Below are 57,671 nucleotides of genomic sequence, written 5' to 3'. Positions count from 1 at the left end.
TAACCGTAAATTTGACTTCCTATTCGCAATTTTGACAAATTCGTTGCTTTTGAAACATCTAAAGTACCAAGATACTTTCCTGACAAATCTCCAAGATCTTTAATAGCAGATGCACCATAGATAATAGTTTCTGTGTCGTTAAAAGTAATAGCCGGAGCTTGAACTAAAGATGCAACATTTTTTCTAAGCCTCGCACGGTTGATATAGGAACCAAACTTAATTTTCGTATATCCGTCTTTCAGAGCCGTTAATAAAAAATTAGCATTTGGAGGAACTACAGGCGTTCCAGAAGGTGTATAAAGTCTCATCGTAATATAATCAGAAGAGAAAGTAGAGGTGTCATACTTTCCATCCATATATCTGAATCTATTTAATAACCAATAATTCCTGTGCGATTTCCTTGAACCTTGTGCGGTGTATAAGTAACTTCCATTCCCGGCTATCACCAAAGGATCTATATATTTATATTTTGCATCTTCATTAAAAATACTTTCCGCCCATTTGTCAGATTCTAATGTGTTAAAATAAGTGTTGCACTTATCATAAGTCAAAATTCCTGAAGCTCTCATTTGCTGATACAAAGCCGTAATTTCAGTATCAAAAGCAACTTCAACCAATTTCCAAAGCTCTGAAAGTGCCCCATTCCAGACAAAACCACTTCCTACTTGGTCGTGAGCTTCCACCCAGTAATCATACACATTGTGGCCTTCGTTATTAAGACCTAAAACCGTATCATTATCATAAAAAATAAGATACCAACGGTTGTTTCCTTGCGCATCCGGATACATTGCAAACATCTGATTTTTAGCGCGCTGATCGACCATTGCAAAAAATTCAGTGAATACATAATAAAACAGTAAAAACTGAATATTGAAATGATCTGGAGCCTCGGCTTTGAATTTTGCAGGATTATTTTTACAACTCACAATCCATGTATGCAAAGCTTCAAGATTCGAAGTATCTTCATTATCTTCCGGATATCTTCCCTCAAAATCATTTTTCCATAAATGCTTACCATTTCCATCTACACTTTGAAAATCTGTCGCAATAAATAATGTATTATCTGATGTATTGTTTAAAAATTCCCAGCATTCCTGACCACCTGTAAAACCTGTCGTTGCTTCATTCGACTTATCATTGTTAAAATTATATTTCCCTAAGAAAATACGCTCCGAGTCTGGTGTCGCTCTGTGAAATATAAGCATTGGAAACCCGTCCATCGTAGTACGGATGTTAGGATCAATTAATTGCGGTGGAACTAAATAACCCAATTGATTTAAAGAATCTTGTGCAAGCCTCGCCAGACCAATGTTGTGAGAACCTGAAGATTCCATGAAGTCAGCTTTAAAAGTAAATGTCTTTTCCGCTAATGAATTATTACGAAGCTTGTACTTGGAAGAAACTAATTCTCCATTTTTAAAACCTCCATTAAATTTGATTTTAAAGTTTTTTCGGGGATAATATTGTGATGATGTACCCTGAACATCAACACTCGCATTTACATAAGAAAATGATTTTGTAGGATCTTGAGCATTTTCATATTCTCCAACAATTGTTTTTTTATCGCCTTTGTAAGTTGGCAAATCTCCAACAATGGTTAAACATGGAATTGATTGTAAACATTTATCGTAGGACAAATTTCCGAATGCATCGTACAATTTATTTCTCTCGTAAATGTTGACTTTTTCAACCAGGTTATCCATGTCAGCAATAAAATTCGACAACATTTGATCGGCGTTTAGATTATTATTATAAACCCGAATATTATATAGATTAATATTACAATCACTGCTTCCAATGGTAATGTTTTGAGGAGCTTGTTGTAAAAAGCTGTCTAATGAATTATACTGATATAATGAAGATATAATTCCATTGATATACACAAATACCAATCTTTGATCTGCAACCTTTGTAACGACTACACTTACACGGATCCTTTCCTCTTCTTTAAAAAATATGGACGTACTGTCCTGCTCAGAACTGAACGAAAACGAATTTGAGGTAGCAACAAATCCAACATTTCCATTTTTACAAGAAAAAATAGTACTGTCACTGTTTTTTATATCTGAAGTTGAAAATTCAAATTCTAATGTTTTACCACCTGTTTTAAAATCGTTATCAAATATTTTAAAAGGAATCTCAACTCTTGCATTTCCGCTCACTTTAAGTGCCACAGAACCCTTTGAATCTTGAATCCACCCATTGGTGCTGAAATCGAAATCAGTAAGAGTACATGACAGGTTTTTGTATTTCCACTCGTTTTTGTTAATCTCTGAATTGCTTCTGTTTCGACTGCTTAAAAATAATTCCAAGCCTAACGTTTCGGCTTCAACTTGAATATCGAAAGCAGTTACAACTATTGAAGTATTTTTCGTGACATTACCACATTTAAAAGTTACAGTGTGCGCACCTGAGTCTGTAAATGTATAGGTGAACTTCTGCAAACTTCTATTTACAAGTAATTCAGAAACCTTCACTCCATCGACCAAAATCTCAACATCGCTATAATTTGATGATGGTGAATACACCAGATATTCAATCGAAGCTGGAGCATATTGGTTAGCAACAACATTATTTGCTGAAGAAACCAGAGGCGTTAAATTACCGGCAACTACACTGATAATATCTGTAAATAAGTGATTGCTTTCAATGATCTCTCCGGACAAATCAGTGGTCATATACACCTCTAAAATATGAACTCCGTGCGACTGTGCAGGAATTTCATAAAGAAGCTCTTTGTTATTTATGGAAGTAACTACTGGCGGAAGATCTGATCCATTTAATTTGAAATGAATCGTTTTCTCGACATTCCCGGTTGGAATATACCGAAAAATGATTGGTCCCGAATTAATAGTGGTCTTGTCGTATGTAGTACTTAAAGCAAGTGCTATTGTTTGAATATCATATTTTAATTTCCTGTTATTTCCATAACTATCGGTGATACTAAGTGTTATTGTATTATCTCCCGCCAAAATATATGGCGTGATATCTATATCATTGGCTCCCTGCTTAATGTTTTTATTAAATAGGATCGTGTTTCCTTTTAAAATACTTGCAGTTCCTCCGCCAGTCTCACTACCATCAACGCTGTCGATGGATGACCACGAGAAAACTATTCTAATTTCGCTTCCAAATGATTTTACGAACGATGCAGGTATTTCAGATTTTGCGCGGAAAACAATTCCATTGCCTCCTCCGGTTCCACCACCAGTTCCGTATTCACTTTCTGACTTTTCTCCTAAAGCTGAATATGCAATCTGTTTAATGATTTTTCCATCTTCATTTTTAATGAAGAACATGACGGGATAAATGAAGTTATCTGCAACTTCTTTATCTGATCTTTCATAATTTGTAAAATAAATTCTTCCTGTATATCTCATTTTAATCTTCTTGTGTTAAATCAATAAATCCATCTGTTCCACCTCCAGGCATATTAACCTCCAGAACAGACCAAACAAAACCGTCAAAGGAAATTATTCCGAAATTTTCAATCGTAACTCCTGAAGCATTTTCGTAAACTCCACTCCCTGCCCAAAACCATTTTGCTGATCCCGGCTTAACAATAATATTATCAGTAGGCCTTAAAATTCCTCCAAAGGAAGAATTTGCTCCTGAACCTTTAAGCAATTCTATCTGCTCCCTGTTTTCTTTGATGTAGTCTACGATTTTCTGAAGCTTATCAAGGTTATCATCATTCGAGGTTAGTATTTCGTTGATTTTTGCAGTCAGCTCAAGCATTTCATTATCTTTTGCCTGAAGTATATTTACAATTTCCTTGATTTGCTCCTTTGTATAGACATTTCCGGTCTCTTCACCATCGTCTATAGTGGCTGATAGTTTGATCTTTAATTTTTCTTTCCATTCTTCCACATTTCTAGTAGTAAGATTGGATGCATTAAGTTTTGCGAGCACTAAATCGTGTGCGCTTTCATCTTGCAGATGATTTGTAAAAGTTGTGCTGGATACCGTTTTTTGAAAAGTTTCATTTAAACCCATTATCTCATCCATCTTGATATTTTCATCTAAATGACGGAATGAAGAAAAGGTCTGCTGAAACTGCTGTTCTGTGGGTATATCACCCTTTTCAAACCAGCTGAATATTGTTTTTAATGGTACTTTCATTATTATTGGAAATTAGTTTTTATAAAATTGATGATTTGAGGGAAAGTGTATTCCTGATAGACTTATTGTAGTTAAATAGAATTCTATTTCTTTTGAGCAATTATTGATTTCCTCCCTCTTTTATCGTACTGTCAATTAGTGAATTATTAATAGGGTTGCAACTTAGAAAACTTATATTTTAGCAATGTTTTTTGTAATTTTATTTTAAATTAACTACATTTTTCTATACTGTTTTCTTGGTGTATTTTTTGCCTCCAATGATTATTTACATTCATTAGAGTGCAAATTTCATTGTTTTTTGGTCCTTATAAAAGTTTTTTGACCTCGCTATCCTGTAGTTGCAGTAACAAGTATTTTTAACCGAAATAAGACGGTGTGAATTAATAATCAATTCATCAAAATAATATTGTATACGAGTACCATAAATGGGATCAGTCTCAAAAGTTATGGATGTAGTGTTAAGTTTTTAAATTGGGAATATGTATATTCCTGACGAGCTAGTAAAAACTCTTACTTCCGGATTTTTAGTAGAGTACTTTGATATCATAAAAGCAGAAGGAGTTGATGGAGTGCTTTATATCGATTTTGAGGACAAGAATATCATTCTCCAAGAATTCACCCATCGTCCGTATCATTCTAATGGTTTTTACTCTTCGGTTCTTGTTGAAGATTTTCCTTTGGGGGGAAAACGGGTTCTGCTTTATATCAAAAGGAGGAGATGGATTGATAAAACCACTGGAGAATCTATCTTAAGAAAAATAATAATGAATCATTATAGAGAGATCTTAGTCTTTTTTGACAAAAGAAGCACTAATGCTTCTGCTGAAACTTTAATGCTAAAATCAAAAACTTCAGAATGCAGTATAGAGAGGTAAAGGATAGAACATTTTTCCTCTTTAGATTAACCAAACTTTTTGCTTAGCTCATAACTTTTGTGCTTGATTCCCTTTTATGACTAATTCAGTATCTACTTTTTTATTTTTCAAAAGGGAACAAAAAACAAAAACCATCCTTAAAAAAGGATGGTTTGTAGACCCACAGGGATTCGAACCCCAGATGACTGAACCAAAATCAGTAGTGTTACCGCTACACCATGGGTCTGTTTCTATGCCGCGAAATTATAGAAATTATTTTAAATATGAAAATCGAAATTAAAGATTAATTAACATAATAGGTGAGTGGATCGCTTTATGTATTGATATCCAAATAATTATTTTTCAATAAAAATTTAAAAAAAATCTGCTTCTCTTGGAAAATAGGAGAATTATAGATACTATCTGTTTAATTTTAATGAGAGTGATTATTATGAATTCTCCCATGGATAATAACATCCAGCCTCCTTCTCCCAGCCTTCATCTGTTAAATAATAAAACCCTATCTTTGCAAAAAATTGGGCTCCAAAAGTTGGAGTAACCCATTAATAACATATCCTTGAGCAAAGTAAAAGGATTATTAAACATTTTTTATGTCAAATATTGTCGCAATCGTTGGACGTCCCAACGTAGGAAAATCTACGCTTTTTAATCGTTTATTAGAAAGAAGAGAAGCAATTGTAGATTCTACAGCTGGTGTTACCAGAGACCGTCACTACGGAAAATCAGACTGGAACGGAGTAGACTTTACGGTAATTGATACCGGAGGTTATGATGTAGGTACAGATGATATCTTCGAAGAGGAAATCCGTAAACAGGTACAATTAGCGGTTGATGAAGCCACTTCTATTATCTTTATGATGAATGTAGAAGAAGGACTTACTGACACAGACTACGAAATCTACAGACTTCTTAGAAGATCCAACAAACCAATTTATATCGTTATCAATAAAGTAGATTCTGCAAAGGAAGAACTTCCAGCAACAGAATTCTATCAGTTAGGAATTGATAAATATTACACGCTTTCTTCTGCTACAGGTTCAGGAACAGGAGACTTGTTAGATGATATCGTTAAAGATTTCCCTACTACAGAATATAAAGATCCATTTGAAGGATTACCTAAAATCACGATTGCAGGTCGTCCAAACGTAGGAAAGTCTACGATGACAAACGCTTTATTGGATGTTGAAAGAAATATCGTAACCGATATTGCAGGAACTACCAGAGACAGTATCCAGACTTTATATAACAAATTCGGACACGAGTTTGTATTGGTAGATACCGCAGGGATGAGAAGAAAATCTAAGGTAAACGAAGATCTTGAATTTTACTCCGTAATGAGATCTATCCGTTCTATTGAGTATTCTGACGTCGTGATCATCATGGTGGATGCTACACAGGGATGGGAATCTCAGGATATGAATATCTTCGGATTGGCTCAGAAAAACAGAAAAGGAATTGTAATCCTTGTGAATAAGTGGGATTTGATTGAGGATAAGGAGACCAATACGATGCGTGATTTCGAAAAATCAATCAAAGATAAAATTGGTCAGTTCCAGGATATTCCAATCCTATTCGTTTCAGCTTTAACGAAGCAAAGAATCTTAAAAGCTGTAGAAGTAGCCATGGAGGTTTATGAAGACCGTAAGAAGAAAATTAAAACTTCAAAACTGAATGAAGTAATGCTTCCGATCTTCGAACAGACACCACCACCGGCATTGAAAGGGAAATACATTAAAATCAAATATTGTGTACAGCTTCCTACGCCTTCGCCACAGTTTGTATTCTTCTGTAACCTTCCACAATATGTGAAAGAACCATATAAGAGATTTACTGAAAACCAGTTGAGAAAACAATTCGGGTTTACCGGAGTTCCGATTGAAGTTTATTTCAGACAAAAATAATAAGAACAATTGTTCATCAAAAAAACTCCGGCAAGCAAAGCTTGCCGGAGTTTTTTATATCTTCAGAGCAGACTTTCTCCTTAAGCCCAATCTTTCAATTCGTTTTTTAGTTGTAATTTTGCAGCAATTAATATCAATTAACTGAAATTAAAAATAAAATTTTCATGCTTACTATTTTATCGCAACACTTTTCTCTGGTCAACGAATGGATTAACGAACTTAGAAACGTTACTATCCAGCATGACCGAATGAGATTCAGAAGGAATATGGAAAGAATCGGGGAGATTGCCGCTTTTGAAATCAGTAAAGGACTGGAGTACAGAGAAGTTGAAATTCAAACTCCTTTAGATACAATAAAAAGCAGAGAAATTGCTGTGCAGCCGGTTATTACAACCATTTTAAGAGCCGGAGTCCCTTTGTTTGAAGGAATTCTGAACTATTTAGACCGAGCGGACTGCGGTTTTGTAGCAGCTTACAGAAAACACGATGCCAACGATTATTTCTCAATTAAACAGGATTATCTTACCTGCCCAAGCATTGAAGGAAGACCTTTGATCGTAGCAGACCCCATGTTGGCAACAGGTGCTTCTTTAATTGAAGCGATCAAAGATTTGCTAACCAATGGAAATCCAACCCAGCTTCATATCGTAGCAGCCATTGCTTCAAAACAAGGTGTTGAAACGATTCAGAATGCTTATCCTGAAGCTCACATCTGGGTAGGAGCTATCGATGAACATTTAACTTCAAAAGGATATATCACTCCTGGATTGGGTGATGCCGGAGATTTGAGCTACGGAGAAAAACTTCAGAGATAATTTAAGAAAGATTCCAGAAATCTTTTATTAAGTTCAATAATAAATCAGGTCGTACTTTATCCATAGGATGCTTTGTATCCGGGAGTACGGCCAATTTTGCGTTTGGAAGGCTTCTGTAAACTCTCATACTCTCTTCAATAGTGACCATATTATCTTTATCTCCCACCATAATTTGAGTTGGAGTAGTAATTGTGGCAAAATTATTTTCCAGAGGAGGATTTTTACCTAAATCAATCATTAAATCAGCAATAGCCGGAAGAAGTTGTTTCCATTTTGTTCCGTGCTGTGATTCTAAAAGTTGGGCATACTGCGGAATTTTTTCAAGAATAACATCCGGATTAAGCATCTTACTTTCTTTTAAAGCCTGCTCCTCAGTCCAGTCGAACTTTGTTCCCAATGTTATAATAGAATTTACACGGTCAGGATTTCTCATTGCATAACAAAGCGCAACATAACCACCCATACTATGCCCGAAAATTGATACTTCTGTCAAATTGTTCACCTTACAATATTCAGATAATTCCTGAGTATATTTTTCAATAGTAATACCGTCTGCAGGAAGTTCCTGATCTCCATGTCCTGAAAATAAAGGGGTATGTACCGTGAAATATTGAGATAAAGAATTCAGATAAGGTTTAAAAATGTCGCTGTGACCTAAAGCTCCGTGCAGTAAAAGCAGATTTGGCATAGTTGTTTTAGTTTCCGGAAAATTAGGAAAAAGAATTGAATGATGAAAATGGATTAAGTAGGAGTGTGGGAGAGTTTGAGGATTTTAGCGTTTGAGAAATGACCCCGCACCTCATATCCAGTATCTCACCATCCCGAAACTCGCACCCCATATCAAATATCCACAGCCATCACCAATACACTCACTCTATTGTCACCGGCATTCAAAATCTCCCATGCAACCGATGAAACAGTATTTCCTGTAGTAAAAACATCATCGATCAGGAGGATGTGCTTCCCGGTAATAGGTTGGGTGATGGAGAACATATTCGTAGACTCCAATCTATGTTTCTTGTCTTTTAAAGCCTGAGCTTTTGAATAGTAATTTCGTTTAATTAATTGATGATCGAAAGGAATGTTATAAAATGAAGATAAAGTTTCTGTGAATACATGAAGTTGATTATATCCGCGCTCTTTGAGTTTCCTTGGATGAAGAGGGACATTTATTAGTAAATCAGGTTTTTTATTATTGAAATTAAGGCGTTCTGTAGTCCAGTTGGCAAGAATCTTTCCTGTTTTTTCCCTGCTTCTGTATTTCAGTTCGTGGATAATCTGCCGGCTTAAACTTTCCTCTTCAAACTGAATTAAAGAAAACGCATTTTCAACCGGAAAAAATAAACTGCATTTTTCCTTGACCGGATTATTCTCAAAATAATCATAGTGTGTAAAATGAATCTGATGAAAACAAAGGTCACAGACCAAAAGTTCAGAATCTATGATTCTGTTGCAATGAATGCAACGGTTGGGAAACAATAAGTCTAATATCATAGTGTGTTTTTACTAAGATATAAAATAATCGTCAATTTTTGCGCTGCAAAGTCAATCGTGAATTGTTATTAATGCTAACGTTCACAAAGATTTGTCAGTTTATCTCATATATCATTCACAAGGAAATTTCATTGAGCAGAGGAAGGATTTTTTCGTTGCTGAGTGAAACGCCCTGGCGAATGATTTTAAAGCCATGAATTAAAGCTTTGTGAGCATTGCGAGATAATGTGTAGGTTTTGGCTGAAGCCAATTGACTCACATGTTTTATTCAAACGGACTAAAGTCCGTTCCTATTGAATTAATCAGATCAATTATTTATATAATATATGGATTGATACTGTTAGATTTTCCCACAGATTCTACAGATTCTACAGATTCCACAGATTTGCACAGATGTTTGTGCACATTTTTTTGCTGAGTGAAACACCATAGCGATCGGAAAAGTTATAAATAGTATAGAAAAACTTTGTGAACTCTGCGTTTAGAAAAATAAGTTATCCGTAAATTTCAGCAGCAAACCGATTATTCACAAACCCGAATCTCGCATCCCGAACCTCGCATAAAAATTCACAAGCGAAGCGTATTGACAATTCACCATTCACTTTTAAATATCTTCAAACGTCTTCCTAATCTTCTCTACAGCATTTTTCATACTCAGATTAAAATGTTCCTTTTCCAGTCTCACGGGTGGTGCCTGTCTTACTTCACAATCTGGAATACTACAGGATTCGCAGGTAACTCCTACATTGATGGTTTTTAAAGAAGGAGATTTGATAAACCCTATTTTTTTTATCGTTTGAGAATTCAGTAAAATCCCCAGACAATAACTTCTGTTACTTCCATCCGAAAAAGGATTTTTTTGTGAAGTAGAAATCACAAGATAGCTTATTCCCTGATCTTTATAATGAGAAATCTGAGCATCCGTTAGAGTTTCATTCTCTTTTAAATCACCAAGATTTTTCACCGCAATCCATCTTCTGCAATAATGTTCATTGGTAGCATTGGCGTGAGGAGCCTGTTGATGGTTCAGATGCAGCTCTTTTAAAATCTGAATTTTATCCGAATTTTTCTTTTTTACCAGACATAAATAAAAAAGATCTTTGATTCCCATCTCTGCTGAAAGAATGTTCGTAAGGCGATAATAGAAGGTTTCCGGAGATCGGGTGAAGCTATTAATCAGACTTTCAAAATTTTTAGGTTCCCATTTATTTTGCTGGAAAAATTCTGAAGTCTTTTCAATAACAGGTTTTTTTGAAATGAGCAAAGCTCCTGCGAAATAAGACGCGTAAAAGTTATTCAGTATTTCTTCAAAACTTCCGAAATCCAGCCATGAATACGTGTTGGGGCGATTTTTTAATTCCAAAACATTGAAGCCGATTTCTTTAGCGAGGATGAACGTTTTCTGATCCTTTTCCAGTTTTTGATTCAGAAGTAAAAGTTTTTTCTCCGGAATAAAAAGAGAACGGAGATTATCCAGCGTTCCATATTTCTCAAAATCTTCAGACTGAATGGTATAGCTGAATTTTTCTTCAAGAATTTTCTCCAGAACATCAGACTTTAAGTTTTTTCCTATCTGTAATTGATTTTCTTCAGTAAACAGCTCTACTTTTCCCTCAATTTCCGGAAAATAATTATCATACAATTCCTGGAATGACCTCAATACGGCAAAATAAAATCTTTCCTTTCCAAGGTTATAATTCTGTGAAATTTCAATCAGTGCATTGATGAAAGCAGTCACTTTTTTGGGCGCATCACTTATGATGCTGATAAGGTTGTTCTTATTGATGCCAAACAACTCCAAAGGAACTTCTTTGAAGAAATCAGACTGAAGAATTTCGTTGAAAGGAGCCAGACTTTTATCCAGCTTGGTAGAAACCAGATCATCGAAAGTACAACTTAGTGCTTCAGAAAGCTGAATGATTTTATCGTGCTTGGGATATTTTTTTCCGTTCTCAATTTCGTTGAGGTAAGATTTTGATAATCCTGTTTTTACAGCAAGGTCTTGCAGAGACCAGTTTTTCTTTTGTCTCTGCTGTTTCAGTTTTAGCCCGAAAACTGTTTTGATAAAGTCGCTTTCTGAATTCATTACTCAAATATAAATAATTAGATGCGATTATTCGCATAATAAATTTTAAATAAATTTAGCGAACGTTCGCTGTTTGTGAAAATTTTTATTTATGTTTGTAACATCAAATCACAAAATCAATAAGTTATGGAAACCAAGACTCAGTTAGAAATAAAGTCACAGAAGCAGTTTGAGGAAATATTTACTCCTGATTTGGCAGATTTTCTGATTTCGCTTCATCAGAACTTTAATCATAAAAGACTTGAACTTTTAGAAGAAAGAAAAAATACACAGCATAATTTTGACAGAGGAAATCTTCCTGAGTTCTTAAAAGAAACAGCTGAGATCCGAAACGGCCATTGGGTATGTGCTCCGCTTCCTGAAGATATGTTGGACAGGAGAGTAGAAATTACCGGACCTGTTGACCGCAAGATGATTATCAATGCCCTTAATTCCGGAGCCTCTACGTTTATGGCGGATTTTGAAGACAGCAGTTCGCCGGTTTGGGAAAACTGTATCCAGGGACAGATTAATCTTTCTGATGCTATTAACCGAACCATTGATTTTGTTAATGAAAAAGGGAAAGCCTATACCCTTAATGAAAAAACGGCAGTATTGCAGGTTCGTCCACGTGGTCTTCATCTTCCGGAGAAACATATTGAAATCAATGGAGAGAAAGCTTCAGGTTCACTGACGGATTTTGGAATCTATTTTTTCAGAAATGCAAAACAGCTTTTGGAAAACGGAAGTGGCCCTTATTTTTACCTTCCGAAATTGGAACATTATAAAGAAGCCCGATGGTGGAATGAAGTTTTTGTTTTTGCCCAAAACTATCTTGGAATTCCGGAGGGAACCATTAAGGCTACAGTTTTAATAGAAACCATTACCGCATCATTTCAGATTGATGAAATTTTATTTGAATTAAAAGAACACAGTGCAGGATTGAATTGTGGAAGATGGGATTATATTTTCTCTTACATTAAAAAATTCAGAAATCTTCCTGAGTTTATTGTTCCGGACAGAGATCAGGTGACCATGACCTCTCCTTTTATGAGTGCCTATTCAAAAAGAGTGATTGAAACATGTCATAAAAGAAATGTACATGCGATCGGTGGAATGGCAGCCCAAATTCCTGTAAAAGATGATGACGAAGCCAATAGAAAGGCTTTTGAAAAAGTAAAAAATGATAAAGAAAGGGAAGTGAAAAATGGTCACGACGGAACCTGGGTTGCACATCCGGCATTGGTAACGGTCGCAAAAGAAATTTTTGACCTGTATATGCCTTCTGAAAATCAGATCGATAAAAAATTTGAATATCATATAACAGAAAGCCAGCTGCTGGAAATCCCCAAAGGAGATATTACCGAAAAAGGAGTCCGGAAAAATATCAATGTAGGAATTCTTTATCTGGAAAGCTGGCTGATGGGAACTGGCGCTGCCGCTATTTATAATCTGATGGAAGATGCAGCTACTGCGGAGATTTCAAGAACACAAATCTGGCAATGGCTGAAGAACGAAGCTGTATTGAGTGACGACAGAACATTAACCCGAAGTATGGTATTGCAGTGGGAAAAAGAAGAAATGGATCATATTGAAAAGTATGTAGGAGAAACCCGTTTCCAAAATGGGAAATTCAACCTGGCCAAAGAACTTTTCAATGAACTGATTTTCTCTGAAAACTTTGAAGAATTTCTAACCCTTAAAGCATACCCTTTTATCTAGTTTGAGAGTGTGAGTGTTCGAAAGTTTGAGAATCATACTTTCACCCCGAACTCCGAACCCCGAACCCCGAATCCCGTATCTCGAATTCCGTATCTCGAAACCCAAAATCTAATCAAACAAAATCCAAATATTATGAAAACAAGACAAGAACAACTCCAGGCTCTAGAGCAAGATTGGCTGACAAATCCACGTTGGAACGGTGTAAAAAGACCTTATACAGCAGCAGAAGTTCTGAAACTTCGCGGTTCTTATACCATAGATTACACCATTGCTACAGAAATGTCCAAAAAATTCTGGGATAAATTAAATACTCAGGATTATGTGGCAGGACTTGGTGCATTAACGGGTAATCAGGCAGTGCAGGAAGTGGATGCCGGACTGGAAGCAATATATCTTTCAGGATGGCAGGTGGCTGCAGATGCCAATCTATCAGGGGAAATGTATCCTGATCAGTCATTGTATCCAGCCAATTCAGTGCCTTCTGTGGTAAAGAAAATTAATAATGCCTTATTGAGGGCAGATCAGGTGCAATCTGTAAGCGGAACAGGAAATAAAGAATATCTTGTGCCTATCATTGCAGATGCTGAAGCTGGTTTTGGAGGTAACTTGAATGCTTTTGAACTGATGAAACAGATGATCGAAGCGGGAGCTGCTGGTGTACATTTTGAAGATCAGCTTTCTTCTGCCAAGAAATGTGGACACTTGGGTGGAAAAGTATTAGTACCTACGCAGGAAGCAATCAATAAACTGATTGCAGCACGTCTGGCAGCTGATGTACTTGGAGTTCCTAGTCTTATTATTGCCAGAACGGATGCCGATGCAGCAGATTTACTGACTTCTGATATTGATGACAGAGATAAAAAATTCGTTACAGGAGAAAGAACTTCTGAAGGATTTTATGTAGTAAAAAATGGGGTAGAACAAGGTATCGACAGAGGTTTGTCTTATGCTCCTTATGCAGACTTGATCTGGATGGAGACTTCTAATCCTGATCTGGAGCAGGCAAGAAGATTTGCAGAAGGAATTCATGCGAAATTCCCTGGGAAAATGCTTGCTTATAACTGTTCACCTTCATTCAACTGGGCTGCAAGACTGAGTGTAGAAGAAATGTCTACTTTCCGTGAAGAGCTGGCTAAAATGGGATATAAATTCCAGTTTATTACGCTGGCAGGATTCCACGCTCTGAATACGGCAATGTTTGAACTGGCATTAGCGTATAAAGAAAGAGGAATGGCAGGATATTCAGAACTTCAGGAACGTGAGTTTGCATTACAGCAAAAAGGATTCAGAGCAGTGAAGCATCAGTCATTTGTAGGAACAGGATATTTTGATGAAGTACAGAATATTGTTACCAACGGCTCTTCTGCTACCGTGGCAATGAAAGATTCTACAGAAACCGCACAATTCCATTAGTCATTTTTCCATATTTTATTGATGTTAAACCTTCTCTGTGATGAGGAGGTTTTTCTGTATTTAAGGCAATTGATCGCTATTTTTAATTTCATTCGGTAAGTGAAATAATTATTGAAAAATACCATGTAATAAATAATGAAAATTTGAATTATATTTGAGGACGAAAAAAATATTAAAAATGAATTTAATCAAAGTACTTTTTATTACATTAGGATTAACACTTACTGCAAATGCTGCGAAAGCCCAACAGAAGATTGGAAGCGTGAATACTGATGATATTTTTGCAAGCTTACCGGAAGCAAAAACTATAGGTACCACTATTGATAATCTAACTAAAACCAAGCAGACGGAAATTGAAAAACTGATTACTGAATATCAGAATAAACTGAAAGCTGCAAAAGATAAAGAAAAAACCCTGAGTGAAGCTAATAAAGAAGCCGTGACCAAGGAACTGATTGCTGCACAAACAGAATTGCAGGGTATTGGTAAGAAGATAGAAGAAGCGAGAGCGCAGGCAGGTAAAGATATTGCTGCTAAACAAAGCGAATTGCTTACTCCGCTGCAACAAAAAGTAAGGACTGCTATTTCTGCCGCGGCGAAAGAAAGAGGCTTGAATTATATTTTTGATACTGCATCTCAGGAATCTAATAATCTTGTTTACAACGATGGAAGTGAGGACATCACTGCGCTTGTGAAAAGCAAACTGGGAGCTACAGCAGCTCCTGCTAAACCGGCAGGGAAATCTAAATAAGAATTTCATTATACTGAATAAAAAAACGGAATCAGAACTTATGATTCCGTTTTTTTATACATAAAAGTGTGGGGTTGAATGGAGAAAGTTTTGTTTTAAAATGATACATTTGAGTAAACTTTCAGCAGAATGAATTTAATGTATGAAAAACAGATCAAAGTAACAGAAGATCATATTGATCAGAACAATCATGTAAATAATGTGCAGTATGTGCACTGGGTGGAAGAAGTAGCAGCGGAACACTGGGATCTTCTGAAACAGCAAACAGAATATGTAAACGATGCCTGGATGCTTCTGGATCATCATATCCGATATAAAAAACAGGTTTATCTGGGGGATATCATTACCGTAAGAACCTATCCTCTGACTCCCGAAGGAGCCAAACAGCCAAGAAAAGTTGAATTCTATTGTAATGATGAACTTGTGGTAGACTCAAGTACACTTTGGATTCTGTTTGATCCTGAAACCAAAAAAATAAAACGTCTGGAAAACGACTGGCTGGAGAAGTTTTTTTAGCTAGAACCCTAATCAAAAACTAAATACACATGAAATTCTCTTATTCACTGGCTTTACTCTTGTTAAGCATAATAGGCTATGGCCAGGAAAATTCTTACTGGTTTACGGATGATATCAAAAAGAAGGTATCAGACTCTACCCAAGGTCAATCCTGGAAAAGCCAGATGGCAGCCACATACTACTCAATAAGCGGACAATATAAACCGGCATTGGAAAGTTGGGATGAGACTTTTGGACGTGTAAAAAAGTTGAGTACTGCAGATAGTTTGAAATTCATAAAATTACAGCCTGTCAATGCAAAAGAGTATATCTTAGAAAGAGCGGCCAGTGAACAGATTATTATCATTAATGAAGCTCATCATAATGCCAGTCATAGAAATTTTGCCTCTTCCTTACTTCAGGGATTATATGATAAAGGCTACAGATATTTGGGACTCGAAACTTTAGCAAGTGATTCTTTAAATACCACAAAATTTGCTGCTCTCAGTAGCGGATATTACTCCAAAGAACCGGAATTCGGAAATTTTATCTACAATGCTTTGAAAATTGGGTTTACGCTTTTTCCTTACGAAGCGGAAGGAAATAACAAAGAAAGAGAAATTGGAGAAGCAAAAAATATTTTCGATTTTATGCAGAAAAATAAGGAGGGAAAATATCTCATTTATTGTGGTTATCAGCACGCTTATGAAGGTGTTCATAAATCCTGGGAAAAAACAATGGCGGGAAGACTTTCAGACTTAACAGGTGTGAATCCTTTTACCATTGATCAGACCCAGTTTTCAGAAAAAAGTAACCTGAAGTATAATGAACCACTTTTAAGATTGACAAATAATACGGTTCCTGTTGTTTTAAAAGATGAAAATCAGGGAATATACAATGGTGAAGACAAAGATTTGTATACTGATATTAAAATCATTCATCCCGTTACAAAATATATTAAAGGCAGACCCAATTGGATGTTGAAAAAAAACAGAAAGCTTTATAAGGTTCCTGCTTTTAAAGTTTCTATGTATCCGGTTTTGGTTTTTGCTTACAGAAAAGGAGAATTTGAAAAACAGGGAATTCCTGCTGATATCATTGAGCTCAAAGCGTCCAAAGACAGCCGCTTTTTAATTCTGGATAAAGGTAATTATGATATTGTTGTCAAAGACAAAGAATATAAAGTCGTTAACAGATTTGAAAAAAAGATAAAATAATAGCTGAAGTTACAGAATTTTTTTTCCTGATGTAATACAATAAAACCCACAGCTGTTTTTACTAAGGGAACATCAAACAGACATCTCCATGAAATCATCTATTTTAACAATATTATTTTCAGGCTTTTTCTTTACAGGTTATAGCCCAGACTGTAAAGACCCTTGAAGTGAAAAAAGTAGATTAGAATACCTTTTAACAGTCATTTAAAACAATAAACTTGTTTAAACTTTTTTGAAACATTAAGATTGCATTAAGGTGTCTTGAGTATTAAGATGAGCTTCGCTTTAAGCTTAAAAATCAGAATGATTTGTCTTAAATTAACTATTTTTTACTGCTTAAATCCTTCTTAATGGTTTAAGAAATACCCAATATTTTTTATAAGTTTAAACAACTCCAATATAAATAACTTCAAAATACCTGCTTTTTTGTAAATCATTAATCTGTTTTGAAAACTTTTAGAGTGATATTCGTATTTGAGGGAAAGTATTTTGATCGAATAGATTTTCTTTTTACTTTTAAAATATAAAACAAATTTATTTTTTTTGTCACTTGTGTTTGTCTGCTATAGAGATATAGCAGGCTTTTTTTTGACCTTATAAAACCCCATCATTTACAAAACAAAACAAGTTAATGAGATTATTTGTAAAATATCAACCGGTTTCTAAAACTTTTAGAGTGATATTCGTATTTGAGGGAAAGTATTTTGATCGAATAGATTTTCTTTTTACTTTTAAAATATAAAACAAATTTATTTTTTTTGTCACTTGTGTTTGTCTGCTATAGAGATATAGCAGGCTTTTTTTTGACCTTATAAAACCTCATCATTTACAAAACAAAACAAGTTAATGAGATTATTTGTAAAATATCAACCGGTTTCTAAAACTTTTAGAGCGATATTCGTATTTGTGAAAATGTACTTTGAATCTATATAAAACATTTTTATCTTGCACATGAATTCTTCTTCATGAGTTCTGTTCAATCCAAATTAGTATAGCCTTTCACTGTGGTTGGAAGGCTTTTGTTATTAGGAATGTTAGTCTCAGAACCTGTCAAACCCTGACATTGAAATAATAAAAAATATTGTGCCTCTTGTGGTTGAAATAATGAATATAAAAGTTTAATTAACCTCTATATTTAACTATAAAAGGTATTGAACAGGAAAAATAACAATGTTTCATTCCTACTGCACTACCAAAAGGGTTTACTATAGTTTAGGCATATAGTTAATTCTGTAAAAAAATAGCGCAAAAGCAATAACTGGTATAGTTGCTCCAACGCAGATATAGAATCCTGCCTCAGAAGCTTTAAACTTAAGAATCCAGAACAACATAGCTACAATAAAGTAGGACACAACTACAAATATGGAAGCCCCTGCTGCTATAATATTATTAACGGGTCTGTAATACGGATGTTCATATATTTCCCGGCTTTTTCTTTTTATATACTTCCTATAGGGAATTAAGGCTACTAATAACATCAAAATATTAACTAAAAAGTTGAAAAAATCATTCATATAAATAAATTTTTATTGTGTTTTATAATTATGCTACTGTTTACATTCATCTGTTAAACAATAGACACAAATATATTAAAAAGTTTATTTTTTCAAAAAACATTCACATTAAACTATTAACAGAGGGTAAAGCAAATAATGCCCCTGCAGCATGGCGCAAAGCTTATGCTATTGGCATTGAAAACAGAGGACAGCAGGATAAATTATAATGTATGGTCTCAGATATAAAAACCGGGGTTCAATATCCCTTCTTTTTTACTTACAAAAAGCTGTTTTATGGTTCTTTACTCCTTGGCTGGGGCTGTTTTATTAAAAATAACAGTTATATAACCACAAAAGACCTTTCAAAGACGTACACCGGGAAGTGTACAACCTTAAGGGAGTATTTCCAAACCACAAAAGACCGGTGGTACCACGTAATAAAAAAGAGGCTGTCTAAAAAGTCCAAAAAAATATCCCCGTTACTTAAAAAGTTTCGGGGATTTTTTTGTTGTTTGTCCTTTAAGATTTATCTTTAAGGTGCACCCAAACAAACATTGATATGAAAGTACGGTTTAAATCTTTACCCACCAATACTCCCAGCTTATTTCCTGAAGATATTTTTGATAAGATAGGTGCTAATGATCCGGTACGTCTTATCAATGAATTAGTGGATAACTTGAATATCGATCATATTATAAGTGAATATAAAGGCGGTGGAACGACAAGTTTTCACCCCCGGATGATGATCAAAGTTTTATTCTATGCCTATTTCAACAATATTTATTCATGCCGTAAAATAGAAAAGGCACTTGGAGAAAATATTCATTTCATGTGGCTTTCCGGCAACAGTAAGCCTGATTACAGAACCATCAATTACTTTAGGAGCAAACGGCTTAAAAACCATATTCACCGTCTTTTTGCAGATGTTACCGTTGTTTTGCAGAATTTAGGTTACGTAAGTTTAAATGTTCAATATATAGATGGTACAAAAATAGAATCATCTGCCAACCGATACAGCTTTGTATGGAAAAAATCTGTAGAAAAGAATAAATTAAAACTGGAAGCTCAAATTCATTCCGTACTTGAAGATATTGAATCCCAAATCAAAGAAGAGCGTTATGAATCCCATGAAAAGACCCTTCCAAAATCTATTGACAGCAGAGAGCTTCAGGATAAAATAGCAGAACTTAATCACTCTGTGGCACAGGACAATAAAACCGGTAAGAAGCTCATTAAAAAGCTTCAGCATCAGGACCTGCCCAGATTACAGAAGTATGAAGATCAATTAAAAATACTCTCAGGCCGCAACAGTTATAGTAAGACAGATCCCGACGCCTGCTTCATGCGGCTCAAAGACGACCATATGAAAAATGGGCAGCTTAAGCCAGCCTATAATGCACAGATCAGTACTGAAAACCAGTTTATCACCCATTACAGCATTCATCAGACTCCTGGAGATACCACTACATTGAAGGATCATCTTAACAGCTTTGAAAATCAGTATCACAAACAAAGTAAAGAGGTAGTAGCAGATGCCGGATATGGAAGTGAAGAGAATTACGAAATGATGGCAGAAAAAGCTATAGAGGGCTATGTAAAATATAATAATTTTCATAAAGAACAGAAGCGCAGTGAGAAGAACAATGCGTTTGCTGTACAGAACTTATATTATAATGAGGAAAATAACTTCTATGTATGTCCCTGCGGACAGCAAATGAACTTTATCGGTAAAGGCAAAAGAATCAGCAGTAACGGATATGAATCTCAGGTACATTATTATCAGGCTTTCAGATGTCAGGGTTGTCCTCTTAGAGAAAGCTGCCATCAAAGCCAGGATAATCGATTAATCGAAGTGAATTATAATCTGAACCATCACAGAATGAAAGCCAGACAAAGGCTGATATCTGAAAAAGGGCATTACCACAGAAGTAAACGGCCTATAGAAGTAGAAGCTGTATTCGGGCAATTAAAAAGCAATAATAAATTTTCAAGATTTACTCTAAAAGGACTTGAAAAAGTAAATATTGAATTTGGATTAATGGCATTGGCACATAATCTTAGAAAATTAGTGAAAAACAGAAAACTTAACCGTAAAAATTGGCTAAATACACTTAAATGCAAACAACATATGCATCTTTTCCATAAGTATATGAAAATCCAAAAGTATAAAATTGCTGCATAACTATACGCAGTCTCAAAACAAAAAAAAAGAGGCTGACCTTTTTGGACAGCCTCTTTTTATGGTTTTATTTGTTCTCTTTCGGGAGCGTTTCATCTGTTTTGGTACTTATGCTCTTTGCGAAAAACTGTTTCAGATCATTCTGCTTTATTTCAAACCCCGGAGAGGCTGTTCCTGCCTTATAAGCGGTATAAGCATAATCTGTAAGTGCAGCCTGGTAATTGTCATAGTCATGTAATGTCTTGGCGCCTTTCAGTCTTGTAATGAGGCTTTCAAGCCTTGCGATAAAGCCTTCATAGTTTTGTCTGGAAGTAAGATCCCTGTTGAATTCTTCCCAATCTATTTCGGAAGCGCTTAAGGCCGGCTGGTTTTTTCTGTAATCTGCTACTTTGTTCACCAGAAGCTTGCTCTGCTCATTGATGCTGCCGTATTTCTGGCGGTCTTCCGGTGTAAGATTCACAGTAATGATAGCCAGAGCATCTTCCAGAGAGGTTAAAGATGTTTGGGCTGCTGACAGCTGCTCAGCTGTAAGATGCGTGTTGTTTAGATTTGTTAATGCCATTATTTGTATTTTTTATGGGTTTTTATTTTTTGAGGAGGGTCTCAATAAGCTTACTTTGGAGCTCTATCAGTTTAGAGATATCTTTCTGGTTTTTTAATATGGTATCTACAAGCTCAGGAGATTGCATATTTACCGTCTGCGCATAATTAAATATATGATGGGATATACTTGAATCTTTAAAAATATTATTTGAAACTATTCCTGCATTATCTTCAAGCAAATCCTTAATTTCAACACCGTGAAAATCACTTATTTTTAATAGATTATCTGAACTTGGTCTGGCCTGATCTGCTTCCCATTTATTGTACGCAGATTGTGATACACCTAATATATTAGCAATTTCAGATTGCGATATTTTTTTACCGTCTCTCAGTTTTCTCAGTTTGGTTCCCAGTGTTGTCATACCTTTTAAAATTACCACTAAAGTAATAAAAATTATTACTAAAGTATATCATGACTCCGGATTTTTACAAATACTTTTATCTATAAGAGGTATAAAGCATTAATTCTAATATTTTTTTTGCAAATTAGTATCCCATAAATAGTAAGCTGCCTATTACTGTATTTTTATATCTGTTAACTGAATGCAGTATAGAAAAATTAAAATACGACACGGTTTGTCGCTATCAGCCAGTAGCTTTGTATTCAGGAAATAAAAAACACAACATGAGAAAATTTTTACACAGGCTGCGTTCTTACCGTAAAAAACCGAAAGTATAAATACCGTTATTTTACGGATGGTAAGGTTTTTACACAATGCGTAAGTTCGTCAGAAGAAAAAACAACAAATGAGAAAAAGAAATTCTGTATTCACCTAACACAATTTCTTGTATGCACGCTATAAGGGTTATCCTTATTTTCTTTGTGCAGGGCTTCAGACCTGAGCGTCCCCGTGACTGAACAATCAATACATCCTGATATAATAACCGGGATGATACCTGTAATACAATACCGAGAACGTATGAAAGCATACTATCTGTCAGGATAAAGATCCTGAATGAGATCCCGTAATAAACGGGATATGTACCGTGATCAGTTAATACAAATTTTTAACTCTAAAAAACACTACAATGAAAAAAATCTATTTAAGTGCATTATTATGCACAGGGCTGAGCATGTCTTATGCCCAGCAAACAGAGGTCTACTTTAAGTATGACGAAGCAGGCAGCCAGCGCTACCGGGGCCCTGATAGTTTTGCCAAAACCACTTCAGCACAGTATAAAACCGCTCCACTGCCAACGCAGACAATGGATAAAAAAACCTTCTGGAAACAGATCCGTTTATACCCAGTTCCAGTAAATGATGTTCTTACCATCGATTGGACCGAAGAAACAGACAAGCTGATAGAATCTGTCTCCCTTTATCAACACAGTACAGTGCACTGGAAATTCCAACAGCAGAATATTGCCGGCCTTAACAGGCAGCTGAAAATAAATATGTCAGGATATGATTGGGGCGTATATATATTGCGCTTCACCCTGAAAGACGGACGAATTTTCAGTAAAAACATTACTAAAAGATAATCGCTATGAAAAAGTACAATAACAAAATACAGCTGTTTTCATCACTTGTATTATCTTTTATATCCGTATTCTGTTTTTCTCAGACTACAACCACGAACTTCCATGATACTAAAGGTGATATTGAAGTCAGCAGAGTCGGGCAGCTTCAGTTTTCTTTGCCCATAGATGTTCCTCCGGGAGTGAAAACAGTATCACCACAGGTGAGTTTAGTATACAACAGTGAATCCGGCAATGGTATTGCAGGATATGGATGGAGTATTTCCGGAATTACAGCCATCACAAGATCAGGCAAAACCATTGAAAATACCGGAGAGGTAAAGGGACTTCAGATGGATTTTTCTGATTATTACAGCTTTAATGGTAAAAGGCTGGTGCTGAAATCTGGTGTATATGGTAAAGACGGTGCAGAATATGTAACGGAAAAGTATTCCAATACCAAATTTAAATCTATAGGAACTGCCGCTGGATGGTATGGCCCGGAATATTGGGAAGTAACTTTTGAAGATGGTTCTCAGGCTTGGTATGGCCGTAATCCAGTTGCCAGAATACCAAATGAATATAATATAAGCGAATGGAAAGATCCACAGGGAAATTATATTACTTACAGTTATGTCCAGGGAACTCGCACAGCCATGATAAGCAGCATAAGCTGGGGTGGTAACAAGGATTTGAATAAGCCTCATATGAATACCATTCAGTTTTCATATAATGATAGAGGCTTAAAAGAGGAATCTTATGTACAGGGGCTCAAATCTTACCAAAATAAGATTCTTTCAGAGGTAAAGGTACTTACCAATAATAACCAGTTTAAGCGATACAGCATAGAGTATACAGGCAATGGAACCAATTACCAGTTTGTCGGAAAGATCATCGAATATAATGCTAATAACGAGCCTGCCAATCCTGTTACTTTCACTTATCCTGCTATGGTAAATTCTTCCTATGCAGAATATACGGCTGAGCCTGAACCTTTTAATGATGTCAAATTGGTGGCAGATTTTAATGGAGACTCTTATCTGGACTTCCTGATGAATAATGGTACAGTGAAGCTGGGCGCTTTCAATGAGACATTTTCAACCGTTTCTACGGGTAAAACTTTTGCCGGTAATGCTAAAATAGTTAGTACACTATTAGACGAAGAAGGCCAGGTATATAATGGGAATGGAATTGTTGAGTTTAAGGATGGCAGGATCTATGGCTATATTTTTAGAAACAATGCTTTTGTAAAGGTGTTTGATAAAAGTCTTGGCAATACCGTTTTTTATTCAGCTGGTGATAATTTAATTCTTGAAGTAGGTGATTTTAATGGCGATGGTATACCGGATGCTTTTCTTGATGATGGTGCACCTGCAGGGTTTAATGTAAAAGGTATTGTAGATCTCAAAAATCCGGCTACTCCTTTAATTAGTCTGCTACTTGATGCTGGAATCAATGAAAATGATTATAAAGAACGTAAGTATACGGATATAGATGGGGACGGAAAAGTGGAAATTATTAATGTATCTGGTACGCAATATACCGTTTTTGAATTTGTAAAAAACAGTGCTGGACAATTCATACAGAAAATAAGATTTTCCGGAACACTACTGGAAACCAGAGATCCTGAATTCCCTGTCTTATATGGTGATTACAATGGAGACGGAAAACTTGACTTTGCAATCCCTATTACCGATTATGCTATAGGAAAGCCTGATGACTGGAGGTTTTACATAGGAACCGATAAAGGCTTTAATCCTTTCTTAAAACAGGAATTTTTTACCTATAGAAAATTCCAAAAAGAAGTGACCGGGAATTATGCCAAATTTGCCAAACAATATTTCTTTTCGGTTACAGACATGAACAAGGATGGGAAATCTGACATTGTTCAGGTATTTTCCTATAACCAGATCAATATGTACAATGCTGCTGGCTCAAGAGATTTCGGTTATGTTGTAAGTGCAAAGATGGCTAATGGATCTGACTTAAACGGGACCCCGGATTTTACTCCCAACTGGTCTTTTCAGAGTCCAACATATAGCACACAGGACCTGATGGATGCTACTATTTTTACTCCTGTTACCAATTCTATAAAATCCGGGAATAATTATTATAATGTCTTTTTATACTGGAAACAGTTCCTGAAAAAAATAAAAGGACCTACCCCTGTTTCTGAATTGGCTAGAATATCTTCTATTACACAGGGAGGAGTGACTACCGCTGTAAAATATCTGGAAGTAGTTCCGGGAAATACCACTACTCCTGACTTCTACAAAAAAGAAAAGAAAGAGTTTTATCCTAACTATGCCATGGCAAGGGTAGACCAGGCATATGCGGTGTCACAGCTTATAGAAGAAGGCAGAAAACAGGATTTCCGTTATAGAGGACTTGTAGGAAACCTGCAGGGTAAAAAATTATTAGGGTTTCATCAGATTGCCCGCTCTTCCTGGTATGCTGACGGGTTTGAAAACACCAAAATATGGTCAGGATCACAAATAGATCCAGCTATAGACGGTGCCCCTGTAAAAGAATGGAGCATCAGGACCAACAATGAAAGTAATATTTTCCCGGCAGATATCTCAGAGAATAATACCCAATTATTAAGTTTTGAATCTGTACAGTATAAAGCAGATAAGCTGCTGAATGGCCAGGTAGTCACAACTGTACCCTCAGGGTATCAATCCAAAATTGTTACGGCTATTGTTCCTAAGTTTGTCAAAACAAAAGATTTTTTAACCGGAACGTTCACGCAGAAAGTAACAACTTATGGGAACTATTATCTGCCTTCTAAAATAGAAATCAATACCAACAATGGCTATGGAGTATCTGCCACTGAGTTTGACTATACCCACAATATTGGAGGAACAGGAAATAATTATTATGTTGGAAGACCTACCAACAAGGCCGAAAAAACAGAGGCTTATGGTGATGTAAAGAATACTTTTACGACCTATACCTATGAGAATAACCTTTTAAAAAGCAGCCAGTTTTTCCCCGGAAACAGTTTAGCACAAGCTGTAACAGAAGAATATAAATATGACGGATTTGGGAATATTACGGAGAAAAAGACAATTTCAGCCTTAGACGGAAATTCAAAAACTCAGAAAGATGAATACGATCCAACAGGAAGATTTATTATTAAAAAAACCGATAATATCGGACTGGAAATTGGGTTCACTTATAACAGCCTGGGACAGGTCCTGACCCAAACAGATCCGAACGGCAATATCCTCACCAATATCTATGATGCATGGGGTAAACTCCAGAGTTCGGCTTCCAGCTTAACGGGAACGACAACTTACTTATATGAAAAGGACAATCAATACAATGAGACCATTACGCGTAATGATCCTGATGGAAATGTAGCAAAAGTGTTTACTAACAAGCTGGGACAGGAATATAAAACATCTTCAAAAGCTTTCGTGCAGGGGCAGTATGTCTCTAAAGACATTCAATACGATATCCTGGGTAGAAAGACCAAAGAATCTGAACCTTATTTCGACGGACAGGGGGTCAGCCAGTGGAATACCTTTGTATATGATGATACAGTATTCCCGGCTAAGGTAAAATTCACAGCATTTACCGGGAAACAGACAGAGACTATCATATCTGGGCTGACCACAACAGTGAAAGAAACCAGTCAGCTGGATTATGGTAGAACAACTTCCCGAACACTTGATGCTTTAGGGAATATACTATCATCTTCCGATAAGGGCGGAACAGTGCAGTTCTCTTATAATGCAGCTGGTCAACAGACAATGGCCAAATATGCCGGGCATATTGTTACTACGATGTATGATGACTGGGGAAATAAAATAAAGGTAGAAGATCCTTCTACCGGAGTTTATGAATATCAATATCTTGGTTATATGGGCGCTCTGTCAAGAGTAATAAGCCCAAAAGGTGAAAAAAGGTTTCAATACAACAGTCTTGGGCAGCTTATCCTACAGAATGAAAAGTCCACCACTGGAAGCGAAACTGATAAAGCGATAAATTTCTCCTATAACAATAAGGGAAGACTTGCTGAAAAAACAGGAACCTCCAATGGGAAAAAATATTCGTATACCATAAATTATGATCCACAAGGACGGACAATTGCTTCTTTCCAGGAAACTCCTGAAGCCTACTTTTCACACAAGAATGTTGTCTATGACAGCAAGGGAAGAGTAAGTTCCTATGAAAAGGCAATACAAACATCTACCGGAACAACTAATGTTTCTATTGAAAATCTGTACAATGCCTGGAATGGTGAGCTCTACCAGGTTAAGGAAAAAACTTCTGGAAAAGTTTTATGGGAACTGAAAGAAACCAACGCAAAAGGACTAGTGGTAAAATCTAAGCTTGGTGCTGCAGAGATAGTGAATGCTTATGATTCATATGGCTTTCTGACAAATGTTAACCATTCTTCCTCAGTTAAACCAGATATCATTAAAATATCTTACTCCTTTGATGCGATTAAAAATGAACTTAAGTACAGACAATCGGGAATCACTTCTTATACAGAATATTTTGATTATGACGACAACAACCGCCTGGTAAACTGGACAGACCCAATTTCAGGAATTAAGCCTCTTACCAATAGAAATATTTATGATGCTAAAGGAAGAATACTGGAAAATGATCAGGTGGGAACCATCAAGTATGAAAATGCTGATAAGCTCTATCAGGCTACCGGTATGACACTGAACAGTGATGGGGTACTGAATTATGATCAGGATCTTATACAAAATGTGCTTTATAATGAGAATAATGACCCAGTATATATTGTTGGGGAAAAGGGAACTGTGGCCTTTCAGTATGGTTTAAGTGGAATGAGACAAAGGGCAACTTATAAAGGTCAGTTTTCTCCGGAAGACGATGGAGAATTCACTAAACTATTCAGTGAAGAAGGAAGTTTTGAAGTTGTTAAGAACAATATAAATGGAAAAGAAAAACATATAATTTATATTGGGGGTACACCATATGAAAGCAATATTGTATTTTTGAAGAACTTTGATGAGAATAGTGGCTCTTTTAAATTTTTGCATAAAGATTATCTCGGAAGCATCCTGGCCATTAGTGATGAAGCTGGAAATATGCTTGAGCAAAGGCACTTTGATGCATGGGGCAATCTAACTCATCTTCGCATTGGAAAACTTAAGTTAGCTGTAGGTAAAGCGAGTATTGATGTACTTTTAAGCGTTACCGGAGGATTATTTATTGACAGAGGTTATACAGGTCATGAGCATTATATGGAAGTGGGGATTATCCACATGAACGGAAGGCTTTATGATCCGCTTCTCAGAAGGTTCCTGAACTCAGATGAAAATATTCAGGACCCATTTAATACCCAATTCTATAACAGGTATGGGTATGTGGCGAACAACCCGCTACTGTATAATGATCCTAATGGAGAGATTGCATGGATTGCTGTAGCGGCAATAATAGGAGGAGTCGCAGGCGGTTACTTCACAGGAGTAAAAGCTAATGGTTCATATAACCCTTTCAGTTGGAACTGGGGAGCTACATGGGGGAAAATAGCAATGGGAGCTGCTGTTGGGGCGTTTACCGGAGCAGTGGGCTTTTCCGTTGGAACTGCTGCTCTTAGTGCAGCATCAGTCTATGGTATAAGTAGTGGTCTTTTAGGTGGGGCTATTTCGGGAGCTTCAGGAGGAGCCATTGCAGGAGCTATTAACGGATTTGCCACCGCAGTAATGTTTGGGGAAAATGTAATAGAAGGAACTCTAATGGGTGGTTTATCTGGCGCAGCTATAGGAGGTGCTGTAGGAGCGGCATCCGGAGCAATAGGGCAGATTATCAAGAATGCACGGGCGCCTGAAACTGGTGATCTACCAGCAACAATACTTAAAGGAGCTCCAATTCAGTCAGGTAGAACTCAATGGACTTTAAATAATACTCCAAAAATTACGACGGTAGGTACAACTTCAACGGTTCCCAAAATATCTACTTTAATAGTTGGAGATGTTGAGAGAACAATTGCCGACGAAATTATTGGTATACAGTATATCGATGAAATACCTGTACCAATTTACAAATCGGAAGTTCCAGTTAAATTTAAGGGGGAATATATGAAATCCACCATGAAATTGGGAAGAGAACTACATAGTGGATATAAAGCGGAAGAAGCAGCTCAGGGCTTAGGTTATAAAGAATACAGATTGCCTAGTGGAAGAAGAATTGATTATCTGGATATTGATAATGGCAAAATTTATGAATTAAAGCCACTAAATCCTACGCAATTGAGAGCAGGAGAAAAGCAATTACAAATGTATTTAGAAGAACTGCAGTCTCCGGCAGCAATCAAAGCAAACCCTAGATTGAAAGATATCGAATGGAAAAAGATTTTGGAAGCCTATTATAAAAAGTAATTTATGAACAGTAAAGAATTTAAGAGTTTATTTGGCTCAATTGCTAAAGAGAATGATTTTTTACAAGCCTTTGGTGGTTGGTATAAAGAAAGTCCAGAATGTATTGCAGTTCTGGAATTACAAAAATCAAAGTATGGAGATTATTATATGCTAAATATAAAAATTTTCATACAGGGTTCTTTTGATACAAATTATTCTCCTACAAAAGAATTAATCAAAAGTCCTATGGGAGATATTGGTAAGCAAATAATGGATGATGTTTTATCTTTTGATAAGCCCATGTCTGATGAGCTCAGGACTGAGAGACTGAAAGAACTTTTTAGTAATACTATTAAACCGTACGTCAGTAAACTTATGACTAAAGCCAATATTGTTGATTTAGAAAGCAAAGGAGAAATAATGGTTCTTTCCTCAGTAAAAAAAGAACTGGAGAAACTTATGAAATAATTATTCGTAAAATTCTTTAATTCTATAAAGAGTTACCTGTGAATACGGGTAGCTCTTTATAAATAAACATCTATCAGTAAAATAATTTTAAAACATATTATATGAAAAAACTATTACTAAGCTTAAGTATAGTTATTGGAACTATTTCTTTTGCTCAATCTGCAGACGGACCCAAATTTGGAATTAAAGCAGGAGGGAACCTTTCAAGCTTTACGGGAGGTGATTCTAAATCTAAAATTGGATTTTATGCCGGAGCTTTTGTTAATATCCCTATTTCAGATGTATTCGGTGTTCAGCCAGAGATTGTTTACAGTCAGCAAGGGGCAAAAGCAAAAAGCGATTATGAGATGGCAACCTATACAATAAAGAATATGCAACAAATGCTTGGTTATATCAATGTTCCCATAATGCTTCAATATAATGCCACTCCTGAATTTTATCTGGAAGCTGGCCCTGAGTTTGGAATTCTTGTAAATGCCCAGGCGAAAGGAGATATTAATGGCAGTACATATAAGGCGGATAATAAAGATACTATGAAAAGCTTTAATTTTGGTGCCGGGATAGGTTTAGGATATAAATTTACACCTAACTTAGGAGTGAATGCAAGGTATATTGCCGGCATAACTAAAATTTTAAAAAATGACTTTGGAGATTCTTCTAAAAATACTAATTTCCAGCTAGGTCTAAATTACTTTTTTTAAATAATAAAAAAAAGAAAATCTCCTAACTTCTCTTATAGAGAAGGAATTAGAGAAGCTTATAAGAATTTATATGGAGTATGTGAAGTTTTTCATGTGCTCCTTTTTTATAAATTAACTTTTTCAAATAGCGAAAGCATTTCATTTCTTCCTCTTTTTATCTTAAATTTGAAAATTAATTTTACACATTTTTATTTTGTTGACACATATTTTGACACTTTTTAAAAAGATTAAAATATAACTAAGTGAAAATTAATAATTTAAAATTGAATCATTTAATATGATACGTATTACAAAAATTTTTACATTCGAAACGGCTCACGTGCTTTACAACTACGATGGGAAGTGTAAAAATATGCATGGACATTCCTATAAACTGTTTGTAACAGTGAAGGGAAAACCGATTAATGATATTGAAAATCCTAAAAATGGAATGGTGGTAGATTTCGGAGATATCAAAAGTATCGTAAAATCTGAGATCGTAGACGTATGGGATCATGCGGTTCTTGTCAATGCGCTGTCTCCACACAAAGAACTGGGAGATGACCTTGAGCAGAAAGGACATAAAGTAATCTATTGCAGTTTCCAGCCGACTTGTGAAAACATGTTGTATGCTATTGCTGCTAAAGTAAAATCAAGACTTCCCGAAGGAATTTCTTTAGCTTATCTTAAACTTCACGAGACAGAAAACTCTTATGGAGAATGGTTTGCAGAAGATAATCAATAATTTTTCACAAAACTCAGAAGGTGTTAAAAACAACAATTAATTTAGAACCTGGAAAAAAAGTATACTTTGCTTCAGATCAGCATTTTGGTGCTCCTACACCCAAGGAAAGCAAGGTGCGTGAAGAGAGATTTATACGCTGGATGGATGAGATCAAAGAAGATGCTCAGGTTTTGTTTTTAATGGGCGATCTTTTTGATTTCTGGCATGAATGGAAGCATGTTATTCCCAAAGGATACGTTCGTGTGCTTGGGAAAATTGCAGAACTTAAAGACAGAGGAATCCATATTTATTTCTTTGTCGGAAATCATGATCTCTGGATGAAAGATTATCTGGAAGAAGAAATCGGATGTACTGTATTCTATCAGAAACAATATTTTGAAATGGGAGGGAAGCAGTTTCTGCTGGCTCATGGAGATGGCTTGGGACCTGGAGACAAAGGATACAAAAGAATGAAGAAACTATTCACCAATCCGGTAGCACAGTGGTTCTTCAAATGGCTTCATCCCGATATTGCGATGAAAATTGCATTATACCTTTCCCAAAAAAATAAAATGATCTCCGGAGAAGAAGACAAAGCGTTCCTGGGAGAAGATAAAGAGTTTCTGATTATTTATTCCAAAGAAAAACTGAAAACTCAGAAGATTGATTATTTCATCTATGGGCACAGACACCTGCCAATGGTGCTGGATTTGGAACAAAATGCAAAATATATCAACCTTGGAGACTGGATTTCCTATTTCACTTACGGGGTTTTTGAAAAAGATTTTGAACTCAAGACTTTTGAAAAATAAAGCAAAAAAAATTACCCCTAAAAAGAGGTAACTTTCGAACGGGTGGAAAAACCCACTCTTGTTTTTAATCCATATTCCAAGTAACTCATTGCAATAAGTCTACCAAAATAGGTTTATGCATTAAAAAATTATTAAATAACAATATTTTATCTCTGTAATTGCCTTGTAGTAAGGGATTAAGAAATTCAAAAATTATGGAATTGAAAAATATATTCAACATACAGACTGAACAGGATTTTCTGAATGCATCATTGAAAACATTTCGTTATCAATATGAAAATGTTGAAATATACCGGAAATTCGTTGATTTTCTGAAAGTTAATCCCGATGATGTCGACAGTCTGGTGAAAATTCCGTTTCTTCCTATTGAAATGTTTAAAAACCATCAGATCCTGGATAAAAATGTGTCTGCTGATCTTTTCTTTCAAAGCTCAGGAACAACCCAGATGAATCTTTCCAAACATTTCATAGCAGATCCGGAGCTTTATGAAGAGAGTATTTATAAAAGTTTTGAGAAATTTATCGGAAAGCCGGAAGATTTTATTTTTCTGGGACTGCTTCCAAGTTATCTTGAGAAACAAAACTCATCACTGATCTATATGGTAGATTATCTGATGAAGAAATCTGCCAAGCCGGAAAACGGATATTTTCTTTATAATCATGCTGAACTTTTTGAGCTATTAAATACACTGCAGGATAAAAAAGTTATTCTTTTCGGAGTTTCCTTTGCCTTATTAGACTTTCTTGATTACTGCGATGCTGAGCAAAGCGAAGAATCCCTGAACTTCCCTGATGATCTCATGGTAATTGAAACCGGTGGGATGAAAGGACGAAAGGAAGAAATGACAAAGGATGAATTGTTGAAAATCTTGCAGGAAGGTCTTAAAACAAACAAAATATATTCAGAATATTCCATGACAGAACTGCTTTCTCAGGCTTATTCTCTTGGAAATAATGAATACGAATGCCCAAACTGGATGAGAATCATGGTTCGGAATGCTGAAGACCCTTTGGCTTACGAAAAAGAAGGCCGAACAGGAGCTATTAATATTATTGACCTTGCCAATACGCATTCCTGCTCATTTATTGCAACCCAGGACTTAGGGAAAATAGTTGGTGATAAATTTCAGGTATTGGGAAGAATAGATCATTCAGATATCAGAGGATGCAGCCTGCTGGTGAGTTGATGATCTTGGACCTAAGAGGACAATTGTGAATGGTCAATTCGCTTCGCTTGTCAATTTTTGTATAATCACAATAAATAAAACAGGTTGTGACTTTAGCTGAGTGAAACGCCTTTGCGAACAGTAAACAGCAAGTAAATAAAAACTTTGTGAACTTTGCATTTACAATTTTACCTATGATCAAAATAGAAGAACTTATACATGCCTACATCCATTCACACTGCGATTTTGAAAAAGAAATTGTACTGACTAACTATTTTCAGGCAGATTGGGAAGCGGATATATTAATCATAGACTCAGAAGGCGGAAGTCATGAAATTGAAATCAAATTTTCAAAAAGTGATTTTAAAAATGATTTCAAAAAATCTTACCTGAACAAAGATACCGGAGAAAAATTTCTGAAACATGATAAAATTTCCTGCGGAGATTATGTATGCAATTCCTTTAGTTTTTTACTCCCGATGGGAATGGTAGATGCAGCTCTTATCCCTGAACATTGTGGAATTATTGAGTTTTATCATAATGCAGATACCTGGGAAACCGAATTCTATCTGATTCGCCAACCTAAAAAACTTCATGAAGATTCTTACTGGAAATTGAATGACAAAGATCTTTTTATCAGAAAAATGGCGCTTAATCTTCTTCAGCGCAAAATGGAAATTAAAGGAAAACATGAAGAGCTCATCTTTAAAAATCCTTTTGAAATCAAAAAACTGAAATAAAATTAAGAAGGTTTCTTATTCTAACGCAAAGACTCATTTTCTATATTTAAAATTTAAGAAAGCAAAGAAGGAATCAATTTCATTGATTTTTATTAAGCGATCGTAAAACCTATCACTTCATCAACGACGTAGTCGTAACCACTTTGCTCCCTTAAATAAAATTCATCTTTATAAAAACTTTGCGTTTACAAAGAATTTCAAAACAATTTATTCAAAATCAGAAATAAAAAAAATCCTGCCGCCTGACAGGATTTTATCATTGAATATTATTTTAAAAATTAATCTGCAATTTCAGCAGTATCTCTCTGAAGTAAGAACTTGTAGATCAATCCACCTACAACTCCTCCCAAAATAGGAGCTACCCAGAACAACCAAAGCTGTGACATCGCAATTCCTCCCATAAAGACTGCCTGAGAAAGTGATCTCGCAGGGTTTACAGAAGTATTGGTAATCGGGATAGAGATCAGGTGAATCAAAGTAAGCGTAAGACCGATGGCAAGACCGGCAAACTTACCGTTAGCCCACTTATCTGTAGCTCCCATGATTACAATAAGGAAAAATGCGGTTAATAGAAACTCAGCAAGAAATGCCGCTCCCATACTGAACGCTTTTCCATTGTAAACGGCTTCACCGTAAAAGTTGGTGGCAAAATCTCCGGGTTTTGAGAATTCTACCGCTCCGGCACCGTTAAGGATTGTATACAGGCATCCTGCTGCTACAATTGCGCCCAGACACTGGGCAACAATGTAAGGAATAAGGTCTTTTGCCGGAAATCTTCCTCCCGCTAAAAGCCCGAAAGAAACTGCCGGATTAAAGTGTCCTCCTGAGATATGCCCTACAGCGTAAGCCATGGTAAGAACAGTAAGACCGAAGGCTAAAGCAACGCCTAAAAGTCCGATGCCGATGTCTGGAACACCCGCTGCGAAAACAGCGCTTCCACACCCTCCGAAAACAAGCCAAAATGTGCCGAAAAATTCAGCGAAAAGTTTTTTTATCATGTTGTTTATTGTTTATGTATCTCAAATGTAAAATTTAAATCTTAAAGTAAAAAGTTAAAACTGAAAAAATATTTCAAAAAAGAGGGAACAAAAATTGCAAAATCTGTAATTTGGTGTAATGTTTGTTTGGGATTTGTTGAGAGAGTATTATCGTCAGTCTTGAAAGATCTAACATAAATGTTTTATCTTTCATTTGTAATTTAAAAGGAAGGTGAATGAGAAAGTTTTTTTGTGTGGTCTTTGTACCTTTTATTTATAGTTTACATTATTCGCAGGCAGCCAAAAAAGCTTTTCCCTGCTATGATCTTGCCACTGTATTGAAGGTAGAACCTACACCGCTTTATAAATCTCATCTTGATGCTTCCAAAGGTTTTGGAGTGCAATTATTGAAAGATTCCAAAACCATACAGAAATATATCAACAACGGAAAATTCCACAAAATAAAAAAATCCGGTAAAGGGTATCAGGTCCAGAGGCTTGATTATAGCAGAGCTTATATGGTATCCAAGGCAAAAACAACTCTGGAAAAAATAGGGTCTAAATTCAGTAAGGATACAAAAGGCGGTACATTTACTGTTTCATCTATTACCAGAACCCTTGAAGACCAGTGCAGGCTGAGAAGAGTGAATTCAAACGCCTCGCTAGGGATTAGTTCTCACAACTATGGCAACTCTTTTGACATTTCTTACGTAAGATTCAACAACGTTTTAAAATACAATCCGAAAATGGAAGTGGCTCTGGAGAAAGTTTTAAAGCATTATGAGAAAGCTGGTAGAATATATTACATCAAAGAGAGGCAACAGAGCTGTTATCATATTACTGTGAAAAATTATTAATTAAAATCCTCTTGCATAGCATATTTAGTTTGTATATTTTTATACGACTAAAAACTATGCTTATGTCAACATTAAACATTGTAGACTATATGCTGCCTGTAGAAGAATGTAGAGCAGCGTCAAACCAGTGGAAAGCATGTCTTTCTGACTTTTCCAAAATTCAAAAGCTTATCCCTACCAACTATGTTTTTAATATTTCCAGAGAACACCTTGAATGGATGAGGGGGTTTAAGGATTATAAAGACTTCTGTGCTGCAGTAGGAATTTACAGAGACCGATTGATTCTTATCTTTTATCCTATGAACAATGATGGGGTAAAAATAGATGTAAAAGAATATCCATACAGCTTTCTTACTGAGCTTGAAAAAGATCTGAGACTGCAGGAAATTCAGGAATATACCCTGATTAGAAACGCCGTTCTTTCTAAAGATCTTGAAAGCATGGAGAAAAATGCCAATATGGGATTGCCGGTTTCCAATACACCAATTCTTGAACAGGACAAAGCTGTAGATGCTATTGAACGTTGGAGAAATCAAGGTATGGACTGGTTCTATAAAGAGACCAGAGAAAATCAGGGTAGTGGAATTTTCAGAAAATTCTATGTTCCTACAGCAGACCTTTGCCTTTCTGACGATGGTTTGGCTGGTATTACCTGTTCTTTTGGGATCAGATACAATGATATTTACGGAAAAATGTTGGTAACGCTTATCTTTATCTCTTTCCGTGAAAACCTTAGAAGTGCAGAACTGGGAGCAGAATCAATTTCCAATACTTACGACTGGGCAAAACCATGTCCTCCTATCTGCCGTATCCCGGATGTAGATGTAGGAAGTGAATTTTAAAACGATATACTGAGGAATGGCTGAACTTTATAAGGCAATTTTATTCCTGAACTATGCACTGCTCCTGTCCGTTATACTATTGGGAGCAGCAAAATACCGCATATTAAATCATAAAGAAAAGCAATATTTTCATTGTATTGCTTTTCTTTTTTTTATTGAATTGCTGAATCTGGCGCTGCCTTATATCTTCAGACTGAATGATACATCATTTCTCTATCCTCTCTATATAGCGGGAGAGTTTTTTCTACTGACAGGTTTATTTATCAGAAAGCTGGACTGGCCAAAATCAGTTCTTGGAGTCGTTGGAGTGCTAGCAGCCGGTTTTATGATCTCGAAATATGGATTTGATTATCCTGCCAATGCTGATATAGCGAAAGTGGTTTCCAATATTATCATTATTTGCTTGTCAGGATTTACCCTGATTCGTGAGATTAAAAATACCTCTACACAGAACCGCTTTCTTCTTGTAGATGCCAGTATTTTTTTCTATTACTCTGTCTCAGTATTTATTTTTATCATTCAGCACCAGATCGCCAATCTGTCCGAAAACGATTATTATACTATTCTCAGTGCCAATAATATTCTTTCGAGTATTTTGTACTGTTCATTTTTATATACTTTTTTCAGATTAAAGAAGTAACTTTAAATATCAATCTGCTGATCCTGATAATTGTTACCATAACAGTTATCGTATCCTTTATTCTGTTAGCTTACAGAGCTTTTATTACCAGAATTATTAAGGAAAAAAATGTACAGCATGAAGCGGAAGTTCTTCATCAGAAAAAATTAGTTCTGGAAAATATTAAGGCTCAGGAAGAAGAAAGAAAAAGAATTGCAGTGATGATTCATGATGATATCGGAAACCGCCTCAATATTCTTTCTTTATGGCTGAATAACCTCGATACTCAGGGTGATGAGCTGATCAAAAAGAATATCTACGGCCAGATGTCTTCCCTGATTGATGCGGCCAGAAGTATTTCCCATTCATTATACCCTGTAAACCTGGAATCTGTGGGTCTGGTTTTATATGTTGAAGAATTAATAGCCAACCTTTCCCATAAAATCAATATTTCCCTGCAGGTAATGTCTGGATATGAAAAGAAAGATCTTTTCGTGGAAGTACAGCTGTACAGGATTATTCAGGAGTTTACTACCAATGTGATCAAGCATTCAGATGCAACAGATCTTTGGATTTATATTAAGGATTATCCTGAAAATATGACTGTTGTAATTTCTGATAACGGACAGGGGTTTGAATATGAAGAAGTGAAAAAAGGGATGGGAATTAAAAATATTGAATCCCGCATCAAATCAATGAACGCCACACACAAATGGAAAAAAACATTTTCGAATAAAGGAAGTCGTTTAATCATAAAAATTCCAAAATATCATGAGTTCCCAAATCAAACTAGCACTGATTGATGATGAACAGCTGATCCTCGAAGGGGTAAAAATGTTGCTGTCCAATGAAAAAAATATATCGGTTTGCCTTACCGCAGATAATGGCCCCGATTTTATTGAAGACCTCGGAAAACTTTCAAAAGATGAATTTCCTGATATTGCTTTGGTAGATGTTCAGATGAAACCAATGAACGGTTTTGAACTGGTAGAAATCCTGAAAGAAAAATATCCCGATCTTAAAATTATTATCCTCTCATCACACTATAAAACCTCTATTCTTGGATATATGGTGAAGCTGGGAGTATCAGCATTTCTTCCCAAAAATTCGAATAAGAAAACCTTTATTGATGCCATTACAATGGTGGATAAAAACGGAGTCTTTTTCACAGCTGAAGATCATCAGATGCTGTTTACTTATATGAACAGTTCTGCCAAGAAAAATTCACTTTTTGAAACAGAAGACGAATTATCTGAAAGAGAAAAAGATGTGGTAAAACTAATCTGCCAGGAATTTACCAATAATGAAATAGGAGAAAAACTCTTTATCAGCCCAAGAACTGTAGAAAGTCACCGACAGCGTATCTTGGAGAAGATTGGAGCTAAAAATACAGTGGGAATAGTGATCTATGCCATTGTTAATAATATTTATTCTCTTGAAAAAATATAATCTGATTCCGTAGAAATACGGATTTTTTTATTTGGTACTTTTCACTCTAGTGAACCTTATTTTTCTTCTGTTATTTTGGAATGTTTCTTTGAGGGATTTTAATTGAAAAAAACACAAACAAGATCTGTAATAAAAAAATTAAAGTAAAAACATGAATGGCAGTAGAGTGATTTCCGTCGGGATTTTCTTTGACGGTACAGGAAATAATGGAGTAAATATTCTTTCACCGGATAAACCGCTGAACAATAATGAAAGCTATTATGGTACTTTCAGCAATATCTATAAATTATACAGTTTATTCGTTGGAGATGAAAAAATATATATTGAAGGAATTGGCACCGCAACAGGTAATGAAGATAATAATTTTGCCATGGCAACATGTGCAAATCCACCTTATGGAAGCGGATATTCATCTGATGATAAACTTCAGAAAGCCGGAGATTTTGTACAAAAAATAACCCATGATGAAACCAAGGAATACCATTTCTATATCTACGGATTCGGGAGAGGAGGTATGCTGGCAAGAACTTTCTGTAATCAGCTTCTGACATTTTATGCGGTAGGAAATTGCAGAATAAAATTTTTGGGCCTTTTTGATACGGTAGAGTCTAAGCCTTTTAATACTTATAATATGAAGATATCTGCACAGGTAGAGAATGCTTTGCATTTCTGTGCGGTCAATGAAGGCAGGTTTTTCTTTCCATTGACAGGTTTGTTTGAGAATTCGAAAACAATGCAGGATCAGAAATCAGAAAATCAGTCCTCCGTTTGGAAAGAAGTATTTGTTCCTGGGGATCATGCAGATATTGGAGGCGGATATTTGGAAGGTCCGCAATCTGTTTATATTTCTACAGATTTCACGAATGTTGATGATCTGCATAACTATGTTTCCGATATCAGAAATGCAAAAACCAATGCTGATGGAAATAAAATATGGGATGTTTTACTCTCGGAATATAAAGTGGAAACGGTGGATGGTCTTTCGCAGGCCTATGTTTGCCGGGATAAAGTATACAATGACCTGTCAAAAGTATATGGAAAACTGATGATGGACGAAACCAATACCATATTATCAGTATTTAGTACCGAGAATGAAGCGTATTTTGGAACAGATTATAATAAACATGCTTTTCTTCATCGGTTTTATATCAAAATGAAAGAATATGTGAAGGATCTTTCTGCAAACAAAAAACCAATATATGATTTTGGAAGATTTGTGGATTATACTCATATTTCATCAAACTTCGGATTGTATAGTGATAGTTTTCAGTACAGAACTCAGCGTGAAATTAATATTGAGCTGATCAATAATGGGTTAAACGTCTCAAGCCGTACCTCTGTGGATGAAACAAGCCAGACAAAAAGGCTTTCTGTAGAACTTCATTTGCCGGAAGACAGCTTTGTTGCAGATTTTCTGTATGGAACAAACGTTCCCAATAATGATATCTGGGTTCGTTCTATTGTGAAAATACCGGCAACTACCATATTAAATGAATGGAAGAATTAATGAAAATACTTCTCAGTTTTAAATTTAGGTTAGGGGACATCTGAGGGTGTCTCCTTTTTTTTGTAATTTATTAACGATCAGTTGAGTATAATTACGGAATGTTAAATTTAGTACATTCTACTGTAAATTTTGAATAGTAATTCCCGTTACTTTGAGTTGCTCATTTCACGAAGCTTCAGAAAATAATATGAGTAAAGGCGTATTCTGAAAAGCCTAATATCAAAAAGAGTAAGAACACCAAAGATTAAAACAATGGAAAAGACACTCATTCAAAAATCAGGAACTACATTATACACAATTAACTTTGATTTTACATCACAAGAACAAAAAGCCATTTTACAGTATCTTCAGGAAAATGGTTACCAGCTTATGGGATATAAAGGAGCCACAGGTTTTGATCAGCTTAATACAGGAGTGCCGGCTTGGTTTGCCATCAACTTTATGGATGTTTTTGGTACAATAGAAATTGATTGTGAACCCCAATATAAAGTATATGTTTATAATAAAGGAATTATTGAGCCAAACTCAACCATTCAGATGCAGGCTTTATCAGAGGAAATTCCCTTGGGTACAGCTGTAACTTTCCATCCGGATGGTTCATTTTCGATAAACGGACCAGCTCCTGCAGGAATGATTACAGTAAGAAATGACAGATTCTTGGGTATACCTAATATAACCATTGGACTTGCAGCAAAAGTAAACGGAGAGTTTCAGCCATTCTGTGCATTTAGTTGTATGTCACAGGGACAGGTGACTATGCAGCCTAATGAAAATATAGTTTTATTCGCTGCACAGACCAATATGAATTCAGGATCTGTTACCAACCGTACAATGGCACCGGGATGTAAATTCATATTCAGTGATAAGAATGTACAATATGACTTAGAGATGATTCCCGGAACTTATGGTATTACAAACGCACCCGGAGCAGCTCCGGTAGTTCCTGTATCAGAAGGACAGTCAATATTACAGCTTATCAATATTCATTAAATAAATCCTTTTCTGAAATCCGTTTTCGTAAGAGAAAAAGCTGTCCGTTTTGGGCAGTTTTTTTATTTCTCGGCTATTCATTTCTTTTTCCGTATTTTTGCACCCGAAAATTCATTATTCATTACTAATTATTAATTAAGATGCTTTCGGTTCAAAGTTTAGGATTACACCATTCAGGAAATTATTTATTTCAAAATGTCAATTTCACCATTAAAAAGGATGATAAAGTAGGTCTCGTTGGTAAAAATGGAGCAGGAAAATCCACTTTATTGAAAATGCTTTCCGGAGAAATTAATTTCTACGAAGGAGAAGTGGTGACTGAAGGAAGTGTTACCATTGGTTTCCTGAAGCAGGATCTTGATTTCGTAAAAGGAAGAACAGTGTGGGCAGAAACCATGCAGGCTTTCGAACAGATCAATGCCTGGAAAAATGAGCTTGAAGAGGTGAATCACCAAATGACTGTGAGAACAGACTACGAAAGTGATTCTTATACAGATCTGATTAATAAAATGACCGAACTGAATGACCTTTTGATGAACCATGATGCCTACAATCTTGAAGGTGACATGGAAAAAGTGTTGTTTGGTTTAGGATTTAAAGCCGATGATTTCCAAAAAATCACTGATGAATTTTCCGGAGGATGGAGAATGAGAATCGAATTGGCAAAATTACTTCTTCAGAAGAACGATATTATGCTTCTCGATGAGCCTACCAACCACCTGGATATGGAATCCATCATCTGGCTGGAGAACTTCCTGAAAGACTATCCGGGAGCTATTGTTCTGGTAAGTCACGATAAACAGTTTATGACAGCGGTGTGTAACCGTACTTTTGATATCAACAATAGAAAAGTTGACGACTATAAAGCCAACTATTCAAAATATCTGGTAATGAGAGAAGATCGCCGTGAAAAACTGATTCAGGCTAAAAAGAATCAGGATGCGGAGATCAAGCAAATGGAAGACAACATTAATAAGTTCCGTGCAAGTGCTACCAAAGCGTCTTTCGCACAGTCACTTATTAAAAAATTAGATAAAATCGAACGTATTGAAGTTGATAACGAAGACGTTTCAAAATTCAATATCCGTTTCGTACAGTCTATGGTTCCGGGGAAAGTGATCTTCGAAGCCATCAATCTTGGAAAAGCATACGGGCAGAAGCAGATTTTTGATGATGTAGACTTTATTGTTCAGAGAGGAGACAGAATTGCCCTTCTAGGACAGAACGGACAGGGAAAAACAACTTTAGCTAAAATTTTAGCAGGAGATATTAAAGATTATTCCGGTGCCTGGAATCTTGGGCACAATGTCAATATCGGATATTTCGCTCAGAATCAGGAAGAGGTTTTAACACCTAATAAAACTGTTTTGGAAGAAGCTGAAGATGCTGCAACAGAAGAAACAAGACCAAGAGTAAGAGATTTATTAGGATCTTTCCTTTTCCAGGGAGATGCTGTTACTAAAAAGACAAAAGTACTTTCCGGAGGAGAAAGAAACCGTCTGGCACTTTGTAAACTGCTACTTCGTCCTTTCAATACTTTGATTATGGACGAACCTACCAACCACTTGGATATCCAGTCTAAGGAAATTATCAAGCTGGCACTGCAGAATTTTGAAGGAACTTTAATCGTAATCTCGCACGACAGGGAATTCCTTCAGGGACTTTGTGATAAGATCTACGAATTCCGTGATGGGAAAATGAAAGAATTCCTTGGAGATATCAACGAATACCTTGAGTACAGACAAAAGGAAACCATCAGAGAAATTTCGGCAGAAAAGGCAAAACTTCACAGTGAAGTAAAGGTAGAACCTAAGAAAGTAGAAGAAAAACCTGTAGTAACCAGCAGCCAATCTTCCAATATTGTAAGTAAAGAACAAAAAAATATTCAGAATAAAATCAAAAAAGTAGAAGAAAAAATTTCCGAGCTTGAAACAAAAGTAGAGCAAATGGAAGCTTCTTTTGCTAAAGAAAATCCTTCCGATGAAACCTTAGAACAATACAATAAAGCTAAGGAAGAGCTGGATACAGCTTTACAGGAGTGGGAATATCTTGGAACACAACTGGATTAAACTAAAATATAAATGCTTCATCAACTCAATAAGATGAAGCATTTTTTTTGTAACAAAATTGTACTCATTTCTACCTATTGTCAACAATCATTAAGTAATTTAATAAAAGTTTAAGGAAACAATTAAATTATTTTCATAATTTTGAACCATGATTTTTAAAGAAAGCAGAAACCTAAAGAGTTTTATCTCCAAGCTATTGTTTGGAGTATATTTCCTTGCGCTGCTTTCTCAAAGCTTTCACCATCACGATTCGGTAGACTATTTTAAGGCTTTTCATCTTAAAAAAGTAGAGAATACGATGACGAAAGCTGTTACTAAAGAGAAAGCTGGCGACTGTCTGGCCTGCCACTTTTTGGTTACCGGACATACATTAGCTCCTGAAGAATTCAATTTTACTTTTGAGCATTACAGCCATGAAGTAAAACAAATCATCGCCATCCAGGAGAAAATCTGGTCACAGACCAAATTCACTTTTCAGCTTCGGGGACCGCCCGCACTTGCATAATTCATAGATTCTATAGGGTTTAAAGTTTTGTACTTTAAAGTTCAATGTTTACTACTTCAAATTCAATGTTTAAAGGTTAAGGTTTAAAGTTGTTGGGAAAACAACTGATAATCTGTAATTGATATTTAAGAATGTTCAATTACTATTTTCCAGCTCCTAACTTCTTACCAGGAATACATTGTACCATCAAAACTAACCCTTCCCACAAATTTTAACGAAAATGTACCCTGATGAAATGGGTGCGCAATCAATCTATTTACAATGAAATTGATATATTGCCTGCTGCTGATCTTTTGTGGATCAGTATTTACAAGTGCACAAAAAACTTATACTGTAGAGGGAACCGTTCAGGATTTCCATGATAAAACATTGCTGGAAAATGCAGTGATTAAAATCGGGAACTTTACAGCCAAAACAAATAAGAAAGGTAAATTTTCTTTTGACAAAATTCCTGCAGGAAAGTATACACTCATTGCACAACATCCTGATTGTGATGATTATACTGAAAATATAGGAGTTGATCAGGATGTTCAGCTGGTGATTACACTGGAACATCATATTAAAGACATTGAAACTGTGACTATTCATGGTAGTCATAAGAACAATGGAAGTATGGTGGTGAAAACCCTTGATAAATCAATGCTTTCAAGAAATGTCACCGAAAACTTAGGGATTTTATTAACTAATATTTCCGGTGTTAACGTTCTTAAAACAGGAAATAATATTGCTAAACCTATTATCCATGGACTTTATGGAAGCAGGGTTTCCATTATGAATGATGGGGTAAAGCTTGCCGAACAGGAATGGGGAGTAGAGCATGCACCCAATGTAGATGTCAACAATTTTGAACATATCGACGTGATAAAAGGCGCATCAGCCTTGAAGTATGGTGCAGGAGCTGTAGGAGGAGTTGTTGTTTTACAGCCTCAGGTTTTACCTAAAAAAGATACCATTATGGGAAGTGTTTCTCTTTCCGGAATTTCAAACGGAAGAGGAGCTGATCTTAATGTAAAACTAGCAAAAACCTGGGAAAATGGCTGGGGTATAAAAACCAATGGAAGCTATAAAAAACTAGGCGACCTTGAAGCTCCGGAATATGGCTTGATGAATACCGGTCTTGAGAGTTCAGGATTTAATTTTGGGGTGCAGAAAATGACATTTGAAAAAGGTTTTTCTTTTGATTATTATCTGACGAAAAGCACAGTCGGGATTCTTAGAAGTTCTCACGTAGGGAACTCTGAAGATCTACGTAACGCTCTTACATCACCACAGCCCATCTATCAAAGAGATTTTAGCTATGATATTGATAATCCTAAACAGGAAATCGAACATCATATTGCTAAAGTTTCGGCTTACAAAAGGTTTGAAAATTTTGGAAAAATCACGGCTACTTATAGTTTCCAGTACAATCATAGAAAAGAATATGATATCAGACGTACAGAAGCTTTGAGCAAAAAGCCGGCATTAGATCTTGAACTGATAACGAATGATCTGAATGTAAACCATCTGATAGAAAGAGGAAATTGGAATCTTGAAACAGGAATTAATGCTGGATATCAGAACAATTATTCCAATACTCAAACCGAAGCAAGACGTCTTGTTCCGAACTATGACCGATATTATGCAGGAATTTATTCTGTATTCAAATATAAAATTACTCCCGAACTGGATCTTGAATTGGGAGGAAGATACGATTATGATCATTATGATGTAACAAAATGGTATGATCTGAGCGACTGGAACAAGCTTTATGCGGCAGATTATTCAGATTTTGTAGTAAGAATAAACCAAAACAGAATTCTTACCAACCCATCGTTAACGTATAATAATATTTCAGTAAACGGAGGAATTGTTTATCATCCTTCGGAATATTTTAATCTGAAATTTAATTATGCCAGAGTTTCAAGGTCTCCGAATATTGCAGAGCTTTTTGCTGACGGACTTCACCATTCTGCAGCTATTATTGAAAGAGGAGATATGAGAATGAAAAGCGAAACCGGAAATCAGTTTAACTTGGTGGCAGATGTAAAAGCAAATGTCTTAAAAGGGCTGAATATTTCCGTAAACCCATATTTCTTTTATACTCAGAATTTTATCAACCAGATTCCTACAGGATATCAGAATACACAGTGGGGCGGAGCTTTTGTGGTGTACAATTATCAACAGATCAATGCAAAAATGTATGGATTGGATATTGATGCCCAACTTAAGATCACAGATAATCTGACTTATAAAGGAAGTGGTTCTTATGTTTATGGGCAGGATACAACCCATGATGTACCGCTTATTCTTATGATGCCTCCGAATTTTAATAATTCATTGGAATTCAATAAAAAAGAATGGAAAAACTTCTATTTCACCGTAAGTAACAATACATATCTGAAACAGACCAGATTTCCTGTTTATAATGTTCCGATCAGATTATTTGATTCAGACGGAAATGCTTACAATGAAGAAGTCGATATCTCTACACCTCCAAACGGATATTCCCTTTGGAACCTTCAGACAGGGGTGAATCTGTCTAAAAATTTCGGAATTGATTTTTCAGTTCGAAATGTATTCAATACGTCTTACAGAGATTATCTGAACAGACTTCGTTTCTTTTCCAACGAAATGGGAAGAAACTTTATTTTAACTCTTAAATATCAATTTTAATTATTTAAAATCAAAAACATGAAAAATATTTTTAAAAATACAACACTTATCTTAGGACTTTTATTCTTAGCTGTTTCTTTAAGCTTAACATCGTGTAACAGAAGCGATGATGAAGCAGATGATCTTCCTCAGGAAGAACTTTCAGATGTTCTTTTAAGAGTAACAGATGCTGCCGGAGGAGCACCGGTTGTATATGATTATCAGGTAAACAGCACAACGAATCCTAATGTTAAATTGATCAACGGACATACTTATAATGTAGAGGTTATTTTCAAAAACGGAGATGAAGATGCTACTCAGGAAATTAAAGAGGCTAAAAATGAACATTTCTTAGTCTATAACTTTCCCAACTCTGATATTACTTTAACGCGTACCGATGATGAATCTTCTAAAAGAGATGATGGAAACCGCGTTGGGTTGAAAACAAAATGGGTAGTAAATACCGCTGTGAAAAATGCTTCTGCTCCTAGTCAGTTGGTTCTTACATTATTCCATGAGCCGGTAACGGTTTCTGAAGCTTCTGCTGTAAGCGGAAACGGAGTAATTTACGGAACTCATACAGGAGGAGAAACTGATGCACAGGCTAACTATAATATTATTAATTAATATACCTTTAATCTTGTTTGGACCATCGGAATTCTCCGGTGGTTTTTTATTTAACAATATTTGGCTTTATAAGTTGATTTTAAATGGGTATTTTTCATAAAAAATTCCTATTTTTGCAACCTAAAATTTTAATCAATAATGAAGGTTACCGCACAAAACCATGATGATGTAAGTGCATTGCTTACAGTAACATTGGAAAAATCTGACTACAAAGAAAAAGTAGAGAAGCAGTTGATTAATTATGCTAAAAATGCGCAAGTTCCTGGATTCAGAAAAGGGAAAGTGCCTTTGAGTATGGTTAAAAAACAATATGAAGCAGGTATTGCATTTGAAGAAATCAACAGACAAGTTTCTGATGCTTTAAACAACTATGTTAATGACAACAAATTAAGATTAGTTGGTCAGCCTGTTCCTCAGCCAGTAAACGAATTCGATTACAATGCTGATCAATTAGAAGTTGCTTTCGAAGTAGGATTTGAGCCTGAATTCACTATAGATTTAGCTAAATATGAAGCTCCTCATTACAAAGTAGAAGCTTCTGATAAAGAAATCGGTAAGAGCATTGAAAACATGCAGAAGCGTTTCGCTGAGCAGGTTCCTCAAGATAAAATCACTAAAGATTCTTACATTGCTTTAGAAGTTTCTCAGGTTGTGGAAGAAGATGCTGAAGGAGAGCACCACCACCACCCAAAAAACCTTACGATTACTGCTGAAAACAAAGAAGCTTTCAAATTGGTAAAAGGTTTGAAAATGGAAGGTTCTGTAAAAGTAACGAAAGAAACTCTTGCAGGTGACGAAGAATTAGCTAAAGAATTAGGATTCGGCAAAGAAGAAGTTGAGCACCTACACCACAATGAACTAGAAGTTAAAGTAAAAGATTTCTATTCATTAGATTTAGCTGAACTTAACCAGGATCTATTCGACAAAGTATACGGAGAAGGAAACATTAAGTCTGAAGATGAGCTTAAGGATAAAGTAAAAACTGAATTAGACGAGTATTTCCAACAGAATGCTGATGTTCACTTCGTGAATAAAGTATTAGAGCAAGTAACAGAGAAAGAAGAAGTAAAACTTCCTGAATCTTTCCTTGTGAAGTGGTTGTTATTCTCTAACCAGAACATCCAGTCTGAAGATCAGGCTAAAGAAATTCTTGAAGCTGAGAAAAACCAATTAAAGTATCAGATTATCGAAGGTAAATTGATGACTGAAAACGAAATCAACCTTGACTATGCTGATGTATTAGCTCAGGCTGAGCAGTTGGTGAAAAACCAATTGGCTATCTACGGAATCCACCACTTAGGGGATGAAGAAATCCAAAAATATGCTGTTGAAATGTTGAAAGACCAGGAGCAGGTAAGACAAATTTCTTCTGAAGTAGCAATGGCTAAATTGAAAGATGTAATTCTTGAAAAAGCTACCAAAAAAGAAACTAAAATTTCTCACGACGAATTTTTAGAAGAACTTAAGAAATAATTATACTCAGATATAAATATTTGAAAACCGTCAATTTTTTGGCGGTTTTTTTTTATCCATCCATTCTAAAGATTACTCAATCATCATCACCAATCATTTATCAATTATCATTCATTACTAATTGCTCATTACTCATTATTTATTTGTATGTCCGCCAATATTCCTATATTTACTTTTTAAACTTTATTATAAATATGAAAAAGATCATCATTCCGTTTTTCTGCGCTGTACTTTTCTCAGTGCCTGCAGCAGCTCAGAAAAAAGGGGCTGCATCTGCTAAAACAGAAGCCGTAAAATCAAAACTTACACCTAAAGAGGTTGTTGATAATTATTTCAAAGCGCTAGGTGGAAAAGATAAACTGGACGCTATAAAATCTACCATTACTGATAACACAGTAGCTGTACAGGGAATGGAAATCCAAATGACCACTAAGAAATTAGGGAATAAATTCAAATCTGTACAATCTTTCATGGGGAAAGAAATGGTACAACTTTTTGACGGTGAAAAAGGATATTTTGATCAGATGGGAACCAAAACAGATATTCCTGCTGATAAAATTGCTGACCTTAAAAAAGGAAAACCAATGGATGCTTTAGCATTTGATGCTTCTAATTTCCAGGCTGTATCTACAGAAAAACTTGACGGAAAAGATTATAATGTATTGTCTTCAGACAAAGGAAAATTCTATTTCGATGCAGGAACGGGACTTTTGTATAAGACAGATGCAGGAGAAGGTAAAGCAACCATTAAAAGCTATATGGCAGTTGATGGAATACAGTTCCCGGCTGAAGTAGATGCTGAAGGTGGAGGTCAGAAAATGACAATTAAAACGACAAAAGTGGTAATCAACTCTGGAGTTACAGATGCTGATTTTAAATAATAAGATACTTTTTAAGAGATAAAAACCGGGAATTTCCCGGTTTTTTTAGTATATAAATAATTTTAACTCAAATTTAACTATAAAAAAGATTTTATGATTTCTTCACCTTGTGAATAAATGTTAGTTTTAAACTGTAAATAAAATCAAATAACCATGAAAAAAGTATTATCTTCATTTGCCGTCATTTTCCTGATGTCTGCGAATGCCTTTGGACAGAATATTCCAGTGGATCCATCTGTACGAATTGGTACTCTTTCCAACGGAATGAAGTACTACATCAAAAAAAATACATTACCTGAGAAAAAAGTAGACTTCCGTCTGGCAATCAATGCCGGATCTATTCTTGAAGATGAGAATCAAAGAGGATTGGCTCACTTTATGGAGCACATGAACTTCAACGGAACCAAAAATTTTCCGGATAATAAATTAGTAGACTTTCTACAGTCTATCGGAGTGAAATTCGGGCAACACCTTAATGCATATACCAGCTTTGACGAAACGGTTTACATGCTTCCTGTACCATTAGATAAACCAGGAAATCTGGATGCCGGACTGAAAGTAATGGAAGACTGGGCATTTAATGCAACGCTTTCCGATGAGCAGATCAATAAAGAAAGAGGAGTTGTATTGGAAGAGCTGAGACTGGGTCTTGGAGCTGATAAAAGGATGATGGATAAATATCTTCCCAAGCTTTTATATAAATCTCAGTATGCAGACAGACTGCCAATCGGTAAAAAAGAAGTATTGGAAAACTTCAAACCAGATGTTATCCGAAAATTCCACCAGGACTGGTACAGACCGGATCTGATGGCAATTGTAGTAGTAGGGGACATCAATGTAGACGAAATTGAGAAGAAGATCAAGGATAATTTCAGCAAATATAAAAATCCTTCAAAACCTAGAGAAAGAAAATCTTTTGATCTTCCGAATCATAAAGAAACTTTGGTAGCTATTGAAACAGATCCAGATGCTACCAATTCTATGGTACAGTTTATTATGAAAGATGCTGATGCCTATAAACCTGATGTAACAGTAGAACAGTACAATCAAAGCCTTGTAGAAAATCTTTCAACGACAATGTTAAATAACAGGTTGAGAGAACTCATCAATTCTACAAATCCACCTTTCACTTTCGGATCAGTATACCATGGAGGAACTTATGCAAGAAGCAAAGAAGCGTTCCAGGGATTTGCCATGGTGAAAGAAGGAAACCAGCTGAATGCGTTGAAAGTTCTATTGGAAGAGGTGGAAAGAGCAAAAAGATTTGGATTTACACAGTCTGAACTAGACAGAGCAAAATCTCAGGTACTTTCCAATCTTGAAAGATCTTATAATAACAAAGACAAAACAGAAAGTGAGATTCTGATAGACGAGTATGTAAGAAACTTCCTTGAGCAGGAACCAATCCCGGGAATTGCATGGGAATATGAAGATACCAAAGCTTTCTTGCCATCTGTTACGCTTGCACAAACCAATGAAATCATCAAGAAAATGGTGAAAGATGACAGCAGGGTAATTGTGGTTACAGGGCCTAAAAAAGATAATGTAACCATGCCTACAGAAGCAATGGTTCTGAATACATTTGATGCTGTAAAAATGGCAGATCTTAAGCCTTACGAAGAAAAAGCAACGATCAAAAATCTGGTGAAGCCATTCAAATCTGAAGGGAAAATTGCTAAAACTGAAACAGATGCCAAGTTAGGAACAACAACGTGGACTTTAAGTAACGGAGCGAAAGTTACTTTCAAAAAAACAGATTTTAAAGACGACGAAATCGTATTTACAGCAAGAAGCTTAGGAGGAAGTTCTCTTATCCCTGATGCTGATTACAATAAAACTCAGTTTGCTTTCTCAGCATTAACAGAAGCTGGAGTAGGAGGATTCTCAAAAGCAGATCTTACCAATTATCTTGCCGGTAAACAAGTGAACGTAAATCCTATGGTAACTTCTCTTTTTGAAGGCGTTTCCGGAAGAACTACACAAAAGGATTTAGGAACTGCTATGGAGCTTATGTATGCTTATTTTACAAGCTTAAATTATAATCCTGCTTCCTTTAATGCTTATAAAGAAAAGCAATCTGCAATGCTGAATAACCTGTTGTCTAATCCTCAGGCTTACTTCTCTAATGAGCATGCAAAATTCATGAACCAGAAGAACCCTAGATTTATTGGGGTATTCCCAATGGAGAAAGATTGGGCCAATACAGACTATAAAAAAGCTTACGATATCTATAAAGATAAATTTGCCAATGCAGGAAACTTCCAGTTCTATTTTGTAGGAAACATAGACGAAGCCAAATTTAAAGACGAAGTGCTGCAATATATTGCAAGTCTGCCATCATCCGGAAAAGCAGCAATGTATAAAGATACAGGGTACAGAATGATGACCGGAGATTACAGTAAAGTGTATAAAAAAGGAAAAGATCCTAAGAGTATGGTATCTATCTCTTACAGCGGAGAAGCTCCTTACAATGAAAAAGAAGCTTTAGCATTATCAGCACTTGGAGAGGTGGCTACTATTAAAGTTATCGAAAAGCTGAGAGAAGATGAAAGTGGTATCTATGGAGGTGGTGCCAGAGGAGGAATGAATAAAATACCTTACGGAACGTATAGTTTCGGTATTAATTTCCCTTGTGGTCCGGAAAATGCAGAGAAGCTGACTAAAAGTGCTATTGCAGAGCTTCAGAAGCTTATCGATAATGGTCCTGAACAAAAAGACCTGGATAAATATAAAGAAGGAGAATACAATGACAACAAAACAGAACTTAAAGATAATATGTTCTGGATGAACGCCATTGCTAAGAACCAGTTAGATGGAAGTGACAAGTATGATATCTTAAATTATCAGGATAAAGTAAAAGCACTTACGGTAAAAGATCTTCAGAATGTTGCGAAAAAATATCTTACAAAAGGAAGAATTGTAGCAACCCTAATGCCTGAAGATGGCTGGGAAAAAGCTAAAAAAGAAGAAACTAAAAAAGCAGAAACAGCGACTGTAAAAGCAGGTGCTGCTAATTAATTTTTTTAATTAAAATAAGAAAACCGTTGTACTATACAACGGTTTTTTTGTTTGAAAAAGGATAAAATAATAGTAGATTAACCATAATCTCAGGAAAAATGAAGAAAATAATCTTATTTTTAATTAGTCTATTTTAATTAAATCATGAATGTTTTTAATTAAAAATCATTTTAAGTAATATAAAAGAAACAATTTGTTTTCATTTTGTAATATTTAAATTTTTTAACTCCAATTTAACCCTCTGATAAAAGGCTAATGGTACAGAGAATCGATATTTTTGAAGGGTCAAAAAATAATGTAGATGAAAAAAATATTATCTTCGTTTTCAGTCATCTTCCTGATGTCTCTAAATGTCTATGGACAAAACATCCCGGTGGATCCGTCCTTAAGAATCGGTACTCTTTCCAACGGAATGAAGTATTACATTAAAAAAAATGTTTTACCTGAGAAAAAAGTAGAATTCCGTCTGGCGATTAACGCAGGATCTATTCTTGAAGACGAAAATCAAAGAGGACTTGCTCACTTTATGGAGCACATGAATTTCAATGGAACTAAAAACTTTCCGGATAATAAATTAGTAGACTTTTTGCAATCGATCGGAGTAAAATTCGGGCAGCACCTGAATGCTTATACCGGTTTTGATGAAACGGTTTATATGCTTCCTGTGCCATTAGATAAACCAGGAAATCTGGATGCCGGACTGAAAGTAATGGAAGACTGGGCATTTAATGCAACACTTTCTGACGAACAGATCAATAAAGAAAGAGGAGTGGTTCTGGAAGAACTAAGATTAGGTCTTGGACCCGATAAGAGAATGATGGATAAATACCTTCCAAAACTTTTATACCAATCTCAGTATGCAGAAAGACTGCCAATCGGTAAAAAAGAAGTACTGGAAAACTTCAAACCTGATCTTATCCGAAAATTCCACCAGGATTGGTACAGACCGGATCTGATGGCAATTGTAGTAGTAGGAGATATCAATGTAGATGATATGGAGAAAAAGATCAAGAATAATTTCAGTAAATATAAAAATCCTTCAAAACCCAGAGAAAGAAAATCTTTTGATCTTCCAAACCATAAACAAGCACTGGTAGCTATTGAAACTGATCCTGATGCAACAGGTTCCGGAGTGCAATTCATTATCAAAGATTCTGAGGCGTACCACCCGGATGTAACGGTTCAGCAGTATGATCAAAGTGTTGTAGAAGGTCTTGTGAATATGATGCTCAACAGCAGGTTGGCAGAACTGGTTAATTCTACAAATCCACCTTTTACTTATGGCTCAGTTTATCACGGAGGAACTTTTGCAAGAAGCAAAGAAGCATTTCAGGGATCAGCAGCTACAAAAGACGGTGATCAGCTGAATGGGCTAAAAGTTCTTTTGGAAGAAGTGGAAAGAGCCAAAAGATTCGGATTTACCCAATCTGAATTGGACAGAGCTAAAGATCAGATGCTTTCATCTTATGAATGGGCTTACAACAACAAAGATAAAAACCAAAGCGGTGAGCTTATCGATGGTTATGTGAATAATTTCCTGAGACAGGAGCCAATACCTGGAATTACCTGGGGATATGAACATATTAAAGAAATCCTTCCGGCCATAGCACTGGAACAAACCAATGGAATTATCAAAAAGCGGGTAAAAGATGACAGCAGGGTCATTATTATTACAGGTCCAAAAAAGGATAATATAATCATGCCAACGGAAGCCATGGTTCTGAAGACATTCGATGCCGTTAAAATGGCTGATCTTAAACCTTATGAAGAAAAAAAGAAAACCGAGAGTTTAATAAAACCTTTTAAATCCGAAGGAAAAATCACTAAAACTGAAGCAGACGCCAAATTAGGTACGACCACATGGACTTTGAACAACGGTGTTAAGGTTACTTTCAAGAAAACAGATTTTAAAGATGATGAAATTGTTTTTGGAGCAGTAGGTCTGGGAGGAGTTTCTGTTATTCCGGATGCTGATTACAATAAAACAAAATTTGCATTTGATGCTTTGCTGGAAGCTGGATTAGCCGGGCTTTCCAAAACAGATCTTGTACACTATCTTGCAGGAAAACAGGTGAGTGCAAGCGCTTACGTGGGTGGACTTACAGAAGGTGTTTCCGGAACAAGTTCAAAAAAAGATCTGAAGACTGCGATGGAGCTGATCTATGCCTGTTTTACAGACTTAAATTACAATCCTGAATCATTCAACGCCTACAAAACAAAGAAATCTGCAATGCTGGCGAATGTAGATTCAGATCCGGAATACTATTTCTCTAATGAATATTCCAAATTTATCAATCAGAAAAACCCAAGATTCACCGGCCTTGAACCTACCGAAAAAGATTGGGTGAATACAGATTATAAGACAGCTTATGATATCTACAAACAAAAATTTGCTAATGCAGGTAATTTCCATTTCTATTTTGTAGGGAATATAGATGAAGGACAACTTAAAAATGAAGTCCTGCAGTATATCGCTTCACTTCCTGCAACAGGAAAATCATCTACATTTAAAGATACTGGTTACAGACCGGTGAAAGGAGGATATACAAAGGTTTATAAAAAAGGAAAAGAACCGAAGAGCCTTGTAACAATTTCTTACAGCGGAGAAGCTCCTTATAATGAGAAGGAAGCTATGGCATTATCTGCACTTGGAGAAGTCGCTACCATTAAAGTTCTCGAAAAGCTAAGAGAAGATGAAAGTGGCATTTATGGAGGTGGTGCAAGTGGAAGCTTCAGTAAAATCCCATACAGTGCCTATGATTTTAGTGTTAATTTCCCTTGTGGTCCGGAAAATGCAGAGAAGCTTACCAAAAGCGCCATGGCAGAATTACAAAAATTGATAGATAAAGGGCCAGAGCAAAAGGATCTTGATAAATACAAAGAAGGAGAATACAACGAATATAAAACAAGCCTTAAAGACAATGGATTCTGGTTGCAGGGTATTGCCCAAAATCAATTAGACGGAAGTGATCAATACGATATCCTGAATTACCCGGATAAAGTAAAGGCACTTACCATAAAAGATCTTCAGGATGTTGCCAAAAAGTATCTTACCAAAGAAAAAAATGTAGCAACACTAATGCCGGAAGACGGATGGGAAAATGCTAAAAAAGCTGACATTAAAAAAACAGGAGCAGCGAACTGATTCATTTTTATTGACGATAAAAAACAAGAAAGAGACTGTCCAAAAAGTTTTGGCAGCCTCTTGTTGTTATAAAGAAATAGAATTTAGGAGAGAATGAGGGGCATATAAATGTTTTGAATGAACCTTAGATCTGACACTTTATATAAAAAACCATTCTTGTTCGATAAAATTTAAATAGAATTAACAGGTCGCTCCTCCGGAGCTTTGTTTTATGGGGATTTCATTTTTCTACTAACAGTAGATCCCGACGGGATCAAATTTAGCTTCTATGGGAGCTGACTGTTAATAGAACGTATTTGTTTTAAAATTAGAGCTCCGGAGGAGCGACCTGTTAATTCATAGCATAAATATTAATATTTTCAATGTATTTATACTTTTTATCGGACAGTAATGGGTCGCATAAAAAAGACTGTCCTTTTTGGACAGCCTCTCTTATTTTTTAATTCAAATCCTGACCGGCTAAGAACCATATTCTTTTTTCCATTCTTCAGCAGCTTCGCTCAGAACAGTATAAAATTCTTCACCATACTTTCTTGTCAGTGGAGTTTTTAAAAACTTATAGACAGGTACCTGAAGTTCTTTTCCAAGGGTACAGGCATCACTGCATACATTCCACTCGTGATAATTCAATGCCGTAAATGCAGAATATTCCGTAACACGGATGGGGTAAAGATGGCATGAAATAGGTTTCTGCCAGTCCACGGCACCATCTTCATATGCTTTTTCAATACCACATTTCGTAATTCCTTTTTCATCAAAGGTTACATACGCACATTCGCGGTTCTCCACCATTGGAGTAACATACATTCCGTCGTGCGGATCAGTAGTCCATGTTCCCTGTTCTTCAAGGGCTTTAATGCCTTCCTGGGTAAGGTAAGGCTTTATTTGATCAAAAATACTGTCCAATATCTCAAGCTCGTTTTTATCCAACGGAGCTCCCACATCTCCTTCCACACAACATGCACCTTTACATTTTGTAAGGTTGCAAACAAATTCTTCGGAAAAAATTTCCTCTGAAATCAATTTATCGTCTATCTGAATCATAATTTTCTAAAATAAATCAAAAACTGTACCTGCTTTAAAGGTCAGTAAACTAATAATAATAACCCATACACTGGCTTCACGCATCCAGTATTTAGGTAAAAATCTCATCATTCTGCTCAGAATAATACTAGAAGGAAATGCCAGAAGAAGCAGATATTCATAGCTTTTATTCATGTATAAAATGATGGAAACAAGCTGTGCCACAGAAAAAACCAGTAGAAAAGTGTATTTATACCTACTTATCGGACTTTTCTTGTTGTAATTTTTAAAATGGTCATATACAGCATAAATAAGCATCAGAACTACAGGGATCAACGGCAGAAGTTCCGTGTAATCTGTCACCGGTTTCATCCTTCCAAACGGAAAATAATCAATATTCCACGATGTGAACTGAACGAAATACATGACAGAAAAATAACTGAATGTAATCAAAACAATTCCCAATAGAAACCTGAAGAGGTTCAGGGTAATTTTAGCAGAAGTTGCAATCACGTGGATGATGACAAAAACAGCCATAGGCCATGTCGTAGGTAGAAAAATAAAATTCAGGGCTACAATAGATCCCACCAATACATAGGATTTCTTTCTGATATCTTCATCCGCACTGGTCAGAAGAAGGATAAGAAAGGAGTTGGTCAGCAGCGAAACCGCAATTCCTATATCCAGATTTCCGGGATACAGCCCGAAAATGAAAAAGGTGTATAAGAATAACGGCAGATGGGTCTGATAATTAAGGGCAATACTGTGAAAACAAAAATATCCCAAAGCAATTCCCAGAAAAGTTATTCCGGCAACTATAGCTTCGTAAGTGTTGAAATTCAGTATGTTAAATATTACGACTACTAAAAGAAGAAAACCAATATAAACAGGAATTGAAAAAATATTGCTTTCTTTTGAAAGTAATTTAAACATTTTTTATAAATTTGTACAAAGTTAATTTAAAAAAGGAAAATAATGACGTCTTTCTTTCTATTCTTAAGCAAAGTTTTCAAATGGACTTTCGGTTTCTTTGATGCGTTTGGAAATGTTTTAAACTGGATTCTATTTATAGTTTGCTGTGTACTATTTACTTATTGGTGCTACGTACTGGTGGTTACACTAGGTGGTGACAAAGACAAAGACTATTATTCTCCAACGGAAGGTAAGAATCCTTACTACGATCCGAATATCTACAAAAAAGAAGGTTAATTAATTGGTTATATAGTAAAAAACCGATCAAACATTATGCTTTGATCGGTTTTTTTATTACTAACGATTAAAATTTCTTTTTCTTAGTCGTGAATCGGAAGTACCAAAACAGGAATACTAGAACTTTTCGTAATTCCTTTTGTTAAGCTTCCCACGAATACATCATAAATTCCGCTTCTGCCATGTGATCCCATCACAATATAATCTGCATTTTTTGCCTTTGCATGTTCCAGAATAATATCTTTGGCAAGTCCCTGTTTTAAAAGGTGCTCGCAATCAATATCATGGCCGATGATTCTTTGC

At 35.8% G+C, this 57,671-nt stretch carries 45 protein-coding genes and 1 tRNA gene (2 of these 46 cut by a window edge); 33 read left to right on the top strand and 13 right to left on the bottom strand.

Translation table 11 applies throughout. The features are described 5' to 3' along the window. Positions 1-3,380, bottom strand: the 5' portion of a protein-coding gene (locus ACKTTZ_RS03405; RefSeq protein WP_407847342.1) for a CotH kinase family protein. Its footprint begins 1,444 nt before the window's first position; 3,380 of the gene's 4,824 nt are visible here — the first part of the coding sequence; it begins with the start codon at positions 3,378-3,380; its stop codon lies off the left edge, out of view. A 1-nt stretch (position 3,381) separates the two neighbouring features. Continuing rightward, on the bottom strand, positions 3,382-4,122 hold the full coding sequence (locus ACKTTZ_RS03400) for a hypothetical protein (protein WP_407847340.1): 741 nt from the start codon (positions 4,120-4,122) through the stop codon (positions 3,382-3,384). A 479-nt stretch (positions 4,123-4,601) separates the two neighbouring features. Between ACKTTZ_RS03400 and ACKTTZ_RS03395 the strand changes: the two genes are divergently transcribed. Further along, the gene (locus ACKTTZ_RS03395) at positions 4,602-4,997 is read left to right on the top strand and encodes a transposase (RefSeq protein ID WP_407847338.1); all 396 of its coding nucleotides are present in this window, start codon (positions 4,602-4,604) and stop codon (positions 4,995-4,997) included. A 155-nt stretch (positions 4,998-5,152) separates the two neighbouring features. Here ACKTTZ_RS03395 and ACKTTZ_RS03390 read toward each other — a convergent pair. Continuing rightward, positions 5,153-5,223: transfer RNA gene (locus ACKTTZ_RS03390), tRNA-Gln, on the bottom strand. Positions 5,224-5,587: 364 nt separating this feature from the next. Between ACKTTZ_RS03390 and der the strand changes: the two genes are divergently transcribed. Then, positions 5,588-6,898, top strand: a complete 1,311-nt coding sequence (gene der, locus ACKTTZ_RS03385; RefSeq protein ID WP_034696809.1) for a ribosome biogenesis GTPase Der — start codon at positions 5,588-5,590, stop codon at positions 6,896-6,898. Positions 6,899-7,062: 164 nt separating this feature from the next. Then, positions 7,063-7,713, top strand: coding sequence for a uracil phosphoribosyltransferase (gene upp, locus ACKTTZ_RS03380; protein WP_034696811.1), 651 nt, complete (start codon positions 7,063-7,065; stop codon positions 7,711-7,713). A gap of 1 nt (position 7,714) precedes the next feature. Here the strand turns inward: upp and ACKTTZ_RS03375 are convergent, their stop codons facing one another. The 3 genes from ACKTTZ_RS03375 to ACKTTZ_RS03365 all read right to left on the bottom strand — a co-directional run bounded on the left by ACKTTZ_RS03375 (position 7,715) and on the right by ACKTTZ_RS03365 (position 11,293). Beyond that, entirely contained in the window at positions 7,715-8,401 is a 687-nt protein-coding gene (locus tag ACKTTZ_RS03375) for an alpha/beta fold hydrolase (protein WP_407847335.1), read from the bottom strand. Between the two features lie 152 nt (positions 8,402-8,553). Continuing rightward, positions 8,554-9,207, bottom strand: coding sequence for a ComF family protein (locus tag ACKTTZ_RS03370; protein ID WP_034696813.1), 654 nt, complete (start codon positions 9,205-9,207; stop codon positions 8,554-8,556). A 604-nt stretch (positions 9,208-9,811) separates the two neighbouring features. Further along, positions 9,812-11,293, bottom strand: coding sequence for a helix-turn-helix domain-containing protein (locus ACKTTZ_RS03365; RefSeq protein WP_407847333.1), 1,482 nt, complete (start codon positions 11,291-11,293; stop codon positions 9,812-9,814). A gap of 126 nt (positions 11,294-11,419) precedes the next feature. Here ACKTTZ_RS03365 and aceB point away from each other — a divergent pair, with 126 nt between their 5' ends. The 5 genes from aceB to ACKTTZ_RS03340 all read left to right on the top strand — a co-directional run bounded on the left by aceB (position 11,420) and on the right by ACKTTZ_RS03340 (position 16,870). After that, positions 11,420-12,994, top strand: a complete 1,575-nt coding sequence (gene aceB / locus ACKTTZ_RS03360; protein WP_407847331.1) for a malate synthase A — start codon at positions 11,420-11,422, stop codon at positions 12,992-12,994. 132 nt (positions 12,995-13,126) lie between these two features. Continuing rightward, positions 13,127-14,407, top strand: coding sequence for an isocitrate lyase (aceA, locus tag ACKTTZ_RS03355; RefSeq protein ID WP_407847329.1), 1,281 nt, complete (start codon positions 13,127-13,129; stop codon positions 14,405-14,407). Between the two features lie 178 nt (positions 14,408-14,585). Further along, positions 14,586-15,158 carry an OmpH family outer membrane protein gene (locus tag ACKTTZ_RS03350; RefSeq protein ID WP_034696819.1) on the top strand — a complete coding sequence of 191 codons (573 nt, stop codon included), beginning with the start codon at positions 14,586-14,588 and terminating at the stop codon, positions 15,156-15,158. Positions 15,159-15,287: 129 nt separating this feature from the next. After that, positions 15,288-15,674, top strand: a complete 387-nt coding sequence (locus ACKTTZ_RS03345) for a thioesterase family protein (protein WP_034696820.1) — start codon at positions 15,288-15,290, stop codon at positions 15,672-15,674. Positions 15,675-15,703: 29 nt separating this feature from the next. Continuing rightward, positions 15,704-16,870: a hypothetical protein gene (locus ACKTTZ_RS03340; protein WP_407847327.1), complete on the top strand. Its 1,167-nt coding sequence runs from the start codon at positions 15,704-15,706 to the stop codon at positions 16,868-16,870. Between the two features lie 1,205 nt (positions 16,871-18,075). Here the strand turns inward: ACKTTZ_RS03340 and ACKTTZ_RS03335 are convergent. Further along, positions 18,076-18,384: a hypothetical protein gene (locus ACKTTZ_RS03335; RefSeq protein ID WP_407847325.1), complete on the bottom strand. Its 309-nt coding sequence runs from the start codon at positions 18,382-18,384 to the stop codon at positions 18,076-18,078. Between the two features lie 541 nt (positions 18,385-18,925). Here ACKTTZ_RS03335 and ACKTTZ_RS03330 point away from each other — a divergent pair. Then, positions 18,926-20,548 carry an IS1182 family transposase gene (locus tag ACKTTZ_RS03330; protein WP_407845762.1) on the top strand — a complete coding sequence of 541 codons (1,623 nt, stop codon included), beginning with the start codon at positions 18,926-18,928 and terminating at the stop codon, positions 20,546-20,548. A gap of 64 nt (positions 20,549-20,612) precedes the next feature. Here ACKTTZ_RS03330 and ACKTTZ_RS03325 read toward each other — a convergent pair whose 3' ends face one another. Beyond that, a complete protein-coding gene (locus ACKTTZ_RS03325; protein ID WP_407847323.1) occupies positions 20,613-21,107 on the bottom strand; it encodes a hypothetical protein in 495 nt (164 codons plus the stop codon). A 22-nt stretch (positions 21,108-21,129) separates the two neighbouring features. Beyond that, entirely contained in the window at positions 21,130-21,510 is a 381-nt protein-coding gene (locus tag ACKTTZ_RS03320) for a helix-turn-helix domain-containing protein (protein ID WP_407847321.1), read from the bottom strand. A 667-nt stretch (positions 21,511-22,177) separates the two neighbouring features. On the opposite strand from ACKTTZ_RS03320, the gene ACKTTZ_RS03315 reads away from it, so the two are divergent. The 8 genes from ACKTTZ_RS03315 to ACKTTZ_RS03280 all read left to right on the top strand — a co-directional run bounded on the left by ACKTTZ_RS03315 (position 22,178) and on the right by ACKTTZ_RS03280 (position 33,543). Beyond that, positions 22,178-22,630, top strand: coding sequence for a T9SS type A sorting domain-containing protein (locus ACKTTZ_RS03315; RefSeq protein WP_407847319.1), 453 nt, complete (start codon positions 22,178-22,180; stop codon positions 22,628-22,630). Positions 22,631-22,635: 5 nt separating this feature from the next. Then, entirely contained in the window at positions 22,636-28,974 is a 6,339-nt protein-coding gene (locus ACKTTZ_RS03310; protein WP_407847317.1) for an FG-GAP-like repeat-containing protein, read from the top strand. 3 nt (positions 28,975-28,977) lie between these two features. After that, on the top strand, positions 28,978-29,421 hold the full coding sequence (locus ACKTTZ_RS03305; protein ID WP_407847315.1) for a DUF4304 domain-containing protein: 444 nt from the start codon (positions 28,978-28,980) through the stop codon (positions 29,419-29,421). Positions 29,422-29,522: 101 nt separating this feature from the next. Further along, a complete protein-coding gene (locus ACKTTZ_RS03300) occupies positions 29,523-30,122 on the top strand; it encodes a porin family protein (RefSeq protein WP_407847313.1) in 600 nt (199 codons plus the stop codon). Between the two features lie 277 nt (positions 30,123-30,399). Further along, complete coding sequence (locus tag ACKTTZ_RS03295) at positions 30,400-30,846, top strand: 6-carboxytetrahydropterin synthase (protein WP_034696824.1); 447 nt, start codon at positions 30,400-30,402, stop codon at positions 30,844-30,846. Positions 30,847-30,866: 20 nt separating this feature from the next. Then, positions 30,867-31,637, top strand: coding sequence for a UDP-2,3-diacylglucosamine diphosphatase (locus ACKTTZ_RS03290; protein ID WP_034696825.1), 771 nt, complete (start codon positions 30,867-30,869; stop codon positions 31,635-31,637). Between the two features lie 194 nt (positions 31,638-31,831). Further along, positions 31,832-32,824: an acyl transferase gene (locus tag ACKTTZ_RS03285; RefSeq protein WP_407847310.1), complete on the top strand. Its 993-nt coding sequence runs from the start codon at positions 31,832-31,834 to the stop codon at positions 32,822-32,824. Positions 32,825-32,997: 173 nt separating this feature from the next. Beyond that, entirely contained in the window at positions 32,998-33,543 is a 546-nt protein-coding gene (locus tag ACKTTZ_RS03280; RefSeq protein ID WP_079243018.1) for a hypothetical protein, read from the top strand. A 278-nt stretch (positions 33,544-33,821) separates the two neighbouring features. Here the strand turns inward: ACKTTZ_RS03280 and aqpZ are convergent, their stop codons facing one another. Next, positions 33,822-34,538 carry an aquaporin Z gene (aqpZ, locus tag ACKTTZ_RS03275; RefSeq protein ID WP_407849133.1) on the bottom strand — a complete coding sequence of 239 codons (717 nt, stop codon included), beginning with the start codon at positions 34,536-34,538 and terminating at the stop codon, positions 33,822-33,824. A gap of 218 nt (positions 34,539-34,756) precedes the next feature. Between aqpZ and ACKTTZ_RS03270 the strand changes: the two genes are divergently transcribed. The 15 genes from ACKTTZ_RS03270 to ACKTTZ_RS03200 all read left to right on the top strand — a co-directional run bounded on the left by ACKTTZ_RS03270 (position 34,757) and on the right by ACKTTZ_RS03200 (position 55,136). Next, on the top strand, positions 34,757-35,377 hold the full coding sequence (locus ACKTTZ_RS03270) for a DUF5715 family protein (RefSeq protein WP_034696827.1): 621 nt from the start codon (positions 34,757-34,759) through the stop codon (positions 35,375-35,377). A 62-nt stretch (positions 35,378-35,439) separates the two neighbouring features. Next, a complete protein-coding gene (locus ACKTTZ_RS03265) occupies positions 35,440-36,219 on the top strand; it encodes a hypothetical protein (RefSeq protein ID WP_253317655.1) in 780 nt (259 codons plus the stop codon). Positions 36,220-36,235: 16 nt separating this feature from the next. After that, positions 36,236-36,859, top strand: coding sequence for a hypothetical protein (locus ACKTTZ_RS03260; protein WP_034696831.1), 624 nt, complete (start codon positions 36,236-36,238; stop codon positions 36,857-36,859). Positions 36,860-37,059: 200 nt separating this feature from the next. After that, entirely contained in the window at positions 37,060-37,641 is a 582-nt protein-coding gene (locus ACKTTZ_RS03255) for a sensor histidine kinase (RefSeq protein ID WP_253317666.1), read from the top strand. Next, complete coding sequence (locus ACKTTZ_RS03250; protein ID WP_034696832.1) at positions 37,610-38,287, top strand: response regulator transcription factor; 678 nt, start codon at positions 37,610-37,612, stop codon at positions 38,285-38,287. The genes ACKTTZ_RS03255 and ACKTTZ_RS03250 overlap by 32 nt, the downstream gene beginning before the upstream one ends. A 151-nt stretch (positions 38,288-38,438) precedes the next feature. Further along, on the top strand, positions 38,439-39,794 hold the full coding sequence (locus tag ACKTTZ_RS03245) for a DUF2235 domain-containing protein (protein ID WP_034696835.1): 1,356 nt from the start codon (positions 38,439-38,441) through the stop codon (positions 39,792-39,794). A gap of 252 nt (positions 39,795-40,046) precedes the next feature. Beyond that, entirely contained in the window at positions 40,047-40,784 is a 738-nt protein-coding gene (locus ACKTTZ_RS03240; RefSeq protein ID WP_034696837.1) for a hypothetical protein, read from the top strand. Positions 40,785-40,924: 140 nt separating this feature from the next. Then, positions 40,925-42,853, top strand: a complete 1,929-nt coding sequence (locus ACKTTZ_RS03235) for an ABC-F family ATP-binding cassette domain-containing protein (RefSeq protein ID WP_034696839.1) — start codon at positions 40,925-40,927, stop codon at positions 42,851-42,853. A 148-nt stretch (positions 42,854-43,001) separates the two neighbouring features. After that, complete coding sequence (locus ACKTTZ_RS03230; protein ID WP_034696841.1) at positions 43,002-43,358, top strand: hypothetical protein; 357 nt, start codon at positions 43,002-43,004, stop codon at positions 43,356-43,358. Positions 43,359-43,619: 261 nt separating this feature from the next. After that, positions 43,620-46,013, top strand: a complete 2,394-nt coding sequence (locus tag ACKTTZ_RS03225) for a TonB-dependent receptor (protein WP_407847305.1) — start codon at positions 43,620-43,622, stop codon at positions 46,011-46,013. 18 nt (positions 46,014-46,031) lie between these two features. Continuing rightward, a complete protein-coding gene (locus ACKTTZ_RS03220) occupies positions 46,032-46,619 on the top strand; it encodes a hypothetical protein (protein ID WP_407847303.1) in 588 nt (195 codons plus the stop codon). Positions 46,620-46,757: 138 nt separating this feature from the next. After that, a complete protein-coding gene (locus tag ACKTTZ_RS03215) occupies positions 46,758-48,092 on the top strand; it encodes a trigger factor (RefSeq protein ID WP_253317650.1) in 1,335 nt (444 codons plus the stop codon). Between the two features lie 194 nt (positions 48,093-48,286). Continuing rightward, complete coding sequence (locus ACKTTZ_RS03210) at positions 48,287-48,973, top strand: hypothetical protein (protein WP_034696849.1); 687 nt, start codon at positions 48,287-48,289, stop codon at positions 48,971-48,973. 153 nt (positions 48,974-49,126) lie between these two features. Beyond that, entirely contained in the window at positions 49,127-51,991 is a 2,865-nt protein-coding gene (locus tag ACKTTZ_RS03205; protein WP_407847300.1) for a M16 family metallopeptidase, read from the top strand. A 301-nt stretch (positions 51,992-52,292) separates the two neighbouring features. After that, positions 52,293-55,136, top strand: coding sequence for a M16 family metallopeptidase (locus tag ACKTTZ_RS03200; protein ID WP_407847298.1), 2,844 nt, complete (start codon positions 52,293-52,295; stop codon positions 55,134-55,136). 459 nt (positions 55,137-55,595) lie between these two features. Here the strand turns inward: ACKTTZ_RS03200 and ACKTTZ_RS03195 are convergent, their stop codons facing one another. Both ACKTTZ_RS03195 and ACKTTZ_RS03190 read right to left on the bottom strand, forming a co-directional pair. After that, a complete protein-coding gene (locus tag ACKTTZ_RS03195) occupies positions 55,596-56,180 on the bottom strand; it encodes a DUF3109 family protein (protein WP_114820413.1) in 585 nt (194 codons plus the stop codon). A gap of 6 nt (positions 56,181-56,186) precedes the next feature. Continuing rightward, complete coding sequence (locus ACKTTZ_RS03190) at positions 56,187-57,092, bottom strand: DUF6427 family protein (RefSeq protein WP_034696858.1); 906 nt, start codon at positions 57,090-57,092, stop codon at positions 56,187-56,189. A 42-nt stretch (positions 57,093-57,134) separates the two neighbouring features. On the opposite strand from ACKTTZ_RS03190, the gene ACKTTZ_RS03185 reads away from it, so the two are divergent. After that, the gene (locus ACKTTZ_RS03185) at positions 57,135-57,368 is read left to right on the top strand and encodes a DUF6341 family protein (RefSeq protein ID WP_034696859.1); all 234 of its coding nucleotides are present in this window, start codon (positions 57,135-57,137) and stop codon (positions 57,366-57,368) included. Positions 57,369-57,451: 83 nt separating this feature from the next. Here ACKTTZ_RS03185 and ACKTTZ_RS03180 read toward each other — a convergent pair whose 3' ends face one another. Next, positions 57,452-57,671, bottom strand: the 3' portion of a protein-coding gene (locus ACKTTZ_RS03180) for a universal stress protein (RefSeq protein WP_034696860.1). The gene runs 218 nt beyond the window's last position; only the last 220 of its 438 coding nucleotides appear in the window; its start codon lies off the right edge, out of view; its stop codon occupies positions 57,452-57,454.

The sequence above is a fragment of the Chryseobacterium sp. KCF3-3 genome (genome assembly GCF_045865955.1).
Classification (GTDB): Bacteria; Bacteroidota; Bacteroidia; order Flavobacteriales; family Weeksellaceae; genus Chryseobacterium.
This window is presented reverse-complemented; position numbering and strand designations above follow the sequence as displayed.

Coding starts and splice junctions, on each gene's coding strand:
- ACKTTZ_RS03375 (WP_407847335.1), bottom strand. CDS start 8,401: ATGCCAAATCTGCTTTTACTGCACGGAGCTTTAGGTCACAGCGACATT.
- ACKTTZ_RS03255 (WP_253317666.1), top strand. CDS start 37,060: ATGATTCATGATGATATCGGAAACCGCCTCAATATTCTTTCTTTATGG.
- aceB (WP_407847331.1), top strand. CDS start 11,420: ATGGAAACCAAGACTCAGTTAGAAATAAAGTCACAGAAGCAGTTTGAG.
- ACKTTZ_RS03210 (WP_034696849.1), top strand. CDS start 48,287: ATGAAAAAGATCATCATTCCGTTTTTCTGCGCTGTACTTTTCTCAGTG.
- ACKTTZ_RS03365 (WP_407847333.1), bottom strand. CDS start 11,293: ATGAATTCAGAAAGCGACTTTATCAAAACAGTTTTCGGGCTAAAACTG.
- ACKTTZ_RS03185 (WP_034696859.1), top strand. CDS start 57,135: ATGACGTCTTTCTTTCTATTCTTAAGCAAAGTTTTCAAATGGACTTTC.
- ACKTTZ_RS03270 (WP_034696827.1), top strand. CDS start 34,757: ATGAGAAAGTTTTTTTGTGTGGTCTTTGTACCTTTTATTTATAGTTTA.
- ACKTTZ_RS03220 (WP_407847303.1), top strand. CDS start 46,032: ATGAAAAATATTTTTAAAAATACAACACTTATCTTAGGACTTTTATTC.
- ACKTTZ_RS03295 (WP_034696824.1), top strand. CDS start 30,400: ATGATACGTATTACAAAAATTTTTACATTCGAAACGGCTCACGTGCTT.
- ACKTTZ_RS03315 (WP_407847319.1), top strand. CDS start 22,178: ATGAAAAAAATCTATTTAAGTGCATTATTATGCACAGGGCTGAGCATG.
- der (WP_034696809.1), top strand. CDS start 5,588: ATGTCAAATATTGTCGCAATCGTTGGACGTCCCAACGTAGGAAAATCT.
- ACKTTZ_RS03330 (WP_407845762.1), top strand. CDS start 18,926: ATGAAAGTACGGTTTAAATCTTTACCCACCAATACTCCCAGCTTATTT.
- ACKTTZ_RS03230 (WP_034696841.1), top strand. CDS start 43,002: ATGATTTTTAAAGAAAGCAGAAACCTAAAGAGTTTTATCTCCAAGCTA.
- ACKTTZ_RS03225 (WP_407847305.1), top strand. CDS start 43,620: ATGAAATTGATATATTGCCTGCTGCTGATCTTTTGTGGATCAGTATTT.
- ACKTTZ_RS03190 (WP_034696858.1), bottom strand. CDS start 57,092: ATGTTTAAATTACTTTCAAAAGAAAGCAATATTTTTTCAATTCCTGTT.
- ACKTTZ_RS03285 (WP_407847310.1), top strand. CDS start 31,832: ATGGAATTGAAAAATATATTCAACATACAGACTGAACAGGATTTTCTG.
- ACKTTZ_RS03200 (WP_407847298.1), top strand. CDS start 52,293: ATGAAAAAAATATTATCTTCGTTTTCAGTCATCTTCCTGATGTCTCTA.
- ACKTTZ_RS03350 (WP_034696819.1), top strand. CDS start 14,586: ATGAATTTAATCAAAGTACTTTTTATTACATTAGGATTAACACTTACT.
- ACKTTZ_RS03250 (WP_034696832.1), top strand. CDS start 37,610: ATGAGTTCCCAAATCAAACTAGCACTGATTGATGATGAACAGCTGATC.
- ACKTTZ_RS03260 (WP_034696831.1), top strand. CDS start 36,236: ATGGCTGAACTTTATAAGGCAATTTTATTCCTGAACTATGCACTGCTC.
- ACKTTZ_RS03235 (WP_034696839.1), top strand. CDS start 40,925: ATGCTTTCGGTTCAAAGTTTAGGATTACACCATTCAGGAAATTATTTA.
- ACKTTZ_RS03310 (WP_407847317.1), top strand. CDS start 22,636: ATGAAAAAGTACAATAACAAAATACAGCTGTTTTCATCACTTGTATTA.
- ACKTTZ_RS03340 (WP_407847327.1), top strand. CDS start 15,704: ATGAAATTCTCTTATTCACTGGCTTTACTCTTGTTAAGCATAATAGGC.
- ACKTTZ_RS03395 (WP_407847338.1), top strand. CDS start 4,602: ATGTATATTCCTGACGAGCTAGTAAAAACTCTTACTTCCGGATTTTTA.
- ACKTTZ_RS03280 (WP_079243018.1), top strand. CDS start 32,998: ATGATCAAAATAGAAGAACTTATACATGCCTACATCCATTCACACTGC.
- ACKTTZ_RS03370 (WP_034696813.1), bottom strand. CDS start 9,207: ATGATATTAGACTTATTGTTTCCCAACCGTTGCATTCATTGCAACAGA.
- ACKTTZ_RS03335 (WP_407847325.1), bottom strand. CDS start 18,384: ATGAATGATTTTTTCAACTTTTTAGTTAATATTTTGATGTTATTAGTA.
- upp (WP_034696811.1), top strand. CDS start 7,063: ATGCTTACTATTTTATCGCAACACTTTTCTCTGGTCAACGAATGGATT.
- ACKTTZ_RS03400 (WP_407847340.1), bottom strand. CDS start 4,122: ATGAAAGTACCATTAAAAACAATATTCAGCTGGTTTGAAAAGGGTGAT.
- ACKTTZ_RS03345 (WP_034696820.1), top strand. CDS start 15,288: ATGAATTTAATGTATGAAAAACAGATCAAAGTAACAGAAGATCATATT.
- ACKTTZ_RS03265 (WP_253317655.1), top strand. CDS start 35,440: ATGTCAACATTAAACATTGTAGACTATATGCTGCCTGTAGAAGAATGT.
- ACKTTZ_RS03300 (WP_407847313.1), top strand. CDS start 29,523: ATGAAAAAACTATTACTAAGCTTAAGTATAGTTATTGGAACTATTTCT.
- ACKTTZ_RS03320 (WP_407847321.1), bottom strand. CDS start 21,510: ATGACAACACTGGGAACCAAACTGAGAAAACTGAGAGACGGTAAAAAA.
- ACKTTZ_RS03305 (WP_407847315.1), top strand. CDS start 28,978: ATGAACAGTAAAGAATTTAAGAGTTTATTTGGCTCAATTGCTAAAGAG.
- ACKTTZ_RS03215 (WP_253317650.1), top strand. CDS start 46,758: ATGAAGGTTACCGCACAAAACCATGATGATGTAAGTGCATTGCTTACA.
- ACKTTZ_RS03240 (WP_034696837.1), top strand. CDS start 40,047: ATGGAAAAGACACTCATTCAAAAATCAGGAACTACATTATACACAATT.
- aceA (WP_407847329.1), top strand. CDS start 13,127: ATGAAAACAAGACAAGAACAACTCCAGGCTCTAGAGCAAGATTGGCTG.
- ACKTTZ_RS03325 (WP_407847323.1), bottom strand. CDS start 21,107: ATGGCATTAACAAATCTAAACAACACGCATCTTACAGCTGAGCAGCTG.
- ACKTTZ_RS03205 (WP_407847300.1), top strand. CDS start 49,127: ATGAAAAAAGTATTATCTTCATTTGCCGTCATTTTCCTGATGTCTGCG.
- ACKTTZ_RS03245 (WP_034696835.1), top strand. CDS start 38,439: ATGAATGGCAGTAGAGTGATTTCCGTCGGGATTTTCTTTGACGGTACA.
- ACKTTZ_RS03195 (WP_114820413.1), bottom strand. CDS start 56,180: ATGATTCAGATAGACGATAAATTGATTTCAGAGGAAATTTTTTCCGAA.